The sequence below is a fragment of the Nonomuraea sp. NPDC052634 genome (assembly GCF_040678535.1).
Taxonomy (GTDB): domain Bacteria; phylum Actinomycetota; class Actinomycetes; order Streptosporangiales; family Streptosporangiaceae; genus Nonomuraea; species Nonomuraea fastidiosa.
On sequence record NZ_JBFATY010000001.1, the window covers coordinates 2484343 to 2540846 of the forward strand.

A 56504-nucleotide genomic window follows, 5' to 3' on the forward strand; every position below is an offset into this window, starting at 1 on the left:
GGAAGATCTCCAGCTCCTCGCGCAGCGCCCGGTCGACGTCGTCGACCATGCCGGACAGGATGCCGGCGACCTCGACGGGACCGCCGGCGAACGTCTCCGCCGCGTCGAGAAGCTGCTCGCGGAGCGAGCCGAAGGGGCTCGACTGATCGATCATGACAGCGTCGCGATGGCCTGCCGGCCGCCCTCGAGGAACTCCGGCCACTCGCCGCCCTCCTTCTTGCTGCGCGGCTCGACCACGCCGTGCCAGTACTTGTTGAGGATCGCGAGGTCCTCGGGGCTGCGCCGGGCCAGCGAGCCGACCAGCGAGCTCGCCAGCGTCTGCGCGCGCAGCACCCGGTCGCCGAAGAAGTGGCTGTGCAGGATCGCGTCCTCCAGCACGCCGATCTGCTCGGCCGTGGACAGCGCCGACTCCAGCTTGTCGTCGTCGCTGGTGGCCGAGGCCGCCGCCGAGCGCAGGTCGGCGAAGCTCTGCAGCAGGATGTCGAGCAGCGTGGGCGGCAGGTCCAGCTCGATCTGGTGGCGGCGCAGCAGCTCCTCGGTGCGGAAGCGGACGATCTCCGCCTCGCTCTTCTTGTTGGTCACCACCGGGATGCGCACGAAGTTGAAGCGCCGCTTGAGCGCCGACGACAGGTCGTTGACGCCGCGGTCGCGGCTGTTGGCGGTGGCGATGATGGAGAAGCCCGGCTTGGCGAAGACGATGTTGTCGTCGTCGAGCTCGGGGATCGAGACGTACTTCTCCGACAGGATCGAGATGAGCGCGTCCTGGACGTCGCTCGTCGAGCGGGTCAGCTCCTCGAACCGGCCGATCACGCCCCGCTCCATCGCCGTCATGATCGGCGAGGGGATCAGCGACTCGCGGGACTGGCCCTTGGCGATGACCATGGAGACGTTCCACGAGTACTTGATGTGGTCCTCGGTGGTGCCGGCCGTGCCCTGCACCACCAGCGTGGAGTTACGGCAGATCGCCGCCGCGAGCAGCTCGGCCAGCCAGCTCTTGCCGGTGCCCGGGTCGCCGATCAGCAGCAGGCCGCGGTCGGACGCCAGCGTCACGATGCTGCGCTCGACGAAGCTGCGGTCGCCGAACCACTTCTGCGGGATCTCCCTGTCGAGCCCGTCGGCCCGCTCGGAGCCGAGGATGAAGATCCGGATCATGCGGGGGCTGAGCCGCCACGAGAACGGCTTGGGCGCGGTGTCGATGGACTCGAGGTAGTCGAGCTCTTCGGCGTACTTCACCTCTGCGGGCGCGCGCAGCATGTCGGTCATGGTTATCGGGGTCTCCTAAGCGAGGAAGTTCTTGAGCTCGGACACGAGCTTGCGGATGTGGCCGGAGAGCACGGGGGTGCCCATGGCCTTGAGCTTCTGGCGGTACCACGGGTCGACGCTCGCGTGGCCGGAGCTGTTGACCGAGCCGACGGGGATGAACTTGACCCCCGAACGGTGGATCGCCTCGAAGTCGTTGATCAGTGAGCGGTTGTCGTAGAAGTCGGAGATCCACACCATCACGGTGTTGCGCGGATCGCTGATCTTCGGTCTGGCCTGCGCCATCGCGACCGTGCCGTCGGTGCCGCCGCCGAGCGTGGTGCGCAGCAGCACCTCGAACGGGTCGTGCACCCACGGGGTCAGGTCGAGCGCCCTGGTGTCGTACGCGATGAGGTGCACGTCGACCTTCGGCAGCCCGGCGAAGATGGACGCGAGGATGGTGCAGTTGACCATCGCGTCGACCATCGAGCCCGACTGGTCGACCACCACGATCATGCGGGCCGGGGTGGTGCGCCGGGCGGTCTGCTTGTAGTAGAGGCGGTCGACGTAGAGGCGCTGGTCTTCCTCGTTCCAGTTGGTGAGGTTCTTCCAGATCGTGCGCTCGACGTCGAGGTTGCGGAACACCCGCTTCGGCGGCACCGAACGGTCGATGTCGCCGACACTGGCCTTCTCGACCTGGGTGCGTAGCACCTGCGCCACCTCGTCCACGAACCTGCGGATCAGCGCCTTGGCGTTGGCCAGCGCGACGCCCGACAGGTTCGACTTGTCGTGCAGGAGCTGCTCGATGAGCGACATGCTGGGCGTGAGCTGCTTGGCCAGCGCCGGGTCGGCCAGCACCTCGCGCAGGTGCATGCGCTTGACCAGGTCGCCCTCGATGTTCGCGAGCACCTTGGCCAGCTCTTCGTCGCCGACGCGATGGCGCAGCCCGCCCGGCTCGCAGCCCATGCCGCGCTCGAACCAGGCCGCATCCGACTTCCAGCTCTCCAGCCGGGTCGCGGTGACGTTGCCCGAGCCGGTGGCGAACACGTTCAGCAGCAGCTTCGACACCAGCGCCGCGCGGCGCACCTCGTCGCCGGGGCCGTGGTCCTTGTCGGCCATGAGGTCGTGGAACTCGGCGGCCAGCTCGGGGAAGCGCTGCACGAGGTTGTCGATCGAGACGCCGGGGTCGAGCAGCGCGGGCGGCAGGCCGAGGTCGCCGACGATGCCGACGCTGGCGGTTTCGAGCGCGGGCTCCTCCTCGGGGCTGAACAGCCGCGACAGCAGCCGCCAGTAGAGCACCTGCCGCCGCGTCTGATCGGCACTCTGCCCGCCGCCCTCGGCCACCGCAGGCGAGGCCGCACCCGCGCTCTGCCCGCCTCCGCCGGCCACCGCAGGCGAGCCGCCCGGCAAGGCCGCACCCGCACTTTGCCCGCCTCCGCCGGCCACCGCAGGCGAGCCGCCCGGCGAGGCCGCGTCCTCGGCCGACGAGGTCGTGTCGCCGGCCGGCGTCGCGTTCTCGGTGAGGTCGGTGAGATCGGTGTGTCCATTCATGTGCTCGCTCATTTGCGCAGCAACCGTCCCGCTCGTTCGCGCAGCACCGCGACCACGTCACCGGACCTGGCCTCGGCCTTGACGACCTTGGGGTCGGTGGGGCCCTGCGCCCAGTCGCCGGTGTGCGCCGCAACCGGCTGCTTCTTCACCGTGGCCTGTACGCCCAGCGGCTGGAGCGTCCATCGCCCGGCGTCCCAGCGCAGCAGCCCGATGCAGGCCGTGGACGCCTTGAGCAGCGCGGGCGTGAGCGGGCCGCAGGAGGGCAGCCGGTCGAGGTCGAACGCGATCGTGTGCTCGCCCAGCTTGAGCGAGCTGCCGTCGCTCTTGTACCCCTCGACGAAGACGGGCTCCGCGATGCGTACGGGATGACGGTCGAGCGGCGTCACCGCGGCCGCCGTCGCCACCGGGAGCTGGAGCCTGGCCACCGCGAGCGGGTCGGCCTCGTCGCCCGTACGGGCCCTGTCGTCGTGCCAGATGAGGTCGCCGCCCGGCAGCAGCGGCATGCCGGTGATCTCCAGACTGCGGTGCTCGGCCAGCGCCGCGAGCAGCGTCGGGTGCCCGCCGAACAGCCGCCACACGGTCGGGCCGACGATGGTGTCGACCTTCGCGGCGGCCACGCTCGTGCGTACCAGCCGGGCCTGCCCGCCTCCCGAGGGCTCCAGGACGGCGTGCACCTGGACGCGTACGGCGGTGGCGTGCTCGTGCACGTCGACGCCCAGAATCAGCAGCCGACCCGACACCTCCTCGGCCTCGTCCCGCCACGGGCCGCGCTGCGCCAGCAGCGTCGCGCGCGTCCACAGGTCGGCCCAGCGGCGCGCGGGCACGCGGTCCATCGTGGCGACCGGCGACGAGGCGCGCAGCTCCGCGGCCAGGCCGTCGAGCAGCACCGCAAGGCCGCGCAGCGCCGGCTCGGCGAGCAGCGCCTCGATCGTCTGGTCGGCGGAGGAGACCAGGTCGTGATCGACCCCGCGCCAGCCCGTGATGGCCAGCTCGCGCAGCCACGCCCGGCATCCGGCCAGCAGATTGTCCGCGACCTCGGCGTCCGGGCCCGGCCCGGCCTGCTCGACGGCGGCGCGGGTACGCCCGAGCGCCGCGTCGAGCCGGGCGAGCAGCGTGTCGTGCACCGCGCCGAACAGCGCCGCCCGGCCGCCGGCCAGCGCCGCCAGGTGCTCGTCCGACACCGAGCCCGCGGCCACCTTCGCCACCGCCTCGGCCAGCCGCTCGCCGACGGGAGTGCCCGCCAGCGCGCCCGCCAGGGCGTTCAGCGCCTGCGCGCGCTCATCGCCGAGCCGCGCTAACCCGTACGTGAGCGCCTCGTCAAATCCCGTCACCAGGGCGAGCGCCTCGTCCACCCCCGCGGGGGCCGCGCCCATCAGCTCTCCGAGCTGTACGTCGAGCATCACCGCACCGCCCTGTCCGTCATGTCTTCCGTCGAGATGAGTGGCATCAGCGCACCGCCCCCGTCGCGGGGAACCAGTGCAGCTCCGCCAGCGGATCGGCGCTGTCGGGCACCTCGAGGTAGGCCAAGTGGCGCAGGAACCTGCTGAACACCACGGCCGCCGGAGTACGCTCGACCGGCCCGTTGACCTGGTCCATCAGCGAGCCGCCCGGCGGCACCTCGATGCGCAGGTAGCGGGCCACCCGGTCGAGCCCGTACTGGACGACCGCCTCGGCCGCCAACGCGTTGATGTGCTTGCACGCGTGGCCGTACAGGCCGCCGCAGGGGCGGTTGTTGTTGGTGCTGCAGCTCAGCGCGAGGGTGCCGGCGGCGATCGACGAGACGTAGACCCGCTCGATGTCGGACCCGCTCGACACGACGCCCTGCAACCGGCCGTCGGCCAGCTCGACGAAGGGCACCTTCGCCAGCTTGCGCGGCTGTACCGGCGGCACCACCCGCACGGCGCTACGCTGCTCCCACGCGGTTTCGTCCGCGTCCACGATGTCAGAACCCCCTAACCCCGGCCGGCTCACGAGCGCAGGCGGAAATGCCCGGATCCGTACGGCCGGCTGATCAATTGATCGTGGAACTTACCGAAGCCGACTGACAGAACTCAGCGAAACGATCAAGCCCGCAGGTGGGCCGCTTCTGCGCGCAGGCCGGAGGCTTCTGGGGGCAGGTGAGGCGCTCCCGCGCACACGCGGGCGCTTGAGTGCGACCGCGTTGTCGCCGTGGGCGTGACCGGCGCTCCCAGGCACACGCGGGCCGCTTCTCGCGGCAGGTGAGGCGCTCCTGTGCGCAGGTCCGCCACTTCTGCTGACAGGCGAGGCGTTTCCGCCCGCAGGTGGGCCGCTTCCGGCGGCGGACGAGGCGTTTCCGCGCGCACGTGGGACGCTCGGGCGCGCAGGTAGGGCGCTGCCGCGCTCAGGCAGGCCGACCTCCGGCGACACGTGGAACGCTCGGGCGCGCAGGTAGAGCGCTGCCGCGCACAAGCAGGCCGACCTCCGGCGACACGTGGAACGCTCGGGCGCGCAGGTAGAGCGCTGCCGCGCACAAGCAGGCCGACCTCCGGCGACACGTGGGAGGCTGCGCGCGCCCATAGGCCGCATTCAGCGCGGACAGGTGAGGCACCGCCGCTCGCTCTGGCCACGGACGCTTATGACGGCAGATGAGCCGCTTGTGGCGGCGTGGGCCGCGGTCGTTGTCGGGTGTGTCTCGCGGTTCGCGTTGTCGCGGGGCGCGGAGACGCGGGGCGCGGGGCGCGGAGACGCGAGGCGCAGGGACGCGGAGACGCGAGGCGCAGGGACGCGGAGACGCGAGGCGCAGGGACGCGGAGACGCGAGGCGCGGAGACGCGGGGAAGCAGAGTCCTGGGCGTTCGGAGATTGTTCATAATATTGTCGAACAAGACACCGACCCGATCAGCGCCGGGAGGATCGCGTGACCGCAGGGTCCCCGCGCGGGGAGACGCTGACCGACCGGCTCAGGGCCGCCATCCTCGGCGGCGACTTCGTGCCCAACCAGCGGCTGGTCGAAGCCGACATCTGCGAGCAGTTCAGCGCACCGCGCGCCGCCGTACGCGAGACCTTCAAAGAACTCGCCGGCGAAGGGCTCGTCGAGATCCTGCGCAACAAGGGTGCCAGGGTGCGCGCCGTGTCGAAAGCCGAGGCCATCGAGATCACCGAGGTCCGGATGGTGCTCGAAGGGCTGTCGGCGGCCAAGGCGGCTGAGCGGGTGACGCCCGAGCAGGCCGGCGAGTTGCGGCGGCTGGTGGCCGAGATGCGCACCGCCGTCGACGGCAACGACCTCGACCGCTACTCCGAGCTCAACGCCGCCCTGCACGCCAAGGTGCGCGAGATCGCCGGCCACCGCACGTCGGCGGCCATCATCGAACGGCTGGGCGCGCAGGTGGTCCGCCACAAGTTCCGCCTCGCCCGCCAGCCGGGGCGGGCCGCCGTATCGTTGCCGCAGCACGAGCTGATCGTCGCCGCCATCGTCGCCCGCGACCCGGAAGCGGCCCAGACCGCCATGCAACAGCACCTCCGCAGCGTCGCCAAAGCCCTCGAAGCCACCCTCGAGTGACCCGCTTTCCGGCAGGCTCGCCGTCGGTCCCGCTCCCCGGGGCACGAGCCCGGGTGCGGGGAACTCGCCCGTGCTAGGGCGGCAGCGGGTGTCTCGCTTCCCGGCTGAAGCCGCCGGACTTCCGTGACTCGCCCGTGCTCAGGGGCGGGCGCTACGCACTCGGCCACCGCCAGACGCGGCGGCACCACCTCCCCCTGAGCCCGGGGCAGGGCAGTAGAGCCCGGGGCAGGGCAGTGGGTCGTCGGCCGGCCCCTCCAGCTGGGACACGAGTCCCGCTGCAGAAGACACGCTCCGCCTCCCAGCGCGCAAGACACGCTCCGCCCCCCGACGCAAAAGACACGCTCCGCCTCCCGACGCGAAAGACGCGCTCCGCCATCAGCGCACCCACCCCGTCGGCCAGAGTGGGTCCCCTACGGCCCCCAGAACTGACGGGGCGACGGTGCCACGACGGCCCTTCCAGCGAGCCGCCTCGCTCGCCCACGACCACCTGGCCCGAATGGGCGGACCGCCTTTCGGCGCGGCGAGCCCGCGGGGATCCACGTGGCGCCGGGCGCGGCGGCGCGCCGGTGCGGGGGCGGGGGCGGGGACGGGTCTCACGTAGTGCGAGGGCTGGGTGGGAGGCCGCTGCGGGTCGCCGTGTCGAGGGTGGCGGCGGTGGCGCGGGTCATGGCGTTGGGGGACGGTGAGGGGGTCGAGCATGGCGGTGGCGGCCTCCATCTCGTGGACGCGGCGCACGCCGTGCTGGGCCGCGCCGCGCAGCAGCCGTACGACGAACTCCTCGTCCGCGTCCGTGACCGTCTCCACGAGATGCTTCCAGAACCAGTCGCCCAGGCCCGCAGCGTCGGCCGCCCGCTGCGACTCGGTGATCAACGCGCTGAGCCCCTTCACCAGGACGCTGCGCAGCGGCTTGCGCGGCGCCGCCTCCGGCCCTCCGTACGGCCCTAGCCGGTACGGATCCAGGCCGCCGACTCAGCATCTCGTTAACAATATTGTCTACATTAACGCTAGAGCGAGCGAAGTAGCCCGGCAACACAAGGCTGATCGCAGGAAGTGTTGACAATCGATCATCAGGCTCTTAGCGTCGGCGCGTGACCACGGCTCCGACCGCACCCAGCACCCTTGCGGGTGATCGGCGCCCACGCGGGCGGCTTCGTCTGGCGGGCGGCCGGCGCCATCGCCCTCGTCACCGGGCTGGCGGCCAGCGCGCCAAGGTGGTCCGCCCCAGCTTCGGCGAGCGCGGCGAGTCCGCGAAGGCGTGGCGGGCCGGCCACACGCTGGAGGAGATCAAGGCGATCCGCCGCGAGGAGGCGGAGAACGCCGCCGCGGCCCTGGGCGCCGAGATCGAGTTCTTCGACGCGGGCGACTATCCCCTGCTGGAGAGCCCCGAGCCGGTGGACCGGCGCGTCATGGGCAGCCCCGGCCCGCGCCACCGCACAGGCCACCTCCAGGTCGAGGTGGAGCTCGACCTGTCCACGAACCCGCCGACGGCGATACGCGCGGCGAACGTACGCACCGCGCCCAAGCTGGTCGACGGGACCGAATACCCCCGATCCCTAGCCGACGGAGCATGACCTGCCATGAACGCCCTGTTGCACGACGTCGCCCACCTCGGTCACGTCGAACTGCTCACCCCCGAGCCGGAGCGGAGCCTGTGGTTCTTCACCGACATCCTCGGCATGACGCGGGCAGGCGCGGACGGCGACTCGGTCTACCTGCGCACCTATGACGACTACGAGCACCACAGCCTCACGCTGACCGCCCACCGCACCTCCGGCATCCGGGCGACGGGCCTGCGCGCGAGCAGCCAGGAGGCGCTCGACCGCCGGGTACGTGCGATCAAGGACGCGGGGCTCGGCATCGGCTGGCGCGACGGCGAGCCGGGGCGCGGCCCGACGTACGCCTTCCGCGACCCCGACGGCCACGAGCTGCGCCTGTACTGGGAGACCGAGTGGTACGAGCCGCCCGAGGAGCTGCGGCCCGCGCTGAAGAACCAGCCGCAGGCCTACCTTTCGCACGGCATCGGCATCCGCCGCCTCGACCACGTCAACTTCCTGGCCGCCGAGGCGGCGGCGAACGGCGCGTTCATCCGCGACGCGCTCGGCGCCCGGGTGACCGAGCAGATCCGGCTGGACAGCGGCCGCATCTCGGCCCAGTGGCTGCACTTCGCGAACAAGTCGTACGACGTCGTCTACACCGACGACTGGACGGGCACGTCAGGGCGGCTGCACCACCTGGCGTTCGCCACGAACACCCGCGAGGACATCCTGCGCGCCGCCGACATCTGCCTGGAGAACGGCGTGTTCATCGAGACGGGCCCGCACAAACACGCCATCCAGCAGACCTTCTTCCTGTACGTCTACGAGCCCGGCGGCAACCGCATCGAGCTGTGCAACCCGCTCACCAGGCTCATCCTGGCCCCTGACTGGCGCACGATCACCTGGACGGAGGCCGAGCGCGCCAAGGGCCAGGCGTGGGGCCTGAAGACGATCGAGTCGTTCCACACGCACGGCACGCCGCCGGTCGAGACGCAGGACAAGACGCAGGACGAGACGCAGGACGAGGGCGTCAGCCCAGCTTGACGGCCCAGCTCGGGTGCTCGCCCGGCGGCAGCTCGACGAAGCCGGGCAGCTCCCGCAGCGCCTCCTCGGCGCCGCCCGGCGTGTACGTCGCGATGATCCGCAGGGGCCGCCACCCGGTGTTGAACGTCGAGTGCGGCGTCCCCATGGGGATGTAGACGGCGTCGCCCGCCTTCACCTCGAACTCGGGCTCGTCGCCGACCATCTGCCGCCCCTCCCCCTCGATGATGTAGAGCACCTCGTCGGAGGCCGGGTGCTGGTGGCGCTCGTGGCCCCGGTCGGGGTTGATCACGACCTCGCCGAACGTGGACGACGCGCCCGGCACGGTGGCCGGGGTGACGTGCCACTTGATCGAGCCCCAGTCGAAGATCATGGTCGGTACGTCTTCGGGCCTGCGGTGCACGGACGGTCTCCCTCGATCGTCAGAGGGCCTTGAAGGCCCGGAGCTGGTCGGCGATGGCGCGCTCGGCGGGCAGGCGCTCCATCGAGGAGGCGCCGAAGAAGCCCGCGATGCCCTTGGTGCGCTCCTGGATGAAGCGGACGTCGTCCGGTTCGGCGATGGGCCCGCCGTGGCACAGGACGATGATGTCGGGGTTGACGGCCACGGCGGCGTCGTGCATCTCCTGCACGCGTACGGCCGACTCCTCCAGGGTGAGCGCGGTCTTGGCGCCGATGCTGCCCTTGGTGGTCAGCCCCATGTGCGGTACGAGGATGTCGGCGCCGGCCTGCGCCATGGCGGTGGCCTGCTCGGGCGTGAAGACGTAGGGGGCGGTGAGCATGCCGCGCTCGGCGGCCAGCCGGATCATCTCGATCTCCAGGTCGAACCCCATGCCGGTCTCCTCCAGGTTCGTACGGAAGACACCGTCGATGAGGCCGACCGTGGGGAAGTTCTGGACGCCGGTGAAGCCCATGGCCGCGAGCTGGTCGAGGAACTGCGGCATGAGCCGGAACGGGTCGGTGCCGCACACCCCGGCGAGCACGGGGGTGTCCTTGACGACCGGCAGCACCTCGCCGGCCATCTCGACCACGATCGCGTTGGCGTCCCCGTACGGCAGCAGCCCGGCCAGCGAGCCGCGCCCGGCCATCCGGAACCGGCCCGAGTTGTAGATGATGATGAGATCGACGCCGCCGGCCTCGGCGGCCTTGGCCGACAGGCCGGTGCCCGCGCCGGCTCCGATGATCAGCCGGCCCGCGTTCCGCTCGGCGCGCAGCCTGCCGAGCGCCTCCTCACGGTTCATGCCGTCCTCCCTTCCTGCGCCCGGCGGGTACCCCCGGCGCGTCTCATGCCGTCCCCTTCTGGATGAGCTCGTGCAGCCGCTCGGCGGCGGCGACCGCGAATGCGGGCTTGTTGATGTCGTCGGCGCTCTCCACCACCTGCACGTCGCCGCCCGCCACGGCCGCGAGCACGGCGTCGAAGCAGGCGGCGTCGGCGGCCGGGTCGTGGAACGGCCCGCCGGGCACGTCCACGGCGGAGACGCCGCCGCGCGGCACGAACAGCGCGGTGGGCCCGCTGGCGGCGGCCAGCTTCGCGCCGATGCGCCGGCCCAGCTCGGCGTTCTCCTCGGGCGTCGTCCGCATCAACGTGACGGTCGGGTTGTGCACGAGGAGGTTGCGGTCGCGGAACCGGTCGGGGACGGTCTCCATCGGCCCGAAGTTGACCATGTCGAGCGCGCCCAGGCTCACGACCTGGGGAACCCCGGCGGCCCCCGCCGCGGTGAGCCGGTCCGGCCCCGCCGACAGCACGCCGCCCACGAGGTCGTCGGCCAGCTCGGTGGTGGTGAGGTCGAGCACCCCGGCGAAGTAGCCGCTCGCGATGAGCGCCTCCATGGCCCGGCCGCCCGAGCCGGTGGCGTGGAAGACGATCACCTCGTAGCCCAGCTCCTCAAGGCGCGTGCGGGCGGCGTCCACGGCGTGCGTGGTGACGCCGAACATCGTGGCCGCCACCAGCGGCCGATCGTCGCCGGTCGGTCCGGTACGGCTGCGGGCGTCGTACGCGGCGGCCATCCCCGCGATCGCCGCGGCGGCGTTGCCGAGGATCTGCCGGGAGATCGAGTTGACCCCGGCCACGTCGACGACGCTGTACATGAGCGTCACGTCGCTCTGCCCCACGTACGCCGACACGTCGCCGGACGCCATGGTCGAGACGAGCAGCTTGGGCAGGCCGACGGGCAGCGCCGCCATGGCGGCGGCCGCGATCGAGGAGCCGCCGCTGCCGCCCAGCGCCAGCACGCCGCTCAGCCGGCCCTGCTCGTGCAGGTCGCGGGCGATGCGCGCGGCACCGGCGGCCATGGCGCGCAGCGCCGCGCCCCGATCGCCCGCACTGCGCAGCCGTTCCAGGCTCTCCCCGCCCGCCTCGGCCACCTCCTCGGCCGCAACGTCGGGCACCAGCGCTCTGGCGCCGGCCATGACGCCCGTGTCGACGAGGACGACCTCCTGTCCCGCCGCCGTGATCAGGTCACGGACGTAGGCGTACTCGGCGCCCTTGGTGTCGAGCGTGCCCAGCAGTAGTACCGCCATGCCGGTCTCCTTCAGGGACGACGCGTTCGCTGCCATCCGACAGCCTGCCCAGCCGCACAGGGGATCACGCCTGCGACATCGCGCCCGTGAAGGAGCCGGTGGAGGAGCAGGTCAGCGGCCGTGCACGATCAGCCAGGTGGCGACGGCGGTGACGGTGTCCGAGCGGTTGCCGATGATGTGGGGGCGGCTGCACGGGAACGTGATCGAGTCGCCCTCGGCCAGCGTGACGGTCTCCGACTCGAACTCGATCGTCAGCTCCCCCGCCGTCACCGTGCCGACCTCGTAGCCCTCGTGGTGCAGGAAGCGGCCGTGCGCGGTGGAGACCGCGTGCGGCGGATAGGTGGACTCGAAGAACTCGACGTCTGGGGTCGGGCGGGGTGAGAGCCTGCGGAACGTCACTCCCCCGCCGAGCCTGATGGGCGCCGTCTCGCCCGCCCGCGCCACCAGAACCTCGCTCCCAGCGCTACTGCCGGGCGGTCCCGGCTCGTACCCGTCGAAGACCGCCGCGAGCGGCGCTCCGATGGCCGACACGTACGCGATGAGCCTGCTCACCGACGGCCGCATCGTGCCGCGCTCGATCTGGGACACCGCGCTGGGCGAGATGCCGAGCTCCCTGGCCACCGCCCGCAGCGACTTGCCGGACTCCGTGCGCAGCTCCCGCAGCCGCTTGCCGAGCCGCTCGCCGCTGATCGCCTCCAGGCCCTCCATGGCCTCCGTCACACGTCTTTAACACTTGCGCAATCGGGCCGAACGCCCTCAAGTGTTAAGTGATGGCTTAACACCGTCCGGCGACCCTACCCCCCAAGGATGCCGCACATGACACAGCCCACCGTCGCCCAAGCCCCGCCCCACGACCCACGGCTCACCAACGCGGACCTCGCTCCGCTGCGCGAACAGACCTGGTCGTCGTACAACATCTTCGCCTTCTGGATGTCCGACGTGCACAGCGTCGGCGGCTACGTCACCGCGGGCAGCCTGTTCGCGCTGGGCCTGGCGAGCTGGCAGGTGCTCTTCGCGCTGCTCGCCGGCATCGTCATCGTCAACGTCTTCTGCAACCTGGTGGCCAGGCCCAGCCAGGTCACCGGGGTGCCGTATCCGGTGATCAACCGGGTGGTGTTCGGCGTGCTCGGCGCGAACATCCCGGCCATCGTGCGCGGCTCGATCGCCATCGCCTGGTACGGCGTGCAGACCTACCTCGCCTCGCAGTCGCTCATCATCATCTTCCTGAAGTTCTGGCCGGCCACGGCCGCGCTCAACGAGCCGACGTTCCTCGGCCTGTCCGCGCTCGGCTACATCTGCTACGCGATCCTGTGGGTGGCGCAGGCGGCGGTGTTCTGGCGCGGCATGGACGCGATCCGCCGCTTCGTGGACTGGGCCGGGCCCGCCGTGTACGTGGTCATGCTGGTGCTGGCCGTCTACCTGGTGAGCCGGGCCGGATGGGAGAACATCAGCCTCGACCTGTCGCAGGGCGAGAGCCTGGGCTTCGCCGAGTCGATCCCGGTGATGCTGAGCGCGATCGCGCTGGTCGTGTCGTACTTCTCGGGGCCGATGCTGAACTTCGGCGACTTCTCCCGCTACGGCCGCTCGTTCGAGGCGGTCAAGCGCGGCAACCTCCTCGGCCTGCCGGTCAACTTCCTGTTCTTCTCCCTGCTGACGGTCATCACGGCCTCGGCCACGGTGCCGGTGTTCGGCGAGCTGATCACCGACCCGATCCACACCGTGCAGCGCATCGACACGCCGTTCGCGATCCTGCTGGGCGGCCTGACGTTCGTGATCGCGACCGTGGGCATCAACATCGTGGCGAACTTCATCTCGCCGGCGTTCGACTTCTCCAACGTCAGCCCGCAGCGCATCAGCTGGCGCACCGGCGGGATGATCGCGGCGGTCGGCTCGGTGCTGCTCACCCCGTGGAACTGGTACGGCAACCCCGATGCCATCCACTACACGCTGGGCCTGCTGGGCGCGCTGATCGGGCCGCTGTTCGGCATCCTGATCGCGGGCTACTACGTGTGCGCGCGGCAGCGGGTCTCGGTGGACGAGATGTTCACGCTGGACCCGGGCGGGCGCTACTGGTTCAGCAAGGGCTACAACCCCAACGCGGTGTGGGCCACGGCGGCGGCCGGGGTGCCGGCCATCGCCGCGGTGCTGGTGCCGAAGTGGGTCACGGCGGTCGAGCTGGCCTGGCTGGCCGACTTCAGCTGGTTCATCGGCTGCGGGCTCGGGTTCGCGGCGATGGTGCTGCTGGAGCGGCGCGTACCGAGGATCATTCCGGCATGACCCGTATCCGTGTGATCAACCCGAACACCGCCCTGGCCATGACCGAGTCCATCGGCCGGTGCGCCAGGGCGGTGGCGTCGCCGTCCACCGAGGTGACGGCGGTGAGCCCGGCCATGGGGCCGGAGTCGATCGAGAGCCACTACGACGAGGCGCTGGCGGTGCCGGGGGTGCTGGCGGAGATCGCGGCGGGCGAGCGCGAGGGCGTGGACGCGTACGTGATCGCCTGCTTCGGCGACCCCGGCCTGGACGCGGCGCGCGAGCTTGCGACGGGCCCGGTGCTGGGCATCGCCGAGGCCGCGATGCACGCCGCCACGATGGTCGGCAGGACGTTCAGCGTGGTGACCACGCTGGCCAGGACCACCGGCAGGGCGTGGGACCTCGCGCACCGGTACGGCTTCGCCGCCGCCTGCCGGGGCGTGCACGCCTGCGAGATCCCCGTGCTCGACCTGGAGAAGCCGCCGGCCCGCGCGGCGGTGACCGAGCTGTGCGCGGAGGTGGCCGAGCGGGACGGCAGCGACGCGATCGTGCTGGGCTGCGCGGGCATGGCGGACTTCTGCGCCGAGGTGTCGCGGGCGACGGGCGTGCCGGTGATCGACGGGGTGGCGGTGGCGACGCGGTTCGCCGAGTCGCTGGTGGCGCTGGGGCTGCGGACGAGCACGCGCGGCGAGTACGCCCCGCCACGCCCCAAGCGCTATTCGGGCCTGCTGCGCGACTTCACGATCTGACACGTTCCTGACACAGAGGTCTTGACTGCCTGCACAGGTCGGGGTTACTGTCGGCACACAACTAACAGGAAAGTTTCCTAATAGTTGATCCCAGACATCCCATCCCCCGTACACCCCTCGACCGGATGTCGGAGCATCATGAAGAACCCCACCTTGAGCAAGGCCCTCGCCGGGCTGGCCGCTCTGGCGCTGCCGCTCACCGCGGTCGTCGCCGGGTCCGGCCCGGCCCTCGCCTCCACCACCTCCCCCTCCTCCGCGCTGTCCGCCCCGCTCTCGGCCCCGCTCGCCGCCGCGCAGGCGGCCGAGTGGGCGGCCGGGACCTCGTACACGGCCGGCACGCGCGTCACGTACAACGGCGTCGAGTACGAATGCATCCAGAGCCACACCGCGCTGCCCGGCTGGGAGCCGCCGAACGTCCCCGCCCTGTGGAAGCAGGTCTCAGGCGACGACGGCGGAGACCCCGGTGACGGCGGCGACCCCGGTGACGGCGACGGAGACAACGGCGACCCTGGCGACGGCGGCGGCCCCGGTGACGGGGGCGACGGCGGAGACGACGGCGGCCCCGGTGACGGCGACGGCGGCGACGACGGGGACAAGAAGGTCCTCGGCTACTTCGTGAACTGGGGCGTCTACCAGCGCAACTACCACGTCAAGAACATCGACACGAGCGGCTCGGCGGCCAAGCTGACGCACATCAACTACGCGTTCGGCAACGTGACGAACGGCCAGTGCGCGATCGGCGACAGCTACGCCGACTACGACCGCTTCTACCAGGCGAACGAGAGCGTGGACGGCGTCGCCGACACCTGGGACCAGGGCGCGCTGCGCGGCAGCTTCAACCAGCTCCGCAAGCTGAAGCAGAAGTACCCGCACATCAAGGTGCTGTACTCCTTCGGCGGCTGGAGCTGGTCCGACGGCTTCGGCCAGGCCGCGCAGAACCCGGCCGCGTTCGCCGAGTCCTGCTACCGCCTGGTGGAGGACCCGCGCTGGGCCGACGTCTTCGACGGCATCGACATCGACTGGGAGTACCCGAACGCCTGCGGTGAGACCTGCGACTCCAGCGGCCCCGCCGCGTTCAGGAACCTCATGCAGGCGCTGCGCGCCCGCTTCGGCCCCGACCACCTGGTCACCGCGGCGATCACCGCCGACGGCACGGACGGCGGCAAGATCGACGCGGCCGACTACGCCGGCGCCGCGCAGTACGTCGACTGGTACAACGTCATGACCTACGACTACTTCGGTGCCTTCGCGCCGCAGGGCCCGACGGCCCCGCACTCGCCGCTCACCTCCTACCCCGGCATCCCGACACAGGGCTTCTACTCGGATGCGGCCATCCAGAAGCTGAAGAGCAAGGGCGTGCCGGCGAGCAAGCTGCTGCTCGGCATCGGCTTCTACGGCCGCGGCTGGGCCGGGGTCACGCAGGCGGCGCCCGGCGGCACCGCGACCGGTCCGGCGCCCGGCACGTACGAGCAGGGCATCGAGGACTACAAGGTGCTCAAAACGCGCTGCCCGGCCACCGGCACGGTCGGAGGCACGGCGTACGCGTACTGCGGGAACCAGTGGTGGAGCTACGACACGCCGGCCACGATCGGCGGCAAGATGAGCTACTCGAAGGACCAGGGCCTCGGCGGCGCGTTCTTCTGGGAGCTCAGCGGCGACACGACGAACGCCGAGCTGCTCACGGCCATGAAGAACGGCCTGAGCTGATCCCCATCACGGTGGGCCGGCCCTCCCCGCGCGGCGGAGGGCCGGCCTTTCCGCGTCTACATCACCGTCCCCGGCTCAGCTGAGCTCGGCGAACTGCTCGGCGGTGAGCGTCACGGTGGAGGCGCCCAGGTTCTCCTCCAGGTGGGCGATCGACGACGTGCCGGGGATCGGCGCGACCACCGGCGAGCGGGCCAGCAGCCAGGCCAGGCTGACCTGCGCGGGCGTCGCGCCGAGCAGCTTGGCGACGTTGTCGACGGGACCGCCGGGCGCGGCCAGCGTGCCCTTGGCGATGGGGCTGTAGGGGATGAACACGATGCCCTGCTCGGTGCAGTGGTCGAGCACGCCCTCGGAGAAGCGGTTGGTCAGGTTGTAGCGGTTCTGTACGGAGACGATGTCGGCGATCCGCCGCGCCTGCTCCAGCTCGTCGACGGTCACCTCCGACAGGCCGATGGCGGCGATCTTGCCCTCGTCCTGCAGCGCCTTCAGCTCGCCGATCTGGTCCTCAAGCGGCACCTTCGGGTCGATGCGGTGCAGCTGCAGCAGGTCGAGCCGCTCCTGGCCGAGCCTGCGCAGGCTCATCTCGACCTCCTGCCGCAGGTACTCGGGACGGCCCACGGCGTGCCACTGGCCGGGCCCGGTGCGCACGAAACCGGCCTTGGTGGCGATCAGCAGATCCTCGGGGTACGGGTGCAGCGCCTCACGGATGATCTCCTCGCTGACGTACGGGCCGTAGGAGTCGGCCGTGTCGATGAGGTTCACCCCCAGCTCCACAACGCGCCGCAAAAGCTTGACGGCCGCGTCCCGATCGGCGGGCGGCCCCCAGACGCCCGGGCCGGTCAGGCTCATGGCGCCGAAGCCGAGACGGTGCACGGTCTTGCCGCCGATGGTGACGGTGCCGGTGGACGGGAGGGAGATGGACATGACAGTTCCTCGTTTCCGAGAGTGACGTTCCAAGTCCGTGATGCAACGGATACGCGGACAAATCTTCCCTATCACCCGCCCGATGAATACGTTTCGGGGCACGTGCGAATAATGACCCGGTTCACCCTCCACGTTCGAGGAGCACCATGGCTTCCCGCTTACGTAACGGCATGCTCGGCGCCATCACCGCCGTGGCCGTGGCCCTGTCACCCCTCGCCTTCACCGGAACCGCCGCCGCGCACGGCGGCCAGCACGGCGGGCACGGTGGTCACGGCGGTCACGGCAAGCCCGGCGGACCGGGCGGGCACGGGCCGAAGGACCCCGTCACGAAGGAGGTCGCCAAGCTCGTCAAGGCCGTGTCCGGCAAGAACGTCAAGAAGCACCTCAGGGAGTTCCAGGCCATCGCCGACGCCAACGACGGCACCCGCGTCTCCGGCACCCGCGGGTTCGACGCCTCCCGCGACTACGTGGCCGGCAAGCTGCGCAGGGCCGGCTACAAGGTGACGATCCAGCCCTTCGAGTTCGTCTTCGACGGCTACATCACCCCGCCCGTGCTGCAGCGGACCAGCGGGACGCCGAAGACGTACACGTACGGGTTCTTCAGCGACTACGTGGCGATGGGCGACTCGCCCGCCGGGTCGGTCAGCGGCACCGTGCAGGCCGTGGACCTGACGCTGCCGCCGGGACCGGAGAACAGCTCGACCTCCGGCTGCGAGCCTGAGGACTTCGCCGGCTTCACCCCCGGGAACATCGCGCTCATGCAGCGCGGCACCTGCGACTTCCGCGTGAAGGCGGACAACGCGGCGGCCGCGGGCGCCATCGGGGCCATCGTCTTCAACGAGGGCCAGGAGGGACGCACCGAGGTGGACCTCAACCCGGTGCTCGGCGGGCCCGGCGTGACGATTCCGACGTTCTTCACCCGCTTCTCCGTCGGCGAGGAGCTGGCCGCGGCCGGCACCGCGGTCACCATGAACTGGGACCCGATCGTGGAGACCAGGACCACCTACAACGTGATCGCACAGAGCAAGAAGGGCGACCCGAACAAGGTCGTCATGCTCGGCGCCCACCTCGACGGCGTGCAGGAGGGGCCCGGCATCAACGACAACGGGTCCGGCAGCGCGGGCGTCCTCGAGGTGGCCCTGCAGGCGGCCAAGCTCAAGCCCAGGAACCAGCTCCGCTTCGCCTTCTGGGGCGCAGAGGAGTTCGGCCTGCTCGGCTCCGAGCACTACGTGGCCTCGCTGAGCGAGGAGGAGCGAGCCAAGATCAAGCTGTACCTGAACTTCGACATGATCGGCTCGCCCAACTACACGTTCGGCATCTACGACGGTGACGGCGACGCGTTCGGCACCGCCGGTCCTCCCGGCTCCGACAAGATCGAAGAGGACTTCGAGAAGTTCTTCACCGGGCGGCGGCTGCCCTTCACCGCCTCCGCGTTCACCGGACGCTCGGACTACGGGCCGTTCATCGAGGCCGGGATCCCGGCGGGCGGCCTGTTCACCGGGGCCGAGGAGCGCAAGACCGAGGAGGAGGCGGCGATCTTCGGCGGCACGGCGGGCCTCCCGCTCGACCCGTGCTACCACAGCGCCTGCGACACGATCACGAACATCAACGACTTCGCTCTTGACGTGAACTCCGACGCCATCGCGACGCTGACCGGCACGTACGCGTTCGACATCGGCGACATCGGCGCCACGCGGCCCGCCCCGGCGAGCGCGGCGCGCAGCGCCGGGAAGCACACGCACCAGCCCGCCGGCTCGGCGAGCTGATCCCCGCGTGCGCCTCTCCACCCTGCAAGAGGAGGGGGGTGGAGAGGCGCACGCATGCCGGGGCCGTGCCGGCTCGCCCGGGCGCAGGGGCCGCGCCTTCAGACACGCCCAGCGCCGGCTCAGGCCACGCCGGGCTCAGGGGCGGGGCTGGTGGCCGAAGCGGACCGGTTTCACGCCGTGCGTCCGGGCCGCCGGGTCGGGCATCGCCTGGTTGCGGCTCGGGACGGGCTCGGCGGGCTCGATGACCGGCTCGGCCTCGCCCGCCGCGACGATCCGGCGTACCAGCCGCTCCCGCAGCTCCGCCGCGACCTGCGCGTGCGAGGCGTGCCCGGCCAGGTTGACCAGCTCGTACGGGTCGTTGACCACGTCGTACAGCGCCTGCTCGCGATAGCGGGCGGCGGCCGGGTCGTCCCAGGGGTCGGCGTCCTCGGCGACGGCGTAGTACTTCCACCGGGACGTACGGATGCCGCGCCCCACCTCCGACTCGCTCACCTGGAAGAACACCTCTTCCGGCCAGTCGGCGCCGGGATCGCGCAGCAGCGGCAGGAACGAGCGCCCCTGCATCTCCTCGGGCACCGGCAGCCCGGCCGCGTCCAGGAGCGTCGGCGGCAGGTCGATGGTGCTGACCGGCCGGGAGATCGCACCACCGCCGTCGAAGCCGGGCCCGCGCAGCGCCAGCGGCACCCGCAGCGAGGCGTCGTGGCAGGAGCGCTTGTACTCGGCGTTGCGGGTCTTGAAGTGGTTTCCGTGGTCGGAGGTGTAGGCGACGATCGTGTCGTCGAGCAGGTCCATGCTGCGCAGCGCGTCGAGCAGCCGGCCGAGCCCTTCGTCGAGGCGTTTGACCTGGCCGAGGTAGCCGCCCATGTGCCGGTGCGCGGTGCCGCCGAGCGTGGCGAGGTCGGGCGGCATCCAGGTGCCCTGGTAGCGCTCCTCGTAGCCGTCGGGCGCGGGATAGTTGTCCAGCTCGTTCTGGTGGTGCGGCTCCAGGAACGACAGGAACAGGAAGAACGGCTCGTCCGCGTGGTCGGCAACGAACCGCACGGCGGCGTCCACCAGCGCGTCGGAGCGGTAGCCGGGCAGCATGACGGGCTCGTTCGCCTCGTCGAAGACGATCGTGCGGTAGGCGTCGGAGGTGTGCTCCAGCGCGTTGGCGGCCAGCCAGCTCTGGTAGCCGCCGCGCTGGTGCTCGGGCACCGGCTCTTGCCCGGCCAGGTGCCACTTGCCGATGTAGCCGGTGGCGTAGCCGGCCGCGCCGAAGTGGTGGGCGAGCGTGCGCTCTTCCGGCGGCAGGACGCGGCCGTTGCGGTGCACGCCGGTCGTGGTCGGGTAGCGGCCGGTCTGGAGCGCCGCGCGGGCCGGCGCGCACACGGGCTGCGGTGTGAGCGCGACCGTGGCCTGCGTGCCGTGCCTGGCCATGCGGTCGAGGTTGGGGGTGAGCGGGCCGACGGTGTCCCACCGCTGCTGGTCGGTGAAGACGACGATCACGTTGGGGCGCAAAAGGGAGACTCCTATCGAAGGCCGGTGAGGGCGATGCCCCGCACGAAGTATCTCTGGGTGAAGACGAACAACAGCGCCGTGGGCACGAACAGGATCACCGAGCCGGCCGCCGTGAGGTGCCACAGCGTGAAGTACTCCTGGTTGAACAGGGTGAGGCCGACCGGGATCGTCCGCATCTCGGGCGTGCTGGTGGCGACCAGCGGCCAGAGGAACTCGTTCCACTGGAAGACGAAGGTGAACAGCGCGAGCACGGCGAGCGCGGGCCGGGTCTGCGGCAGGATGACGCTGCGGTAGATGCGCAGCTCGGAGGCTCCGTCGATGCGGGCCGCGCTGATCAGGTCGTCGGGGATCGGCTGGATGAACTGCCGCATGAGGAAGATCCCGAACGCGTCCATGAGGAACGGCGTGATGAGCCCCTGGTAGGTGTTCAGCCATCCCAGGTTGGCCATCATCACGTACAGCGGGATCATCCGTACGAAGAACGGCACCATGAGCGTGGCGAGCAGCGCCACGAACAGCGTGTTGCGCAGCGGGAAGCGGAACTTCGCGAACACGTAGCCGACGAGCGGGTCGAAGATCAGGTGCGACAGCGTGATCGCGCCCGCCACGACGAGGCTGTTGACGATGAAGTCGCCGAACGGCGCGCGGGCGAACAGCTCGGCGTAGTTGCCCCACTGCGGGCTCTCCGGCCACAGCACGGCGCTCGCCGCCAGCGTCTCGGCCTCGGTCTGCAGCGACAGCGAGACCATGTAGAGCAGCGGCAGCACCGTCACCAGGCTCGCCAGCGTGAGCAGCGTGTAGAGCAGCACCTTGCGGCGCACCGTCATCCGTTCCATCAGTACGTCACCTCGCCCCGCCGCCCGGCCCGAAGCTGGATCACGGTGAACGCCACGATCACGAGGAGCAGCAGCACCGACTGCGCCGAGGAGTAGCCGAAGTCCCTGGTGCGGAAGGCCACGTTGAAGATGTGGAAGACGGTCAGGTCGGTGGCGTCGCCGGGCCCGCCGCCGGTGATGATGTACGCCTGCCCGAACGCCTGCAGCCCCGAGATGACCGCCATGACCGACACGAACAGCGTGGTCGGCCCGAGCAGCGGCAGCGTGATCCGCCAGAAGCGGCGCCAGGCGTCCGCCCCGTCGATCTTGGCGGCCTCGTGGTAGGTCTCGGGGATGCCCTGCAGACCGGCGAGGAACAGCACCATCGTGTAGCCGACGCTCTGCCAGAGCGTGACGGCGGCGATGGTGAGCAGCGGCGCGGTGTTGAGCCACTGCTGGGTGGGCAGGCCGAGCGCGAGCAGCACCCGGTTGAGCACGCCCAGCTCGGGGTCGAGGATGTTGCGCCACAGCAGCCCGACGATCGCCACCGAGGTGAGGTACGGCACCAGCAGCAGCACGCGGAAGGCCACCCGCCCCTTGAGCGGCTGGTCGATGGCCAGCGCCAGCGCCAGCCCGAGCACGATGGAGCCGATCACGACCAGCACCGCGAAGACCGCCGTGACGAGGAACGAGTGCCGCACCGACGGGTCGGACAGCGCCTGGGCGTAGTTGCTCAGGCCGGTCCACTGGTCGGCCATCGGCCCGGTGCGGAAGCCGGTGGCGATCACGTTGCCGATCGGCAGGTAGAACAGCGCCGCGAAGAACAGGATGGCCGGCAGCAGGAAGAGGTAGGCGGTCCGCGCGTACCGGCCGGAGAGCGTGCGCGGCCTCACTTGAGGTAGCCCTCCGCCGTCTTCGCGAACTCGGTCAGCACCTCGGCGGCCGGGCGGTTCTGGATGATCACCTGCTGGTACATCACCTTGAGCTGCTCTTCCCACTTGCCGAACCGCCCGGTCAGCCGCACCTCCTGCGAGGAGTCCTTCGCCTGCGGCAGCGCGTCGGCGAACACCTTGATGACCGGGTCGGTCTGCACCTCGGGCAGCTCGGCCCAGGACTTGCGGGGCATGAGCATGCCGGTCTCCTGGGTGGCGGCCTGCTCGACCTCGAGGGCGGTGACGCGCTTGATGAAGTCCCACGACAGCTCGGGCCTGCTCGCCTTGGCCGGCACGAACAGGCTGACCCCGGCCGCCTGGGTGGCCTGCACCTTGTGCTTGAGCGGCGGCGCGACGCCGAGGTCGATGTCGGGGCTGGTCTTCCTGATCGGGTCGAGGTCCCAGGGCCCGGTGAGGATCATCGCGGCGCGCCCCGCGGAGAACAGCTTCTGCGGGCCCGAGTAGTCGGTGCCCGTGACCGGCACGGGGGCGACCTTGTGCTTGTGGATGAGGTCGGCCTGGAACTGCAGGGCCTCGATCGCGTCCTCCAGCGGCGTCATGGCCTTGCCGGTCCCGGCGTCGTACGGGGTGACGCCCGCCTGCATCATCCACGGCCACATGTAGGAGTAGTCCTGGTTGAGCGCGACGCCGTACACGCCGTCCTTGGTCAGCTTCTTCGCCGCTTCGAGGAACTCCTCCCAGGTGGTGGGCACCTCGACGCCCGCGTCCCTGAGCATCGCCTTGTTGTAGAGCAGGGTGTTGCAGGTCAGGTGGAGCTGCACGCCGTACACCTTGCCCTGGTAGGAGTTGCGCTCGACGGTCACCGGCTGCCAGTCGGAGGGGAAGCCCATGGCCTGGCCGTCGCGGTCGACGAAGTCCTGCAGCGAGCGGGCGTTTCCGGAGACGGCGAACTCCTGTACCCACCCGCCGGGCTCCTCCACCAGGTCGGGCACGGTGCCGGAGGCGAAGTCGGCGAGCAGCCTGGTGCGCAGGTCGGGCCACTGGTACTTCTGCAGGTTGACGGTGACCTTGTGTGCCTGCTCGAACTCGGCGATCACCTTGCGGTAGGCCTGGTAGTCGTGGCCGGCGTTCCAGTAGACGGTGAAGGTGCCGGGGTCGGCGCTCTGGGTGGCCGGCGCTCCCGCGCACGACGACAGGGCCGGCACGCCGGCGGCGGCGGTGGCCGCGCCGAGGAGCCGGAGCAGATCACGGCGTGAGGGGTGAGCGGGCATCGTGGGGTTCCCTTCTTAGGACGAGCCCCGCCGCAGGAAGGTCCACGACCGGACGATCTCGCGGGCGGGCGGCGGCTCATCGGCCTGGAGGCGGTCGAAGAGCAGGCGTACGACGTCGGTGTAGTCGTGGCGCAGCGGGCCGACGGTGCTGAGCTGCGGATTGGTGATGAGACCTTCGTCGATGTTGCCGACGCCGACGATGGCGACGTCATCGGGCACGGCGAGCCCCAGGTCCCTGGCGGCCGAGATGGCGCTGATCGCGGCCCGGTCGGCGGCGGCGAAGATCGCGTCGGGCCGGTCGGGCGAGCGCAGCAGCTCGGTCGCCGTCTGGTACGCCGCCACGCGGTCGTCGGCTCCCCCGGTGACGACGCGGTCGGTGACGCCGTGTCGCTCCAGGGCGGTGAGGTAGCCGAGCAGCCGCCCGGCCGGCTTGTCGCGGTAGAGCTCGTGCCGCTGCCCCATGAACGCGATGCGCCGCCGCCCGGTGGCCAGCAGGTGCTCGACGGCCTCCGCGCTGGCCTCGGCCTCCGGGGTGCGGACGACGTCGCAGCCTTCGAGGCCGCTCTCGTTGCTCAGCACCACCATCGGCAGCCCGGTGGCGGCCACCCCTTCGAGCAGGTCGCGGGCGAGGTGGTCACCGACCACGTTGATCAGCGCGCCGTCGGCGATGCCGCCGCGCAGCATCTCGATCGCGGCGGCGGCCCTGGCCTCGGAGTAGACGGCGAGGGTGATCACGGAGTAGCCGCGCGCGTCGGCCATCTCGTGCAGGTCGGTGGCCAGGCGCTCGTCGGCGGGGACGCCGCCGAACGTGCTCAGCACCAGGCAGACGCGCTGGGTGCGGCGTCTGCGCAGGCTCCTCGCCGCCTGGTTGGGGGTGTAGCCGAGCTGCCTGGCGGCGTCGAGCACCCGCTGCCTGGTCTCGGCGGCCACGGGTCTGTCGCGGCCGCTGAGGACGTAGGAGACGGTCGCCACTGACACGTTCGCCAGCTCGGCCACTTGTCGCGCTGTAGGTCTCATGTTAGTCGAATAACCTAGCATTCCCTATTGGGTTTTGGGGTAATTGGTGGCGGCGGATCTGGGAGAGCAGGTCAATCCCTGATGTCCGGCCGCCACCCGGCCCGCAGTGTGCGTTAATCGATTAACACGCTAGTTCGCGGGCGAGGGCCCGGCAAGGGTCCGCACGACCCGGGACCCCCGGTTGTGATCGGCAGCGTGGCGCGCGGCTTCTGCGATCACTCTCCGTTACCTTGCGAGGTGAATGGGGGGATCTGCAGTGAATGGTTCGGCATGGGGTTCCGGCGGGGGCGTCTCCCGCCGGCTGCTGTTCACCGGCACGTTCGCCGCCGCCGCAAGCGCCGTCACGGGCTCGTTCTCCGAGGCCGCGGTGGCCGACCGGCCCGGCCGTGCCCGGCGGCCGGGGCGCGGCATGGCACTGCGGGCCAAGCCCGCGACCGTCTCGCTCGGCGGGCGCAAGGTGGCGACCTGGACGTACGACGGCATGGTGCCGGGGCCGATCATCCGCGCCACGGCGGGCGGCGTCGTGCGCGCCCGGCTCGTCAACGGCCTGCCTGCGGAGACCACCGTGCACTGGCACGGCATCAGGATCGACCCTAGGATGGACGGCGCGCCCGGCTACACCCAGGCGCCCACGAAGCCGGGCCGCGCCTTCGACTACGTGTTCAAGGTGCCCGACCCCGGCACGTACTTCTACCATTCGCACGTCGGCACCCAGCTCGACCGCGGTCTGTACGGCCCGCTCGTGGTGGCCGACCCGCACGAGCCGCTCGGCTACGACGAGGAGTTCGTGGTCCTGCTCGACGACTGGCTGGACGGCGTCGACGGCACGCCCGACGACGCGCTGCGCCGGCTCAACTCCACCACCGACCACGACGACACGCTGCGCAGCACGCTGCTCGGCGGGGTCTCCGCCGAGATCCGCCACCCGTTCCACCTGATCAACGGCCGGATGGCGGAGGCGCCCGAGGTGTTCAACAGCCGGCCGGGGCGGGTGGTGCGGTTCCGGGTGATCAACGCGGCGGCCGACACCGCGTACCGGGTGGCGCTCGGCGGTCACCGCATGACGGTCACGCACGCGGACGGGTTCCCGTGCGGGCCCGCCACCGTGGACGCGTTCCTCATCGGCATGGGCGAGCGGTACGACTTCGTCACCCGGCTGGGCGCGGGCGCGTTCCCGCTGGTCGCACTGGCCGAGGGCAAGGGGGCGCGGGCGTTCGCGATCGTCAGGACGACGCGCACCGCCCGGCGTCCGTCCCGCGACGTCAAGGTGCCGGAGCTGGAGCGGCGGCTGCTCGCCTACGCCGACCTCAGGCCGCGCCGCGCCGACGCGCTCCCCCGCCCGTCCAGGACCGTGACCGTGACGCTCGGCATGCGGCCGTCGGGCAACGAGTGGACGCTCAACGACCGGCTGGCCGCCGACCCGCTACGGGTGCGGGTGGAGAAGGGCGAGACGATCAGGATCGTTATGGACAACACCTCGCCCATGTGGCACCCGATGCACCTGCACGGCCACACCTTCCAGGTCCGCGTGGGCGATCGGCGCGGGCCGCGCAAGGACACGGTGAACATCAAGCCGCGTGAGCGGCTGAGCGTGGACGTCGAGTGCGACAATCCCGGCGAATGGATGTTCCACTGCCACAATCTCTACCACCAGGAGCAGGGCATGATGGGCGTTCTCGGGTACGGCCCGCCATCGCCCCGCAATCGCCACATGACCCATTAGGTCAGCTTCTGTCGGAGTTACGCTCAAGTAATGTATTACTCCCGACACATTTCACCAAAAGCGTGATTTTCAACATTTGGCGACGTACGGTCTTGCGACACGCGCCCACGCTGCGAAAGGATCTCCAGTCGGACCCCAGCCCGGCATGACGACTGGAGACGCCTGTCGTGCGCGCACAACAGAACATCGAGCAGTTCGGCTACCGCCAGGAGTTACACCGTGGGGTCGGCCTCGCCGACCTCATTTTCTACGGTTTGGCATACATGGTACCGATCGCACCTTTCGCGATATTCGGGAATGTCTATTCGGAATCAGGTGGCATGCCGGTCCTGGCGTACCTCGTCGGGATGATCGCGCTGCTGTTCACCGCCGCCTCGTACGCGCAGATGGTGAAGGCGTTTCCGCTGTCCGGCTCGGTCTACAACTACGCGGGGCGCGGCATCGCACCGCCCGTCGGCTTTCTGACCGGCTGGATGGTCCTGCTCGACTACATCCTGGTGCCGTGCCTGCTCTACCTGGTGGCCTCGATCGCCATGAACGCCAGCGTGCCCGCCGTGCCCGTCTGGGCCTGGCTGGTCGGCTTCGCGGCGGTCAACACCGCGATCAACCTGCGCGGCATCAAGATGACGGTCCGCCTCACCCGCATCCTCATCGCGGTCGAGCTGGCCGTGCTCGCCCTGTTCCTGCTCGTCGGTGTCTGGGCGCTGCTGCGCGGCGAGGGCCACGGCTTCAGCTTCTCGCCGCTGTTCAACGCCGACACCTTCACCTGGCCGGTGATGTTCGCCGCCGTGTCGGTCGCCGTCCTGTCCTTCCTCGGCTTCGACGGCATCAGCATGCTGGTGGAGGAGTCGACCGGCGGCTCCGCCCAGGTCGGCCGGGCCATGCGCGTCGCGCTGCTGCTGGCCGGCGTGCTGTTCATCACCCAGGTCTGGGTGGCCGCGCTGCTCGTGCCCGACCCCGCCGGGCTCATCGAGCACCCCAGCGACACCGCCTTCTACGACGCCGCCGCCGTCGCGGGCGGCGAATGGCTCAGGCACGTCACCACCGCCGCGACCGCGCTCTCCTGGGGGCTGGTCAACACCATGGTCGCCCAGGTGTCGGTCTCCCGACTGCTGTACGCGATGGCCCGCGATCGGCAGCTGCCGTCGTTCCTCGCCAAGGTATCGGTGCGGCACTCCGTGCCGTCGAACGCGATCCTGCTCATCTGCCTGTTATCGATCGGCGTTGGCCTGTGGTCGGCCGCCCGCGACGACGGCGTCGCGCTGCTGTCGAGCCTGATCAACATGGGGGCGATGGTCGCGTTCATCGTCCTGCACGCCTCGGTCATCGTGCACCATGCCCTGCGCTCCGGCTCCGACCGGCTCTGGGCGCACCTCGTCTCGCCCCTGATCGGCGCCGGCATCCTGGTCTTCGTCGTGATCAACGCGAACATCATGGCCCAGCTCCTCGGCCTCGTCTGGCTCGGGCTAGGCGTGCTCGCGCTCATCACCCTGTACGCGCTCGGCCGCCGCCCCACGCTGCGGAGCATGCCCGCCGGATCGGACCGCCGCTGAGGAGGCCCCATGGACCGGCTGCCGCTGCACCAGGACCTCTACCTGATCGCTCACGACAAGTCCGGCAAAGCGTTCGTCCACCCGACGTCGCTCTCGCTCGGGCTGGCCGGCGCCGCCCTGCTCGACCGGCTCCTCGCGGAGCCTTTCACGCCGATCGGCGGCCGTGACCCCGCGCCCGCGGCGCTCATCAAGGGGGCCGCGGCGGGCGGGATCTACGAGCGCACCCGGGAGGAGCTGCTCGGCTCGGGGGTGCTCGTCCGGGTGACCGGGCGGCGGCTCGGCATGCTGCCGTACACGCGGTACGAGGTGGCCGACATCGCCGCCGTCGTCCGCGCGTCCTCGGGGGTGCGGGCGGCGGTCGAGGGCTGGAAGGCACCGGACGCGCGCTGCGCCGGGCTGTGCGGGCTGGTCGCGGTACTGCGCCTGGAGGAGCAGCTCTACCTCGACCAGCCGGCCGCCAAGCTGGTCGCCAGGCTCCGCGAGATCGCCGCCGGCGCCACCCCTCCGGTGGGCGAACTGGTGGAGACCGTGGACACGCTCGTCGCCGAGGCCGCCATCGCCGTCTACCGCTGACCGGCCCGGCACCGGGCGCGGGTCACGGAAAGAGGGCGCGGATCTGAGAGATCACCTCGACGATGACCGACACCTCGGCGGCCCGCGCCGACAGCCGCTTGAGCGCGTCCACGATCCGGGACCTGTCGGGCTCGGCCTCCTCCAGCTCGCGCCGCACGTCGGCGGCATCGCGCCGGGCCTGGGCGGGTTCGCGGACCTCGCCCTCGTGCTCGGCGAGCAGCCGTTCGAGCCGCTCGACCAGCCGTACCAGCTCATCGGCCCCCGCCTGGGCGGGCGGGTGACGGTGGACGGTGGCGCGGGCGTGCGGCCCCATGGCGATGGGGCCGCTGACCTCGCCGCCGCTGATGTGCACGCGGTACTCGTCGCCGCTCATGACCCCTCCCTCAGCTCGTGGCTCCGGCGGTGCCGTGCAGGGTGGCAGAGGAGTGCGGGCCGAACGCCATGGGCCCGCTGACCGTCGCGCCCGGCCCCACGGTCACCGTGGCGTTCATCGTGACCCCTGCCGCCTGCAAGCGGTAGGCCCCGGTGTCCACCTGGCGCTCCTCCAGGTAGTCGAGCACCGCCTCGGTGAGCCGGTGCTCGATCATCTTCACGTACTTGGCGACGTCGAGGGTCTGGATGTAGGTCTGCATGTCCGTGTCGGCGCCCAGTTCTCTGACGCTGCGCAGCGCCCCGTACGGGTAGACGATGTGCGCGCGCGGGTCGCGGGCCGTCACCCCCTGCCGGACGGCCTGCACCGCCGTGCGGACGACGCGCGCGGGCGCGGCGAGCACGTCGCGCAGCAGCCGCAGCCGCAGCACCCTGACGGCCTCCCAGGCGATGCGCCCCGGGTTCATCGACGGCAGCCGGTCCACCACGTGGTACGGATCCAGCACCGGCGGCAGCACGGTCACCACGAACTGCGTGTAGAGCATGCGGCCCTCGACCGCGAGGTAGATGAACGCCGAGGTGAGCGCCTCCTGCTCGGCCGCGGGCGCGACCAGCTCGCCCTTGGCGTCGCGGATCTCCTGCCCGGCGTTGCCGATCGTCACGCGCTGGTAATAGCGCACGCCGCCCTGCGGGTGGCGGGTGATGGCGGCGATCTCCTCGGGCGTGGCCTGGTACCTCGGCAGGCCGTCCTTGCCGATGAACGGGTGCGCGCCGGGCAGCCGCCGCCCGGTCCAGTCGGCCACGGTGAACAGGCCGCGCATCACCACGTGGTCGCCGATGTCCAGCCGCTGGACGCCCTCGTTGGGCCGTAACACGTGGTCGCGCATCTCGGCCATCCGCCGCCGGACGAAGGCGTGCAGGTCGACGGGGTCGATGTCCACGGGCGTGTGCTGCCGCCTGCTGCCCGCGCCGTCGCGTACGCGGTCGAGCTCGACCGCGATGGACCAGGTCCGCTCGACTCTCCCGGCGCCCAGGAAGGCGTTCTCGTTGCCGTACATGGTGATGTTGCCCCACTGGGCGCGGCGGATGTAGTCGAGGCGGGCGCTGGTCTGGGGGTGGACGGCCCGGCCCGGCGGCTCCGGCGTGCCCGGCCTGAGCGAGCCGGCCAGCGTGAGGTAAATGACGACCCGGTAGATCACGGCGACGCCGAGCGTAGCGGCGGGGACGAACAGCGACTGCGTGAGCGTGCCGCCGGCTCCCAGGGCCGCGAGCGGTTCTGGGAGGCCGAAGTCGGAAGAGCCGTAGCCGAGAGAGTCGTAACGGCCGGCGTCGAACATCGCGATGTAGAGGCTGAAGATCACCGCCGCGAACATGGAGAAGATCCCATAGACGGCCCAGAACCAGATGAGCAGCCGCAGGATGATCGGCCAGCGCCGTACGCGGCGTCCGGTGAGCAGAGCGAACGGGATCAGCACGAAGATCCAGTTCAGCGCGGTGAGGGGCGATATCAGCAGCCCGGCCACGAACAGCGCGGAGATGAGGATGTCGCGGATGAGAAGCAGCTGCTGCGAGCGCCGACAGTGGTGGAGCACCGGGATGAGGTCGAACCCGCCGTAGGAGGGCGGGACCGCCCGGTAGGGGTCGGCAAGCAGCTCGTCGAGAACCCGGTAACGGAATTCACTGTCGAGGTAGGCGGCGGCGCACAGGTAGCGCGTCACGTTGCTCATAGGAACGCCGGCGTTCTGCACGACCATGAGCCCTCTCCCATCATTTCTCCTTGAGGGCAGAGCTTATGAGCGGCGAACGCTGCACGTGTGGGTTGTTAGCAAATAGTCTCTCGTCCGTAGCGCGAAACACCGAGCCTTCCACTAATTCCAACACACCCCTTTCTACCCATTTTCCTGTTACATTTCCGGGAGGGTGCTGTGGCGTACGAATCAGGGTCTGATCGCCGGTGCGGACGGTGTGGATCGCACGTCGGCTCCCTCGCCCAATGCCCCCGCTGCGGCGTCCCGCAGATACAGCAGGGCGGCCTCCCCGTCTCCACTCCGGGCACCGGCCCCACACCTGCGCCGGGCGGCGGCGATGAGCCCGACCGGCTGCGCCCGCCAGCCCCGGCGTGGCGGCGAGCTCCGGCGCTGGCCGGCGCGATCGCGGCGGTGCTGACGCTCGCCTTGGCCGGGTGGATCGTCGTCGGTCGCACGGGCGGCGATGCGGCTGCTGGCGGCGGCGCGGACCAGGCCGAGGCCGCGGAACGGCTTCCGGAGAGCGCCTCGGACGCGCAGGCGGGTGAGAACGCCGGCCCCGAGTCCGACGAGGCCGAGCCCGGCACGAAGACCGACTCCTCCGACACCGACGGCTCCGATACCGACGAGACTGGCGACACCGAGGAGCGGGCCAGGGGGCAGGCCAAGGAGGTGAACAGGCTGCTGTCGAGCAGCACGTCCGCCCGTTCCGGCCTGAGCGAGGCCCTCGACGCCGCCGCCCGGTGCGAGAGCGCCGGGCCGAGCAGGATCGAGGAGATCACAGAATCCCGCCGCACCCAGCTCTCCGCCGCACGGAGCCTGACGGTGTCGGCGCTGACGGACGGAGCGCAGCTTAAGGACGCCCTGGTGACCGCGCTGGACGCCTCCTATCAGGCCGATCGCGCGTTCCTGGCCTGGGCGCGGAAGCTCGCGGCGTCGGGATGCCCGGGTGCGGTGCGGGAGCACCGCGATTACCTGCGGGGACTCGACTGGTCGAGGGCGGCGCAGGAGGCGAAGGCGCGTTTCGCCCGATCGTGGCGGCCGATCGCCGAGACGTACGATCTGACCGCTTGGAAAGCCGACCAGATCTGATCAGCGGCCTTTTCGCCTTACCAGACGGCTTTTCTACCCGCCGTTTCACGAAATTTCGGCTCGGCCTGATTCCAGGGACCGACCGCCACGACGGCTCCAGATCGAGGCCCCGCTTTCCACCGCGCCTTCCACCGGGCTTTCCACCGGACTTTCGGCCGTGCTTTCTGCCGGTCTTTCCGCCGTCCTTTGTGAGCGATGCGCGGGATGAAACGCCGATGAAACGCGCTCAGCGTGTGGTTGACGAGCCCGCGCCCGAGCGCTTAGGTTCGCGGAGATCGACGAAACATATCGTCATTTTTCCGAAAACTTTCGGAGGCGCCATGTTACGCGGAATCCTCGCGATCGGCCTGCTCGGCCTCCCCGCCGTACACCCAGGGCACCCGGCACCGCCCCCGGCCATCACCGTCAACGAGCGCGTCAGGCACCAGGAGATCGACGGCTTCGGCATCTCCCAGGCGTTCCGCCGCAACGAGCTGCTCAAGGCGCTGCCCGCCGCCAAGCAGCGCGAGGTGCTCGACCTGTGGTTCCACCGCACCAAGGGGGCCGGGCTGAGCATCCTGCGGCTCGGCATCGGCTCCTCCCCCGCGGGCAGCCCGTACGACCACATGGTCTCGATCCAGCCCGAGGACCCCGGCGGCCCGGACGCCCCGCCCAAGTACATGTGGGACGGCGACGACAACAGCCAGGTCTGGGTGGCCAAGGAGGCCAAGCGGTACGGGGTCGAGCGGTTCTTCGCCGACGCCTGGAGCGCCCCCGGCTACATGAAGGACAACGGCGACGACAAGAACGGCGGCACGCTGCTGCCCGAGTGGCGGCGCGCGTACGCGAAGTACCTGGTGGCGTACACGCAGTTCTACGCCGAGGAAGGCATCAAGATCACCGACCTGGGCTTCACGAACGAGCCCGACTACACGGCCCCGTACGCGTCCATGCGCTTCACCCCGGAGCAGGCCGCCGAGTTCGTCAAGGTGCTCGGGCCGATCGCGCGCGACACGAACGTGGTCTGCTGCGACTCGTTCGGCTGGCGCGAGGCCAAGGCGTACACGGCGGCCATCGAGGCCGACCCGGAGGCGCGGCGCTGGGTGAAGACGCACACGGGCCACACGTACGCGAGCCCGGTGGACGGCCCGCTGCCGACGTCCAGGAAGACGTGGATGTCGGAGTGGAACCCCAGCGGGAACACCTGGAACGAGGCGTGGGACGACGGCAGCGGCTATGACGGCATGACGATCGCCAAGGCCGTGCACGACGCGCTCACGCTGGGCAACGTCAGCGCGTACGTCTACTGGCTGGGCGGCTCGCGCGGCGAGACCAGGGCGCTGCTGCAGCTCGACGACGAGGCGGGCGAGTACCACGTCTCGAAGCGGCTGTGGGCGCTGGCCGGCTACAGCCGGTTCATCAGGCCGGGCGCGGTCCGGCTTGAGGCGGGGGCGGCCGATCCGGCGCTGAAGGTCTCGGCGTTCCGCAACCGCGACGGCTCGAAGGTGATCGTGGCGCTCAACACCGGCACGGCCCCGGTCGAGTGGACGGGCGTGCGGGGCCGGGCTTCGGCGTACGTGACGGACGAGGCCCGCTCGATGGCCCCGGTGAGCGTCGGGAGGGGCGCGGTGACGCTGGCGCCGCGCGCGCTCACCACGGTCGTCATCCGCTGACCTGGACGGCTCCCCACCCGGCGGAACGGGTGGGGAGCGGGTCAGCCCCTGGTGAGGCCCGGTGTCAGCCCCAGACCTCCTGGGCGGTCTCCACGATGAGCCGGAGCTTGGCGAACTGCTGCTCCTCGGTCAGTTCGTTGCCCTCGACGGTGGAGGAGAAGCCGCATTGCGGAGACAGGCAGAGCTGGTCGAGGTCGACGTACTTGGCGGCCTCGTCGATGCGCCGCTTGAGCGTGTCCTTCGACTCCAGCTCCCCGTGCTTGGTGGTGACCAGGCCGAGCACGATCATCTTGCCCTTCGGCACGAACCGCAGCGGCTCGAAGCCGCCGGAGCGCTCGTCGTCGTACTCGAGGAAGAAGCCGTCCACGTTCAGCTCGTTGAACAGGGCCTCGGCGACGAAGTCGTAGGAGCCGGACGCGGCCCAGGAGGAGCGGAAGTTGCCCCGGCACATGTGGGTGGTGACGGTCATGCCGTCGGGCTTGGCGGCCAGCGCGGCGTTGATCTGCTTGATGTAGCGCAGGTGCATGTGGTCGGCGTCGTCGCCGCGCTCGGCCAGCTCGGCGCGCTGTGCGGGGTCGTTGAGATAGGCCAGGCTGGTGTCGTCGAACTGCAGGTACGTGCAGCCGAGCTCACCGATCCTCCGCACCTGTTCGGCGTAGGCGGCGCTGAGGTCGTGCCAGAACTCCTCGACGTCGGGATAGACCTTCGGGTCGATGGCGGCGGGCCCGCCGCGGTAGTGGACCATGCTGGGCGACGGGATGGTCAGCTTGGGCGTGACGCCCTCGCCGGCGGTGTCGCGCAGGAAGGTGAAGGCGTCGGCGAAGATCGGCTCGTTGAGCGTGATGCGGTCGTGCACGCGCAGCGCGGCGGGGGTGAACTCGATGTCGCCACGCTCGTTGTGGAAGCGCACGGTGATCTTCTCGTCGTCGGCCTGCCCGATGCCGCCGAGCCGGTAGATGAAGTCCATGTGCCAGGAGGACCGGCGGAACTCGCCGTCGGTGGCGCTTTGCAGCCCGACCTCGCGCTGCTTGCGTACCACGTCCCTGATGGCCGCGTCCTCGGCGGCGCGCAGCTCGTCGCCGGTGAGGGTCTGGCGGGCGCGCAGCAGCTCCTGGGGACGCAGCAGGCTGCCGACGTGGTCGGCGCGGAAGGGCGGTGAGGTACGCATGGGGATCATCCTCCTCCGTAGAGCTTTCTCAGCGGGGCCTTGAGGAGCTTGCCCGCCGCGTTCTTGGGCAGTTCCCCGACGAATTCCACATATTTCGGGATCTTGTAGCGGGCGAGGCGTCCGTCCAGGTGCTTGAGCAGGTCGTCCGCGCCGGCCCGGTGATCGGGGCGGAGCACGACCAGGGCCTTGCCGACCTCGCCCCACCGCTCGTCCGGCACCCCGATCACGGCGCACTCGGCGACGGCCGGGTGCTCGTACAGGGCGCTCTCGACCTCGGCGGGGTAGATGTTCTCGCCGCCGGAGATGATCAGGTCGTTGATGCGGTCGGAGATGCGCACGTAGCCGTCCTCGTCGGCCACGCCGATGTCGCCCGAGCGGAACCAGCCGTCGTCCGACAGCACCTTGGCGGTGTCCTCGGGCCGCCGCCAGTAGCCGGCCATGACGTTGGGGCCCTGCACGTACAGCTCGCCGGGCCGGCCCGGCGCGGCGGGCGAGCCGTCGGGGGCGACCAGCCGGACGTCGGAGAAGAAGCACGGCACCCCGGCCGTGCCCGCCTTGTCCACCGAGCGCTCGGCGCCCAGGAAGAGCGCGCCGGGCGAGGTCTCCGTCATGCCGTATCCCTGCAGGAACGTCAGCCCCCGCTCCTGGTACGTCCTGATCAGCGGCTCGGGCACCGGCGCTCCCCCGCACAGCAGGTGGCGCAGGCTCGACAGGTCGGCGGTCGGCCAGCGCGGCGACTGGGCGATGAAGCCGAACATCGACGGCACACCGAACATCACCGTCACCCGCTCGCGCTCGATGAGGTCGTAGGTGCGGTCCACGTCGAACGACGGCTCCAGCACGGCCCTGCCGCCCTTGAGCACGCACGGGATCAGCGTCTGCGCCAGCGCAGCGATGTGGAACATGGGCGCGCTGATCAGCACCACCTCGTCGTGCGCCAGCGGCACGTCCACGAGCAGGTTGACCGCGTTCCACGTGAGGTTGCCGTGGGTGAGCATGGCGCCCTTGGGGCGTCCCGTGGTGCCCGAGGTGTACATGATCAGGCAGATGTCGTCCTGGCTCACCGGCTCGTCGACCGGCTCGGGCGAGCCGGACGCGATCAGCTCCTCGTACTCCGCGGCGCCCACGTGCCTGCCGGGCAGCCCGCCGCCGTCGCGCTCCTCGCCGAGCACGAGCACGGCGGCCTCGGCGTCCTCCAGGATGTAGCGCAGCTCGGGCTCGGCCAGGCGGGTGTTGAGCGGCACGAACACGGCCCCCAGCAGCCCGGCGGCGAAGAACGTCTCCACCATCGCGGGCTGGTTGACCCCGAGGAAGGCGACCCGGTCGCCGCGCCGCACGCCGAGTGTTCCGCCAAGGGCGCAGGCCAGCCGATAGACACGTTCCAGCAGCTCACGGTAGGTGCGATCGCGCCCGCGGTAGGACAGCGCCACCCGCTCGGGCGTCATGCGCGCTCTGCGCGCCGGCCACGAGCCGATCCCTTGATTCCGCATCGGGCCCTCCTCGACGCTCAAGCCCTCAAGTTAGGCCACTTTTCGACTGCTGTCACGGTTCTGCCGAACTTTCGTCCGGGACGGTGTCGAGAAGATCGGCCACGATGCCGGCCGCCTGCGGCCTGAACCGCTCGTGCAGCGAGTGGCAGACCCGCTGCGCCTTCTCGGCCGGCCAGTCGTGCGGCAGGTAGCGCAGCGGCAGCCGCGGATCGGTCCTGATGATCTGCAGCCAGCCGGTCAGCAGCATGAGCGAGCGGGCCAGGTCGTCGGGGGCCTCGGGGGCCGGGTCGGCGGTGTCCCAGCGGCGCAGGAACTCCCGGTAGCGCTCGCCGAGCCCTTCGAGGTCGTAGGCGTCGCGGACGAGGGCCTGCATGTCGGTCGGAGTCCTGGGCTCGGCGGCGAACACCTTGACGTTCGCGCCCAGGTCCTCGATCACGCCGGTGGCGTCCACCTCGCCCGGGGCGATCCACAGGCCGTTCTGCAGCGGGCCGAAGCCCGCCCAGACCAGCCGCGAGCGCAGCTCGTGCCGCTGGCGCTGCCACGACTCCGGCAGCGAGAAGCCGATCAGCGTCCAGCGGTCGGCGTCGGAGTCGTTGACCACGCCGCTGTGCCAGATGCGCCGCTCGCCGTCCTTGAGCACCTCGGTGCTGATGGGGGTGAGGCCGAAGTACATGCGCCGGCCCGAGCGCTGGCGGCGCAGCAGGCCGCGCCGCACCATCCTGGTCAGCGTCGAGCGGGTCGCCTCCTCCGAGATGCCGACCTTGCCGAACGCCTCGATGAAGCTCCGCGAGGCGACGCAGATCCCGCGGCCGTACACGTAGTCGCCGAGGAAGGTCAGGATCGCGGATTGGGGCCTCATTGCGGGTCTCCCGATATTCGGCACTCTATTGACAGCCGTAATGTACCTGCCTACTGTCGGGGCCACCATCGCCCGGTCTCGGAGGTCCTGATGCGCAGGCTTCTACCGTCCCTGGCTTGTCTCCTACTTGCGATCACCGCGTGCGGGGGCGGTGGTGACGGCGGGGGCGGCGGCTCGGGTGGGCAGGACCCGATCAAGATCGGCCTGATCGTCTCCCTGACCGGCAACTACACGCCGCTCGGCAGCGAGGACAAGAAGGCCGTCGAGCTGGCCGTCGAGCAGGTCAACCAGCAGGGCGGGCTGCTCGGCCGCAAGGTGGAGCTGATCACCAGAGACGACAAGACCGCACCCGACCAGGGCATCGTCGCCTACAACCAGATCAAGGGCGAGATCGACGCACTGATCGGGCCGGTGTTCTCCAACTCTGCGCTCGCCATCGAGCCGCTGGCGCAGCGCGACAAGATGCCGTACCTGTCGCTCGCCCCGGCCCAGGAGCAGGTCGAGCCGATCAAGTCGTACATCTTCGTCACCCCCGCCCTGTCCAGCATGTACGCCGAGCGCTTCCTGCAGTACATCCAGGCCGAGGGCATCAAGACGATCGCCGTGGCCTGGGACTCCAAGAGCGCCTACTCGGTCTCGGGACACAAGGCGATGGTGGAGCTCGCGCCCAAGTACGGCGTGACGATCGCCGTCGACGAGCCGTACGAGACCACGACCTCCGACTTCAGCCCCGTGTTCACCCACGTGCGCGACTCCGACGCCGAGGCCCTGGTGTTCTGGGGCTCGGGCGCGCCCGGCGTGACGGCGGCCAAGCAGTACAAGGCGTCGGGGCTGAAGACCCCGCTGTTCCTCACCGGCTCGCAGGCCAGCAAGCTCTGGCTGGAGCCGATGGGCGACGCCGCGGAAGGCATGATCGTGCAGAGCGCGATCGGCGTGGTGGGCGAGCACCTGCCCGACGGCAAGCAGAAGCAGGTCATCGACCAGATGGCGGGGCCGTACGAGGAGAAGCACGGCTATCCGCCGCCGCAGTTCGCCCAGGACGGCTACAGCGCCTCGCTGCTGCTGTTCGAGGCGATCAAGAAGGCCGGCAGCACCGACAAGACCAAGATCCAGCAGGCGCTGGAGACCATGGACCTGATCACGCCCAACGGCCGCTTCCGTTACTCCCCCACCGACCACTCCGGGCTCACTCCCGAGTACATTTCGATCAACACGGTCAAGAACGGCGAGTTCGTCCCGACCGAGTGGGCCAAGGAGCAGCTCGCCAAGACCGTCTCGGCGCTGGGGTAGGCGTGCTCGAGGTCACCGGCGTCTCCCGCTCCTTCGGCGGCGTCTACGCCGTCCGCGACGTGTCGCTGAACGTCGCGGACGGCGAGACCTGTGCCGTCATCGGCCCGAACGGAGCCGGGAAGTCCACCCTGTTCAACCTCATCACCGGGCACCTGGCCGCCGACTCCGGCCGCATCTCCTTCCTCGGCCGCCGGGTGGACCGGCTGCCGCCGCACCGTAGGGCCAGGCTCGGCATGTCGATCGTCTTCCAGGCGGCCCGGGTCTTCCACGGCATGACGGTCAGGGAGAACGTCATGGTCGGCGCGCACGGGCGTACCCGGGCCGGGTTCGTCTCCGCGGCGCTGCGGCTGCCCCGGCACCGGGGCGACGAACGGGAGATCGGCGCCGCCGCGGATGACGCACTGGAGCGGGTCGGCCTGGCCGAGTGGGCCGACCGCCCCGCCGACCGGCTGCCCATCGGCCAGCAGCGGGCGCTGCAGCTCGCCCGCGCGCTGTGCGCCCGGCCCCGGCTGCTGCTGCTCGACGAGCCCGCGTCCGGCCTGCGCGGCGAGGAGCGCGAACGCCTCGCCACGCTGGTGGAGGAGCTGCGGGCCGACGGGCTGACGATCCTGCTCATCGAGCACGACGTGGCGTTCGTGACCCGGCTGGCCGACCGCATCGTGGTGCTCGACCTCGGTCAGGTCATCGCCGACGGCCCGCCCGCCGAGGTCAGGTCCGACCCCCTCGTGCTCGCCGCCTACCTCGGACAGGCCTCATGATCGACGTCCAGGACCTGGTGGTCTCGTACGGCACCGCGACCGCGCTCGACCACGTCACGCTGACCGTCGGCAAGGGCGAGATGGTGGCCCTGCTCGGACCCAACGGCGCCGGCAAGTCGACGCTCGCCAACACCCTCGCCGGGCTGCTGCGGCCGGCCTCCGGCAGCGTGCGGATCGACGGCAGGCTCGCGCTCATCCCCGAGGGCCGCCAGCTCTTCCCCGACCTGTCCGTGGCCGACAACCTCGCGCTCGGCGGCTGGCGCTCCGGCCGACGCGACCCGTCCGCCGTGTACGAGCTGCTGCCCCGCCTGGCCGAGCTGGCCGGGCGGCGGGCCGGGGTGCTGTCCGGCGGCGAGCAGCAGATGGTGGCCTTCGGCCGGGCCCTGATGTCCGAGCCTGACGCGCTCGTGGTGGACGAGCTGTCGCTCGGGCTCGCCCCCGGCGTCACCGCCGACCTGGCCGCCCACCTCGCCGAGCTGAACCGCTCCCGCGGGCTGACCGTGCTGCTCATCGAGCAGAACGCGCGGCTGGCGTTCGACCTGTGCTCGCGGGCGTACGTGCTGGAGTCGGGGCGGCTGGTCACCGAGGGCGAGTGCGCGCGGCTGGCCGACGACCCCCGGGTGGCCGGCGCGTACCTGGGAGGAGCGATCACGTGAACGGTCCCAGGGAGGTGGCGCGGTGAGCGCGTTCCTCACGTACCTGCTGAACGGCCTGGCCGTCGGCTGCGCCATCGCGCTCATCGCCAGCGGCCTGGTCACCATCCACCGCGTCACCGGCGTGGTGAACTTCGCCCAGGGCACCTTCGCCGTCGTCGCGGGCCTGTGCACGTCGTCGCTGCTCGGACTCGGCTTCCCGCACGGGCTGAGCGAGGTGGCCGCCGTGCTCGCCGCCGCGCTCGCCGGGCTGCTCACCGGCCTTGCCGCCATCGGCAGGCCGGGCACCACGCCGCTGTCGTCGCTGATCGTCACGCTCGGCGTGGGCGTGCTGGCGTACGCGGTCGAGATCGTGCTGTGGGGCGACCAGCCACGCTCCGCCCCCGGGCTGGCCGGCTCGGTGGTGATCGCGGGGGCACGCATCCAGACCCAGCACCTGCTGGTCATCGGGGTGACCGCGGCCACGTTCGCGCTGCTGGCCTTCTTCTTCGGGCGCACCTACCTGGGCAAGGCGCTGACCGCGTGCGCGTCCAACCCGTACGCCGCCCGCGTCGTCGGCATCGACGTGCGGCGGATGGGGCTGCTCGCGTTCGCGCTCGGCGGGCTGCTCGGCGGCATCGCCGGGGTGCTGGTGACGCCGCTGCGGCCGATCTCGTTCGACACCGACGTCACGCTCATCGTCAACGCCTTCGCCGCCGCCGTCTTCGGCGCGCTCACCCGGCCCGTGATCGCGCTGGTGGGCGCGCTGCTGCTGGGCGTCGCCGAGACCATGGCCGCCGGTTACGGCTACGGCTCGCACCAACTGGAGATCGCGCTCGGGCTGATGATCGTGGTCATGATCGTGCAGGCGAGCCGCCGTACCACGCTCTCCCAGGAGTCCGCATGATCAGGATCGTCGCCGGGCTTCTCGCCGCCGCCGTCACGCTCGCCCTGCCCGCGGTGCTCGACGACAGCGCGCTCGCCGTGTACATCCTGCTCGGCCTCGCCGCCATCGTCACCGTCGGTGTGTCGCTGCTCATGGGGTACGCCGGGCAGGTCTCGCTCGGCCAGGGCGCCTTCTACGCCATCGGTGCCTACACCGCCGCGCTGCTCGCGCTCGGCGGCGTGCCCCCGGTCGCAGGACTGGTCGCCGCGCCCGTCGTGGCCGCCGCGTCCGCGCTCGTCATCGGCGTCCCGCTGCTGCGCCTGCGCGGCCACCACCTCGCCTTCGCCACCCTCGCCATGCAGCTCATCCTGCTGTCGCTGGCCGGGCAGCTCGAATTCACCGGCGGCGACATCGGGCTGCAGGCCATCCCGCAGTTCTCCATCGGGTCGTTCGAGGCCGAGAGCGCCGTCGCCTACGCGTACCTCACCTGGGGCGGGCTCGCGCTCGTCCTCCTGATCACCCACAACGTGATCACCTCGCGTCCCGGCCGGGCCCTGCGCGCGCTGGCCACCAGCGAGACCGCGGCCGCCTCGTCCGGCATCCCCGTCGGGCGCTACAAGCTGGTCGTCTTCGCGCTGTCCGCCGCCTTCGCCGGGCTCGCCGGGGGCATCTACTGCTTCTACACCGGGTACGTCGCGCCCGGCTCCTTCCCCGTGCTGATCTCCATCCAGTACATCGTCATGGCCGTGGTCGGCGGGCTCGGCACGCTGTGGGGCGCGGTCGTGGGGGCCGCCGCCATCACGCTGCTCGTGCAGGGGCTCGACGGGCTCGCCACGCTGCCGGGGATGCCGTCGTACGCGCCCAGCGTGCTGTCGTACGCGGTGTACGCGCTCGTCCTCATCGTCGTCGTGCTGTTCCTGCCCCAGGGGCTGTTGCCCGCCGTGTCCGAGCGGTTCTCCAGGAGGCGGCGGGTGCGCGAGGAGCGTGCCCGGTGACGGCTGCCGTGCGGAAAGCACGTCCTGTGAGAGTTGCCGTGCGAGGGACGCGCCCGTGAGGGATGCCGTGCGAGGGACGCACCCGTGAGGGATGCCGTGCGAGGCGCGCGCCGGTGAGAGTTGCCGAGGCGCGCCGGTGAGAGTTGCCGTGTAGGAGGCGCGCCGGTGAGAGTTGCCGTGTGGAGGACGCCGCCGGCGGCTGCTGCCGTGGGGTTGGAGTGCCAGGTGAATTGCGTTTTGCGGCGAATGTGCCCTTTCACGGCCGACATCCGCGCGTAACACTGGACGCTGTGTCCCCTGTCACACGTGTTCCTGCGGTGCACGACCTTCGGGAGGAGCGCGGCGCCTCTTCGGAAGAGCGCGGCCTCGCGGGCTTAGGCGGCCCGCCTGGGGTGCGCGATCTACCTGGGCCGCGTGGCCTTCCGGAGGCGTACGGCCTGCCTGGGGTGCGCGGCCTGCCTGGGGTGCGCGGCCTGCCTGGGGTGCGCGGCATTCCGGCGGTGCGCGGTCGCGGCGCGGAGGAGCAGGCGCTGCGGCGGCTCCTCGACGGCGCCCGCGACGGCGACGGCGGGGCCCTGGTGCTGGTGGGCGAGCCCGGCATGGGCAGGACCACCCTGCTCGACCTCGTCGCCGGGCTGGCCGGGGAGGAGTTCCTGGTGCTGCGGGTGTCGGGGGTGGCCGCCGAGTCGCGGCTACCGTACGCCGGGTTGCACGGCTTGTTACGTCCGGTCGCCGGGGACGCCGCCGCCCTGCTGCCGGAACCGCAGCTCCGCGCCCTGGCCCCGGTGCTGCAACCAGAGCTGTCGTCCACGGCTGAAGGCGGCGAGACGGTGGCGGGCGCGGCCCAGGGCGGCGGGCCGACGTTGCCCGTGCCCGCACCTACTGCGGCTGAGGGTGGCGGGCCGATGCCACCCGCGGCAGCGCCAGGCGCGACCCGGGGCGGCGGGCTGGCGTTGCCCGCGGCCGTGCTCGCGCTCCTGGCGGCGGTCGCGGCCGAGCGGCCGGTGCTCGCCTGCGTGGACGACATGCACCTGCTGGATCCCGCCAGCCGCGAGGCGCTGGCGTTCACGGCCAGGCGGGTGGCGGGCGAGCGGGTGGCCCTGGTGTTCACCACCCGTACCGGCGAGCCACCGGAGCCCCGTACAGACGAGAACGGGACAGCCGAGACGGCGGGAACGGGCGGTAGCGCACGGGACCGCGCGGCCCGAACAGGCGGAACGGCGCCGGGCCGGGCGGCGGGAACGGGCGGGGCGGTGCCCGGCTGGGCGGCGGGGCTGCCGGTGCTGACGCTGGGCGGGTTGGACGGGACGGCCGTACGCGAGCTGGCCGACGACCTGGCACCGGGCGAGATCACCGACGAGCTGCTGGCCGCACTGAACCAGATCGCCCGCGGCAACCCGTTGGCGCTTACCGAGCTGATCGGCTCGCTCACCAGGGACCAGCTGAGCGGCGTCGCCGCCCCGCCCGAGACGCTGCCCAGGGACGGCCGCCTGTGGCGGGAACAGGCGTCCCGGCTGGCCGCGCTGCCCGAGGAGACCGTACGGCTGCTGCTGCTCGTCGCCGCCGACCCGGAGATCGACGTGCCCGCGCTGCTCGCCGCCGCCCGCCCGAGTTGCGCGCTCGCCGTCCTGGAGCCGGCGGAGCGCGCCGGCGTCCTGCACGCCATCGGCGACCGGTACGCCTTCCGCGACCCGGCTCTGCGCGGCGTCGCCTACCACGGGGCCTCGCTCCTCCAGCGCCGCACCGCCCACCGCCGCCTCGCCACGCTCATCGAGCCGGGGGACGACCGGCCGGGCGCGCGGCTCAGGCGGGCGTGGCACCGCGCCTGGGCCATGGACGCCGCCCCCGACGAGCTGGCCGACGACCTCGCAGCGGCGGCCAGGGACGACCGCACGCCGGGCGGGCACCCCGAGACGTACCAGGCGCTGGAAAGGGCGGCCGAGCTGACCGGCCGGCACCGCCCCGAGAAGGCGGAACGGCTCGCCGCGGCGGCCAGGCACGCCTGGGTGGCCGGCCGCCCGCAGGTGGCCCGCGCGCTGCTGGCCCGCCTGCACGGCCTGGCGGCGGCGCCCAACGAGGTGCGCGCCCGCGTACGCCTCCTGCGCGGCAGCCTGGAACTCCTCGGCGGCGAGACCGGCAGCGCCAGGGAAGAACTGCTGGCCGCGGCGACGTGGCTGCTGGAGAGCCACCGCGTCCTGGGGGTGCGGGCGCTGGTGCGGGCGGCGGACGCCAGCTACCGCGCGGGCGACAACCGCCAGTTCATCGCGATCGCCCGGCAGGCGGCGGCTTTGCGCCGTCCGGACGAGCCGGTGCCCGCGCAGCTCATGTTCGAGTACCTGGAAGGGATGGCCGCCACGTTCAGCGGCGCGCACCGGGAGGCGGCGGCGCCGCTGCGCCGGGTGGTGGAGCTGGCGGGCGCGGTGGACGACCCGTCGGTGCTGGTGTGGGGGTGCGTGGCGAGCATGCTGCTGGGCGAGGAGGCCTCCGCGCAGCGCCTGTCGGCCCGCGCGCTGGAGGCGGCCGGTGTGCGCGGTGCGGCCTCGGCGATGCCGCAGCTTCTGGAGTACTCGATCTATCCGGAGGTGTGGACGGGCCGCTACGCGTCGGTGGCCGAGACCGCGGCCCGCGGCCTGCGCCTGGCCAGGGAGGCGGGCCAGCTCAACACGGCGGCCCAGCACCTGGCCTGGCTGGCGATGACGGCGGCGGTGGAGGGCGACCAGGAGACGTGCCGGATGCGCGCGGACGCCGCCATCGACCTGGCCGGGGCGCACGACCTGGGCATCGCCGGTGCGATCGGCACGTGGGCGCTGGCCTGCCTCGACCTGGCGGCCGGTCGCCCTGCGGACGCGGCGGGCCGGTTGCGTGCCGAGCGGCGTACCAACCGCCATGTGGTGATCCGCGTGATGGCCACGCCGCACCTGATCGAGGCGTGCGCGCGTACCGGCGATCATGAGGGCGCCGAGGAGGCGCTGAAGGTGCTTGAAGGCTGGGTGGGCAGCACGCGCAGCCCCGATCTGCGGGCGCTGGTCGCCCGCTGCCGCGCCCTGCTCGCCGGTCCCGGCGAGGCGGACGAGCTGTTCAGGGAGGCGCTGGAGCTGCACGCGCAGGGCGGCCACGAGTTCGAGGCGGCGAGGACGCGGCTGCTGTACGGCAGCGCGCTGCGCCGCGACCGCCGCCCTGGCGCGGCGAGGGCGCATCTGCATGCGGCGCTGGAGACGTTCGAACGCTACGGCGCCCGCCTGTGGACCGAGCAGGCCAGGACCGAGCTGCGCGCTTCGGGCGAACCGGTCGGCCCGGCCCCGGCGGCGGCCACCGCCCGGCTGACCGCGCAGCAGCTGCGGATCGCCCGCATGGTGGCCGAGGGCGCCACCAACAAGGAGGTGGCCGAGCAGCTGTTCCTCAGCCCCCGTACGATCGAGCACCACCTGCGCAACATCTTCACCCGGCTCGGCGTCCGCTCCCGCGTCGAACTGGTAAGGCTCATGTCCTGATCGAGGACCGGTGATTTCACCGATGCACGGTTGACCGCCGCTCCGAACAATGGCGAAAGACAGCTGTCACCGACCGAGCCACCCCCCGATGAGCAGGGAGTATGACGACGTGCAGCTCTTCACCCCCCGATCATGCGCGCGAACGTTGACCAAGCTCGCCCTCGCCGTCTCGCTGATCGGCGGCACCCTCGCGGCCACCTCCCCCGCCCACGCGGCCGGCTACGAACGCGGCCCCGACCCCACCGACGCGCTGCTCGAAGCCTCCAGGGGCCCGTTCGCCACCGCGGAGACCAGGGTCTCGGCGCTGGTGCCCGGCTTCGGCGGCGGCACCATCTACTATCCGCTCGACACCAGCCAGGGTACGTTCGGCGCGATCGCCATCTCCCCCGGCTACACCGCCCGCTGGTCCAGCCTCGAGTGGCTGGGCCCGCGCATCGCCTCGCACGGCTTCGTGGTGATCGGCATCGAGACCAACACCATCTACGACCAGCCCGACAGCCGGGGCCGCCAGCTCCTCGCCGCCCTCGACTACCTGGTCGAGGACAGCCCGGCCACCGTGCGCAGCCGCATCGACCCGAACCGGCTGGCCGTGGCCGGCCACTCGATGGGCGGCGGCGGCACGCTCGAGGCGGCCAACAGCCGCCCGTCGCTGCAGGCGGCGGTGCCGATCGCGCCGTGGAACCTGCAGAAGTCGTGGTCCGGCGTACGCGTCCCGACCATGATCATCGGCGGTGAGGCCGACGCCATCGCCCCGGTCCTCACTCACTCCAAGCTGTTCTACGACAGCATCCCGGCGTCGTCGGAGAAGGCGTACCTGGAGCTGAACAACGCCAGCCACTTCTTCCCGCAGCTGCCCAACACCACGATGGCCAAGTCGATGGTGGCCTGGCTGAAGCGGTTCGTGGACGACGACACCCGCTACGAGCAGTTCCTCTGCCCGCCGCCCAGCGGCCTGGCGATCTCGGAGTACCGCGACACCTGCCCCAGCTCCTGATCCCTATTTCCTTGGTAACCGCTGATGGCGGCCGCAAGACGCGGCCGCCATCGGCGCATACACCGAACCGCAGGGCCTCGGGACACAGGTGGCCGGGGAACGGCGAGAAGTAGCACGGCCAAAGCGGCAAACCGCCCACCGACCGGCCCGATGGGTTTGTCACGACCGCCGAAGCGTGTCGCGAACCTCCATCAGGGCGAACCCGAGCAGATTGAGCCCCTGCCACATCTCCGGCTGCTCGGCCCGCTCGTCATCGGCCGCCAACCCGATCCCCCAGATCCGATCCACGGGACTGGCCTCCACCAGCACCCGCTCACCGGTCCCCAGCAGAAACTCCCTGAGCTCGGGATTCTGCCCGAACTTGGCGAGATTGCCCTGTACCACGATGTCGAACCGGGCCGCCGCCCACTTCTCCTCGTCGAAGCCCCGTACAAGCCGCCCGAGATCCTTGGCCTGCTTGGGATGCGCGGCCGCGACGATGGCGCTCGCCGTCTCCTCATCCCCGAACAGCCGCGCCTTCCCCGCCATCATGAAGTGCTCAGCGGTCGCGTACGTGACCCCGTCCACCACGAACTCCGCCGGCCACCACTGCGACAGGCACCCGGCTCCCACCCCACCGGACCGCGGCGGCCGATGCCCCCAGAACTTCAGGTACCTGACCCGCTCCCCCCGCCGGACGGCCTCGACCAACCCCTGCACATCCCGCACCACTTCCGCCATACCCCTAACCATCCCAAATCCCCACAGGTCACCGCCAACCGCTTTCCGCTCGTCCGGTACCGGGAGCGTGCACGAACGCTGCCCCGCCCGCCGGAAGGGCACCCCGGAAGAGGCCGCGTGCGCAGACGGACCGGCGGGCGGAGGAATCCGCCGCTGCGCGTCTTCGTGCTCGACAGCGAGGCGCTGTCCCTCTCCATACGGGGCGACCGGTAGATGATCACGTGGCCAGACCTCGCCCCGCGGCCACGCAGAGGTGGTGACGTCGCCGATGACGGTGGTCGAGGCGTACGACGGGAGGATCACCGAGCAGCGCTGGGACTGGGTGCTCTCCCGGGTCAACGTCGCCGAAGTGGGCAAGGACGAGGCCCGCGAGGCGCGCCGGCTCCTGTCCGACGCCAAGCTCCACGGCCACAAGCACGTGATCGCTGCCGTGCTCGCCGTCATCGCACGACGTCAGAAGGGACAGGTCACCGTCCTCACCTCGGACCCAGGCGACCTGGAAAGGCTCGTCCCCGGCACGATCCTCGTCAAGAAGATCTGACCCCTCCGGCTCCCGTCACCGATGGGTGACCCGGGTCAGGTACCGGGTTCGTACTCCCCTGCGCATCCCCCTGGCCGCGCCAGCGACCGTTTCCCCACCCACCGACGACACCTCCTCCATGGATTTCGGCCTGAGCGGCACGTACGCCAGCAGGGGATAAACCTCCGCTGATACTGACCTCCCGGCCACCTGCCGTTGTGGCGGAAACTTCTTCAGAGCGTCGTCGATGATCCCGTGCAACGCCCTGGCACAGGCTGATGAGCGGAAGTCGCCGCGGTTGTCGGCACGTTGCCCGGGACATTCGCTAGTTGCTGATCTATTGTTATTGCAAACAATACGCAACTACATACTTGGGGAGATAGCTCATGGGGCAGTACACCCTCCCGGACATGCCGTACGACTACGCGGCGCTGGAGCCCGCGATCACCGGCGAGATCCTGGAGCTGCACCACGCCAAGCACCACGCCGCCTACGTCAAGGGCGCCAACGACACCTTGGAGCGGCTGGCGGAGGCCCGCGAGAAGGGCGAGTTCGGCGGGCTGGTCGGACTGGAGAAGACGTTCGCGTTCAACCTGTCGGGCCACGTGCTGCACAGCATCTTCTGGCAGAACCTGTCGCCTGACGGCGGCGACCGCCCTGACGGCGATCTGGCGGCGGCGATCGACGAGCACTTCGGCTCGTTCGAGGCGTTCAAGAAGCAGCTCACCACCGCCACCACCACCGTGCAGGGCTCGGGCTGGGGCGTGCTGGCCTGGGAGCCGGTCGGCCGTCGTCTGGTGGTCGAGCAGGTCTACGACCACCACGGCAACGTCGGCATGAACACCACCCCGCTGCTCGTCTTCGACGCCTGGGAGCACGCCTACTACCTGCAGTACCGCAACGTCCGCCCGGACTACGTGGAGAAGCTGTGGGACCTCATCAACTGGAACGACGTCATCGCCCGTTACGACGCCGCCCGCGGCGCCTGACGCATCCCCCATGCCGGCGACGTCCGCCCGGTCACAGCTTGGTCCGCAAGGCCGGGCAGGCGTCGCTTCCGTGAGCATCCGCCTCGTCCCACCGGACGAGGCGGATGCCTTCCCGGCCGGCGTGGCCGAAGTGGCCGGCCGGGTCTTCACTCACCCACACGCGTGCCGACGCGGCGCTCGGCTTGTATCGCGAGGCGCGGCTGGCGGGCGGTGGCGATGCGCCCGGAAACCGCAGCCAGGCCGATCATGGCCCGCAGGCCTGGCGGCACCCTGTCCGGAACGGCGATGCCGGCGTGAGATTTGTCCAGCACAGAGGCGTACATCACCTTGATGCCACTTGCTGGCAATTGCACATAATGTGCAGAATGAGGCTCTCGATCACCTCTGTTGTCGAGCGCCACGGGAGACACACCGCATGAGCTGCCCGCCCCATACCCATGCCAGGCACCGCACCGGACGCGGTGGACGGATCACCAGCAGACTGCTCGTCCTGGTCACGGCTCTCACGCTGACGACGGCCTGCTCTCAGCCCTCCACGGAGGGCAGTGCGCAGGTGACCGAGCAGGCGGCTCCCGGCTTCCCGGTGACGGTGGAGAACTGCGGGCGCAAGCTGACGTTCGACCGGCCGCCGTCCAAGGTCGTCACCGGTTACCACCCGGCGCTGGAGACGCTGCTCGCGCTCGGGCTGGGCGATCGGATCGCCGGGCGTACGAACTTCTCCGAGAGCGCGTTCCTGCCCGGCCAGAAGGAGCAGTACGACAAGATCCAAGAGATCTCACCGACGATCATGTTGCCGCAGAAGGAGATCATGCTCGCCCAGGGCGCCGACTTCGTCCTGGACAATTCGATGGCCGGCTTCGACGCCGCCGGCGGCTACGCCACCGTGGAAGAGCTGGACGCCGCCGGCTCGCCCGTCTACATCCTGGGCGGATGGTGCAGTCCCGAGGAGGTGCTCACGTTCACCCTCGACGACACCTTCGACGACCTGCGCAACCTCGGCAAGATCTTCGGCGTCTCCGACCGTGCCGAAGCGCTCATCAGCGAGCTGCAGGGCGAGCTGGCCGATGTCAAGAAGCGCGTGGAGGGCCGCACTCCGGTCAAGGTGCTCGCCACCGACGGCGGCGAAGGCCCCGTCAACGCCTTCGGCGGTTCCGGGATCACCAACCAGATGATCGTCGCGGCAGGAGGGGAGAACGTCCTCAAGGACGTCAAGGGCGACTACACCGAGGTCAGCGCCGAACAGATCAGCGCCTCCGAGCCCGAGGCCATCCTGGTCAGCGACTACGCCACGCTGCGCGGTGAGGACATGCCCACTTCGCAGGCCAAGGCGGAGGAAGCCTTCGCCATCGTCAGGAACAGCCCGGCCGCCAAGAACAAGCGCTACCTGGCCCTTCCGGTCGCGGCCCAGCATCCCGGCTACCGCAACATCCTGGCGATCACCGACATCGCCCGGTTCCTGCACCCGGACGCCTTCGCCCAGTGACCAGCACGCTCCGGCAGAACCCGGCACCCGCCGGACTCGTTCCCGGGCGCCGCCGCCCCATGAGCCGGTTTCTCCTGCTCATCGTCGCCCTCGTCGCCGCGGTCGTCGCCTCGACCTGGCTGGCGGTGAGCATCGGCGCGGTGCACGTCGCCCTGCCCCAGGCGTGGGGCATCGTGGCCGATCACATCGTCCCCGGCGTGGTGCCGCGCACCTGGACCCCGGTGCAGGAGCAGATCGTGTGGGAGTTCCGGCTGCCACGCGCCCTGCTGGCGTTGCTCGTCGGAGCCGGTCTGGCGGTCGTGGGGGCGGTGCTGCAGGCATTGGTCCGCAACCCGCTGGCCGACCCCTTCCTGCTCGGCGTCTCCTCCGGCGCCTCATTCGGCGCGGTGGTCGTGCTGATCCTGGGTGCCTCCGCGCTGGGCGGGCTGTCGCTGTCGGCCGCGGCGTTCCTCGGCTCCCTGCTGGCCCTGGGCCTGGTGTACGCGCTGGCCCAGCGCTCCGGCCGGCTCACCGCGGCCAGGCTGGTGCTGTCCGGCGTGGCGCTGGCGTACCTGTTCCAGGCCGCCTACAGCTTCGTGCTGCAGCTCGCGCAGAGCGGGCGGGCCGCCCAGCAGGTGCTGTTCTGGCTGATGGGCAGCCTCGGCGGGGCCCGCTGGCCGATGCTGCCGCTGCCGGCCGTCGTGCTGGCCGTCGGGGTGGCGTACCTGCTGATGCAGCACCGCCGGCTGAACGCGCTGGCCGCCGGCGAGGAGACGGCCGTCTCGCTCGGGGTGAACGTCAACCGGTTGCGCCTGAGCCTGTTCGTGCTGACCTCGCTGCTGGTCGGCGTCATGGTGGCGACCAGCGGCGCCATCGCGTTCGTCGGCCTGATCGTGCCGCACGCCGCCCGGCTGCTGGTGGGCGCCGACCACCGGCGCGTGCTGCCCGTCACCGCCCTGCTCGGCGCGGTCTTCCTGCAGCTCGTCGACATCGCCGCGCGCACCGTCAACGCGCCGCAGGAGCTCGCGCTCAGCATCGTCACCGCGCTGTTCGGCGTGCCGTTCTTCCTGTGGCTGCTGCGCCGCCGCTCGGCGGACCGGGCGGTGAACGTCTCATGAAACTCGATCTGCGCGGCCTGTCCGTCGCCCTCGACGGCACTCCGATCGTGCGCGAGGCAGACCTGATGGTGGACGACGGTGAGTTCGTCGCCCTGGTCGGGCCGAACGGCTGCGGCAAGTCCACCCTGCTGCGCTCGATCTACCGGGCCCTGCGCCCCACGGCCGGACTCATCACGGTGGACGGCGACGACGTACACCGGCTGCCCGCCCGCCAGGCCGCCCGGCGCACCGCCGTGGTCGCCCAGGAGACCCCGCCCGACCTGGACTTCACCGTGGCGGAGATCGTCGCCATGGGCCGCACCCCCTACCCGGCCGATCCTCGTGCCGACGAGGAGCTGTGCGCTCGGGCGCTGGACCGCGTCGGCATGGCCGGCGCCGCGGGCCGGATCTTCGCCACGCTGTCCGGCGGGGAGAAGCAGCGCGTGCTGCTCGCCCGCGCCCTCGCCCAGCAGACCCGCCTGCTGCTGCTGGATGAGCCGACCTCGCACCTGGACATCCGCCACCAGCTCGAACTGCTGCACCTGGTGCGCGAGCTCGGCGTCGGCACCCTGGCCGTCCTGCACGACCTCAACCAGGCCGCGGCCTTCTGCGACCGCCTGTACGTGATGAGCGCCGGCCGCATCGTCGCCGGCGGCCCGCCCGATCAGGTCCTCACCCCCGAGCTGATCTCCGAGGTGTACGGCGTGCGCGCCGTGCGCCGTACCCAGCTCGTCTTCGAGCGGCTCAAGGAGGAGCAGTGATCCCCCGGCTGCTGGCCCCGTCACCGTCCGTCCGGTGGCGCCTGGCGGGACTCGTGCTGTTGCTGCTGTCCGTCACCGCCACCTACGTCGGCCAGGGCGTCCTCGTCGCCCAGGCCCTGGCCCGGATCTTCGCCGGCCGGGACGCGGGCTCGATCGTCTGGTTCGTGGCCGGCGTCGTCGTGTTGCAGCTCGTCCGCAGCGCCGTGCTCGCGGTGCGCGAATCCGTCGCGCTGCGCGCCTCGGCCGCGGTCACGACCGAGCTGCGCCGCCGCCTGACCGCGAAGCTGCTGCGGCTCGGCCCCGCGCACGCCCAGCGCGGGCGCACCGGGGCGGCGCAGACCACGCTGGTCGACGGCATCGAGACCCTCGACGCCTACATCGGCCGGTTCCTGCCCCAGGTGATCGCTTCTATTGTGGGCGCCGTCGCCGTGACCGCCGCAGCGCGGCCGGCGACCATCGCTACTTCGCCAGATCCCGGCTGATCACCAGGCGCTGGATCTGGTTGGTGCCTTCGAAGATCTGCATGATCTTCGCCTCGCGCATGTACCGCTCCACCCGGAACTCCCGCGTGTACCCGTACCCGCCGAACACCTGCACCGCGTCCGTCGTCACCTTCATCGCGGCGTCCGTCGCGACCAGCTTCGCGACGGAGGCGTGGCGGCCGTAGGGAAGGCCGGCGTCGCGGCGGCGGGCGGCGTCGAGGTAGGTGGCGCGGGCGCTGTCCACGGCCGCCGCCATGTCGGCCAGCAGGAACCCTAGCCCCTGGTGGTCGATGATGCGCTTGCCGAACGTCCGGCGTTCCTTGGCGTAGGCGACGGCCTCGTCGAGGGCGGCCTGGGCGAGGCCGGTGGCGCAGGCGGCGATGCCGAGGCGGCCGGAGTCGAGGGCGCTGAAGGCGATCTGCAGGCCCTGGCCTTCCTCTCCGATGAGGCGGTCGGCCTCCAGCAGGACGCCGTCCCAGTGGGCGCTCGTGGTGGGCACCGCGTGCAGGCCCATCTTCTCCTCGGGCTTGCCGAAGGTGAGGCCGTCGGCGGCGCCGGGGGCGAGGAAGCAGGAGACGCCGCGCGAGCCGGAGCCGGTGCGGGCGAAGAGCGCGTAGAAGTCGGCGATGCCGCCGTGGGTGATCCACGCCTTGTTGCCGGTGATGCGGTAGCCGTCGGCGACGCGTTCGGCGCGGCAGGACAGCGCGCCCGCGTCGGAGCCCGCTTGCGGCTCCGAGAGGCTGTAGCCGCCGATGAGCTCGCCGGCGAGCATGCGGGGCAGCCACCGTTCGCGCTGCTCGGGGGTGCCGTAGGTGAAGACGGTGTAGCAGGCCAGGGTGTGCACGCTGACGGCGACGGCGACGGCCGCCCAGCGGGCCGCCAGCTCCTCCACGACCTGAAGGTACACCTCGTACGGCTGCGCGCCCCCGCCGTACTCCTCGGGGTAGGGCAGGCCGAGGAGCCCGGCGGCGCCCAGGGTGGCGAAGAGCCCTTCAGGGTAGGTCTCGGAGCGTTCGTGCTCGTCGACCCTGCGGGCCAGCTCCTTGTCTGCGATGTCGCGGGTCAGCTCGATGAGGTCTTCGGCGTCCTGGTCCGGCAGCAGGCGTTCGACGGTCACGGTGACTCCCTAAGGACGGCTTTGAAGGTTGTCCAGCGCTTTCTGGGCGCGCTCGCGGAACTCTGCGACCCTGGCGAGCTTGATGTCCTCGTACCCCCGGATGAGGTCGGGCAGCCCGGCGATCTCCTCGACGACGGAGGCGGTCTCGGGGGTGAGGCGGTCGAGCGCGGTACGTACGAGCCCGCGGTATTCGCCGATGAGCGCCCGCTCGACCCGGCGCACCTCGGCCTTGCCGAACACGTCGAACGCGGTCCCCCGCAGCACCCTGGCGGCGCGCAGGCCGCGGAAGAGCACTCCGGCCGAGCGGCCCACCTTGATCTTGCGCTTCATGCCCATCGCGCGCAGCACGGGCGGGTGGAGCAGCACGGTGACCTTGGCGTCCTTGCCGAACTCGCGCTCGCGCCGCGCCACCTCGGCGGGGTCGAGGTGGAGGCGGGCGACCTCGTACTCGTCCTTGTAGGCCATCAGCTTGTGCAGGCCGCGCGCGTAGGCGAGGGCGATGGCGGTGCCGGCCTCCTCGCCAGCGCGTTCGACGGCGAGCGCGGCGACGCTGCGGACGTCGCCTTCGTACGTACGGGCGTAGGTGGCGTTCTGGTAGCCGGTGAGGTCGGCGACGCGGTCGGCCACGACCTCATCGAACGTCTTCGGCCCGGCGGGCTCGGGCAGCACGGCCCTGCGCACGGCCTCGGGGTCGTGCACGGCGGCCCGCCCCCACCGGAACGCGGCGAGGTTCTGCTCGACGGAGGCCCGGTTGAGCTTGATGGCCTGCTCGATCGAGGCGGCGCTGACGGGCAGGCAGCCCTGCTGGTACGCGGCGCCGAGCAGCAGCAGGTTGGCCGGCATGTGGTCGTCGAACAGCTCTTCCGACAGCGCGTGGGCGTCCACGCAGATCTGCTCGCGGGTGGCGGAGGCGACGCGGGCGACGGCGTCGGCGTGGCCGGGCACGGGGATGCGTCCGGTGACCATGGCGGCGGTGGGCACCACGGAGGTGTTGAGCACGGCGACGGTACGGTCGGGCGCGGCCACGGCGAGGGTGGCGTCGGCCGCCGCCCCGAGCACGTCGAAGCCGATGAGCACGTCGGCGCTGCCCTGCGAGGCGCGCACGTGCCCGGACGGCGGCCGCTTGCCGATCCGCACGTCGCTGACCACGGGCCCGCCCTTCTGCGCCAGCCCGGTCTGCTCGAGGCCGGTGGCGTGCAGCCCGTCGAGGTGTGCGGCCATCTGGAGGATCTGCGAGACGGTGACCACGCCGGTGCCGCCGATGCCGGGCATCCTGATGAGCGTCTCGTCGCCGTGCGCGGCGACCGGCTCGGGCGCGGTGACGGGCGGTTCCGGCGCCTTCCTGGGCTCCTTGGTGCCCGGCTCGACCAGCAGGAACGACGGGCAGTCGCCCTTGAGGCAGCTCAGGTCGGTGTTGCAGGACGCCTGGTGGATGCGGGTCTTGCGGCCGTACTCGGTCTCGACGGGCTGCACCGACAGGCAGGTCGAGACGTCGCCGCAGTCGCCGCAGCCCTCGCAGACCCGCTCGTTGATGTGCACCTTCTGGGTGGGCGCGGGCAGCTTGCCGCGCTTGCGCAGCCGCCGTTCCTCGGCGGCGCAGCGGTCGTCGTGGATGAGCACGGTCACCCCGCCGGCCGCGGCCAGCTCCTTCTCGACCTCGGGCAGGTCGTCGCGGTGTCGTACGGAGGCGATCGGCGCGAGCTCGACGCCCCGGTACCGCTCGGGCTCCGGCGTGGTGATCACCACTTTGCGCACGCCCTCCAGGGCCAGCTCGCGCGTCAGCGACGGCACGTCGAGCTTGCCCTCCGGGTGCTGGCCGCCGGTCATGGCGACCGCGTCGTTGTAGAGCAGCTTGTACGTGATCGGCACCCCGGCCGCGACGGCCGCCCTGATGGCCAGCGAGCCCGAGTGGTGGTAGGTGCCGTCGCCGAGGTTCTGCACGAAGTGCCGGTCGTCGGTGAACGGCGCGAGCCCGATCCACTGGGCGCCCTCGCCGCCCATCTGCGTGATGCCGACCTGGGTGCCGCGCCCGTGGCCGTCGAGCGCGATCATCGCGTGGCAGCCGATGCCCACGCCGACCAGCGTGCCGTCGGCGGTGCGGGTGGAGGTGTTGTGCGGGCAGCCGGAGCAGAAGTACGGGGTGCGGGCGGCGACAACCGGCAGCAGGCCGCGGCGGCGCTCGCGGCGGGGCGGCTCGATGCCGAGGCAGGTGGCGATCGCCTTGGCGACGTCGTCGGCGCCCAGCGTGCCCCTGGCGGGGAGCAGGTCGCGGCCCCTGATCTCGGGGGCGTGCGCGGCGCCGTACAGGGCCTGCTTGAGCTGGCCTTCGAGGAACGGCACCTTGTCCTCGACCACCAGCACCCTGGTGAGGCCGGAGGTCAGCTCGGCCAGCTCGGCGGGGTCGAGCGGGAACGGCATCGCGATCTTGATGAGCCGCAGGCCGTGCTCGTCCATGGCGGCCTCGTCGACGCCGAGGTCGTTCAGGGCGCGCTCGACCGCCGCGTACGTGGCTCCTGAGGCGAGGATGCCGAGCGCGGTGTTGCCGGCGCCGGCCGTCACACGGTTGAGTCCGTGCTCGCGTGCGTACGCGCGGGCGAGGGCGAGGCGGCGGGTGAGCATGTCGTGCTCGGCGTCCAGCGCGGCGGGGCCGAGCAGGATGGGGGCGGGCCCCTTGGCGACGCGCTCGGGCACGGGCACGCCGGCGCGCAGCGGCCCGAGGTCGACGGTGGCGGAGGCGTCGGCGATGTCGGCCACGATCTTCAGGCCGACCCACAGGCCGCTGGCCCGCGACATGGCCACCGCGTGCAGGCCGTACTCGATGATCTCGGCGACCGTGGCGGGCGCGAGCAGCGGCATGGACAGGCTCTGGCACATCGGCTCGCACGAGCTGGGCAGCGTGGACGACTTACAGCCGGGGTCGTCGCCGATCCAGGCCACCGCGCCGCCCAGCGGGGCGGTGCCGGCGACGTTGGCGTGCCTGATGGCGTCGGCGGCGCGGTCGAGCCCGGGGTTCTTGCCGTACCAGAAGCCGGTCACGCCCTCGTGGCGGCGGCCCGGCACCTGGTCGAGCAGCTGCGTGCCGGCCACCGCGGTGGCGGCGAGCTCCTCGTTCAGTCCGGGCTGGAAGACCACGCCGGCGGGCTCCAGGTGCCTCGCCGCCCTGCCCATCTCCAGGTCCACACCCGCCAGCGGCGAGCCAGGGTAGCCGCTGACGAACGCGCGGGTGTCCAGCCCGCGTTCGTCGTCCAGGCGGCGCTGTTCCAGCGTCAGGCGGACCAGGGCCTGGATGCCCGAGATGAGCACGCGGCCGTCGAGTGCCGTGTACTTGTCGTCGAGCGACACGGGGGTGGGAGTCTCGCTCGCGCTCATGCGAACCTCCTGGCTTTCATACGTGCTCGCCTCGTGGCACGCTGCTTCCCAGCACAGCAACCCGGGCATGATATGCGCAAGTATTAGACGAGAAACCGGGCCGAAGACGCAAACAATATGAGTTCATGGACCTGCCAGCCGACGTTCTTTGCGCGTGAAGGGGGCGTACTCCGTGCCTGAGATCGACGAGATCGATCACCAAGTGCTGCGGCTCCTGCGCGAGGACGGGCGCAGGACGTTCTCCGAGATGGCCGAGCGTATCGGCCTGTCGGTGGCGGCGGTCAAGCGGCGGGTCGACCGGCTCAAGGAGATCGGCGTGATCACCGGCTTCTCGGTGCAGATCGACTACGCCAAGCTCGGCTGGGGCATCGAGGCCTTCACCGAGCTGCGCTACCCCGGCACCACTCCGGTCAGCGAGATCATCCG

At 71.1% G+C, this 56504-nt stretch carries 51 protein-coding genes (2 of these 51 only partly in view); 26 read left to right on the forward strand and 25 right to left on the reverse strand.

The features are described 5' to 3' along the window. The 5 genes in view from AB0K67_RS11080 to AB0K67_RS11100 are tightly spaced (at most 46 nt apart) and all read right to left on the reverse strand, a layout consistent with a single transcriptional unit that may run on beyond the window. On the reverse strand, positions 1 to 154 hold the 5' portion of the coding sequence (locus AB0K67_RS11080; RefSeq protein WP_364056480.1) for a DUF5682 family protein. The gene continues 2630 nt to the left of window position 1, outside the view; the window shows 154 of its 2784 coding nt (coding positions 1–154); its start codon is at positions 152 to 154; its stop codon lies off the left edge, out of view. Then, entirely contained in the window at positions 151 to 1263 is a 1113-nt protein-coding gene (locus AB0K67_RS11085; protein WP_364056483.1) for an AAA family ATPase, read from the reverse strand. Before AB0K67_RS11085 ends, AB0K67_RS11080 begins: the two co-directional genes overlap by 4 nt. 15 nt (positions 1264 to 1278) lie before the next feature. Beyond that, on the reverse strand, positions 1279 to 2790 hold the full coding sequence (locus AB0K67_RS11090; protein WP_364056486.1) for a VWA domain-containing protein: 1512 nt from the start codon (positions 2788 to 2790) through the stop codon (positions 1279 to 1281). A gap of 8 nt (positions 2791 to 2798) precedes the next feature. Beyond that, on the reverse strand, positions 2799 to 4190 hold the full coding sequence (locus AB0K67_RS11095) for a hypothetical protein (protein ID WP_364056489.1): 1392 nt from the start codon (positions 4188 to 4190) through the stop codon (positions 2799 to 2801). Positions 4191 to 4236: 46 nt separating this feature from the next. After that, positions 4237 to 4728, reverse strand: a complete 492-nt coding sequence (locus tag AB0K67_RS11100; protein ID WP_364056492.1) for a hypothetical protein — start codon at positions 4726 to 4728, stop codon at positions 4237 to 4239. Between the two features lie 939 nt (positions 4729 to 5667). On the opposite strand from AB0K67_RS11100, the gene AB0K67_RS11105 reads away from it, so the two are divergent. Next, on the forward strand, positions 5668 to 6309 hold the full coding sequence (locus AB0K67_RS11105) for a GntR family transcriptional regulator (RefSeq protein ID WP_364056494.1): 642 nt from the start codon (positions 5668 to 5670) through the stop codon (positions 6307 to 6309). A gap of 375 nt (positions 6310 to 6684) precedes the next feature. Here the strand turns inward: AB0K67_RS11105 and AB0K67_RS11110 are convergent, their stop codons facing one another. Beyond that, entirely contained in the window at positions 6685 to 7197 is a 513-nt protein-coding gene (locus tag AB0K67_RS11110; protein WP_364056497.1) for a DUF1932 domain-containing protein, read from the reverse strand. Positions 7198 to 7520: 323 nt separating this feature from the next. On the opposite strand from AB0K67_RS11110, the gene AB0K67_RS11115 reads away from it, so the two are divergent. Both AB0K67_RS11115 and AB0K67_RS11120 read left to right on the forward strand, forming a co-directional pair. Continuing rightward, positions 7521 to 7880 (forward strand): PIG-L family deacetylase, encoded by a 360-nt coding sequence (locus AB0K67_RS11115; protein WP_364056500.1) that lies wholly within the window; start codon positions 7521 to 7523, stop codon positions 7878 to 7880. A 6-nt stretch (positions 7881 to 7886) separates the two neighbouring features. Next, a complete protein-coding gene (locus AB0K67_RS11120; RefSeq protein ID WP_364056503.1) occupies positions 7887 to 8888 on the forward strand; it encodes a catechol 2,3-dioxygenase in 1002 nt (333 codons plus the stop codon). Here the strand turns inward: AB0K67_RS11120 and AB0K67_RS11125 are convergent. From AB0K67_RS11125 to AB0K67_RS11140, 4 genes are all read right to left on the reverse strand, one after another. Beyond that, positions 8875 to 9288 (reverse strand): cupin domain-containing protein, encoded by a 414-nt coding sequence (locus AB0K67_RS11125; RefSeq protein WP_364056506.1) that lies wholly within the window; start codon positions 9286 to 9288, stop codon positions 8875 to 8877. The genes AB0K67_RS11120 and AB0K67_RS11125 overlap by 14 nt on opposite strands. A 19-nt stretch (positions 9289 to 9307) precedes the next feature. Beyond that, positions 9308 to 10123, reverse strand: a complete 816-nt coding sequence (locus AB0K67_RS11130) for a phosphoenolpyruvate hydrolase family protein (RefSeq protein ID WP_364056509.1) — start codon at positions 10121 to 10123, stop codon at positions 9308 to 9310. 43 nt (positions 10124 to 10166) lie between these two features. Further along, on the reverse strand, positions 10167 to 11402 hold the full coding sequence (locus tag AB0K67_RS11135) for a Tm-1-like ATP-binding domain-containing protein (protein ID WP_364056512.1): 1236 nt from the start codon (positions 11400 to 11402) through the stop codon (positions 10167 to 10169). 111 nt (positions 11403 to 11513) lie between these two features. After that, complete coding sequence (locus tag AB0K67_RS11140; RefSeq protein WP_364056515.1) at positions 11514 to 12122, reverse strand: helix-turn-helix domain-containing protein; 609 nt, start codon at positions 12120 to 12122, stop codon at positions 11514 to 11516. A gap of 96 nt (positions 12123 to 12218) precedes the next feature. Between AB0K67_RS11140 and AB0K67_RS11145 the strand changes: the two genes are divergently transcribed. From AB0K67_RS11145 to AB0K67_RS11155, 3 genes are all read left to right on the forward strand, one after another. Further along, a complete protein-coding gene (locus AB0K67_RS11145) occupies positions 12219 to 13679 on the forward strand; it encodes an NCS1 family nucleobase:cation symporter-1 (RefSeq protein WP_364056518.1) in 1461 nt (486 codons plus the stop codon). Further along, a complete protein-coding gene (locus AB0K67_RS11150) occupies positions 13676 to 14404 on the forward strand; it encodes an aspartate/glutamate racemase family protein (RefSeq protein WP_364056521.1) in 729 nt (242 codons plus the stop codon). The genes AB0K67_RS11145 and AB0K67_RS11150 overlap by 4 nt, the downstream gene beginning before the upstream one ends. 138 nt (positions 14405 to 14542) lie before the next feature. Continuing rightward, on the forward strand, positions 14543 to 16111 hold the full coding sequence (locus tag AB0K67_RS11155) for a glycosyl hydrolase family 18 protein (RefSeq protein WP_364056524.1): 1569 nt from the start codon (positions 14543 to 14545) through the stop codon (positions 16109 to 16111). A gap of 75 nt (positions 16112 to 16186) precedes the next feature. Here AB0K67_RS11155 and AB0K67_RS11160 read toward each other — a convergent pair whose 3' ends face one another. Then, a complete protein-coding gene (locus AB0K67_RS11160; protein ID WP_364056527.1) occupies positions 16187 to 17032 on the reverse strand; it encodes an aldo/keto reductase in 846 nt (281 codons plus the stop codon). A gap of 146 nt (positions 17033 to 17178) precedes the next feature. Here AB0K67_RS11160 and AB0K67_RS11165 point away from each other — a divergent pair, with 146 nt between their 5' ends. After that, positions 17179 to 18798: a M28 family metallopeptidase gene (locus AB0K67_RS11165; RefSeq protein ID WP_364056529.1), complete on the forward strand. Its 1620-nt coding sequence runs from the start codon at positions 17179 to 17181 to the stop codon at positions 18796 to 18798. Positions 18799 to 18933: 135 nt separating this feature from the next. Here AB0K67_RS11165 and AB0K67_RS11170 read toward each other — a convergent pair whose 3' ends face one another. The 5 genes from AB0K67_RS11170 to AB0K67_RS11190 are packed head-to-tail and all read right to left on the reverse strand — an operon-like array spanning position 18934 to position 24270. Further along, the gene (locus tag AB0K67_RS11170; RefSeq protein WP_364056532.1) at positions 18934 to 20295 is read right to left on the reverse strand and encodes a sulfatase-like hydrolase/transferase; all 1362 of its coding nucleotides are present in this window, start codon (positions 20293 to 20295) and stop codon (positions 18934 to 18936) included. 11 nt (positions 20296 to 20306) lie between these two features. Further along, positions 20307 to 21131, reverse strand: coding sequence for a carbohydrate ABC transporter permease (locus AB0K67_RS11175; protein WP_364056535.1), 825 nt, complete (start codon positions 21129 to 21131; stop codon positions 20307 to 20309). After that, positions 21131 to 22003, reverse strand: coding sequence for a sugar ABC transporter permease (locus tag AB0K67_RS11180; RefSeq protein WP_364056538.1), 873 nt, complete (start codon positions 22001 to 22003; stop codon positions 21131 to 21133). Before AB0K67_RS11180 ends, AB0K67_RS11175 begins: the two co-directional genes overlap by 1 nt. Beyond that, positions 22000 to 23274, reverse strand: coding sequence for a sugar ABC transporter substrate-binding protein (locus tag AB0K67_RS11185; protein ID WP_364056541.1), 1275 nt, complete (start codon positions 23272 to 23274; stop codon positions 22000 to 22002). The genes AB0K67_RS11180 and AB0K67_RS11185 overlap by 4 nt, the downstream gene beginning before the upstream one ends. A 15-nt stretch (positions 23275 to 23289) precedes the next feature. Further along, positions 23290 to 24270, reverse strand: a complete 981-nt coding sequence (locus tag AB0K67_RS11190) for a LacI family DNA-binding transcriptional regulator (protein WP_364056544.1) — start codon at positions 24268 to 24270, stop codon at positions 23290 to 23292. 277 nt (positions 24271 to 24547) lie between these two features. Here AB0K67_RS11190 and AB0K67_RS11195 point away from each other — a divergent pair, with 277 nt between their 5' ends. The 3 genes from AB0K67_RS11195 (at position 24548) to AB0K67_RS11205 (ending at position 28140) form a co-directional block, all read left to right on the forward strand. After that, entirely contained in the window at positions 24548 to 26014 is a 1467-nt protein-coding gene (locus AB0K67_RS11195) for a multicopper oxidase family protein (protein WP_364056547.1), read from the forward strand. 167 nt (positions 26015 to 26181) lie between these two features. Continuing rightward, positions 26182 to 27567 carry an APC family permease gene (locus AB0K67_RS11200; RefSeq protein ID WP_364056549.1) on the forward strand — a complete coding sequence of 462 codons (1386 nt, stop codon included), beginning with the start codon at positions 26182 to 26184 and terminating at the stop codon, positions 27565 to 27567. A 9-nt stretch (positions 27568 to 27576) separates the two neighbouring features. Further along, positions 27577 to 28140, forward strand: a complete 564-nt coding sequence (locus tag AB0K67_RS11205) for a GPP34 family phosphoprotein (RefSeq protein ID WP_364056552.1) — start codon at positions 27577 to 27579, stop codon at positions 28138 to 28140. Positions 28141 to 28162: 22 nt separating this feature from the next. Here the strand turns inward: AB0K67_RS11205 and AB0K67_RS11210 are convergent, their stop codons facing one another. Together AB0K67_RS11210 and AB0K67_RS11215 are read right to left on the reverse strand one after the other, a co-directional pair. After that, on the reverse strand, positions 28163 to 28513 hold the full coding sequence (locus AB0K67_RS11210) for a hypothetical protein (protein ID WP_364056555.1): 351 nt from the start codon (positions 28511 to 28513) through the stop codon (positions 28163 to 28165). Between the two features lie 10 nt (positions 28514 to 28523). Beyond that, entirely contained in the window at positions 28524 to 30263 is a 1740-nt protein-coding gene (locus tag AB0K67_RS11215) for a hypothetical protein (protein WP_364056557.1), read from the reverse strand. A 405-nt stretch (positions 30264 to 30668) separates the two neighbouring features. Here AB0K67_RS11215 and AB0K67_RS11220 point away from each other — a divergent pair, with 405 nt between their 5' ends. Continuing rightward, a complete protein-coding gene (locus tag AB0K67_RS11220; protein ID WP_364056560.1) occupies positions 30669 to 31346 on the forward strand; it encodes a hypothetical protein in 678 nt (225 codons plus the stop codon). Positions 31347 to 31666: 320 nt separating this feature from the next. After that, the gene (locus AB0K67_RS11225; protein ID WP_364056563.1) at positions 31667 to 32998 is read left to right on the forward strand and encodes a glycoside hydrolase; all 1332 of its coding nucleotides are present in this window, start codon (positions 31667 to 31669) and stop codon (positions 32996 to 32998) included. Between the two features lie 64 nt (positions 32999 to 33062). Here the strand turns inward: AB0K67_RS11225 and AB0K67_RS11230 are convergent, their stop codons facing one another. Genes AB0K67_RS11230 through AB0K67_RS11240 form a run of 3 tightly spaced genes read right to left on the reverse strand, consistent with a single transcriptional unit; the run spans position 33063 to position 36515 of the window. Beyond that, complete coding sequence (locus AB0K67_RS11230; RefSeq protein WP_364056566.1) at positions 33063 to 34166, reverse strand: 5-methyltetrahydropteroyltriglutamate--homocysteine S-methyltransferase; 1104 nt, start codon at positions 34164 to 34166, stop codon at positions 33063 to 33065. 5 nt (positions 34167 to 34171) lie between these two features. Further along, positions 34172 to 35656: a long-chain fatty acid--CoA ligase gene (locus AB0K67_RS11235; protein WP_364056568.1), complete on the reverse strand. Its 1485-nt coding sequence runs from the start codon at positions 35654 to 35656 to the stop codon at positions 34172 to 34174. 52 nt (positions 35657 to 35708) lie between these two features. Beyond that, entirely contained in the window at positions 35709 to 36515 is an 807-nt protein-coding gene (locus AB0K67_RS11240) for a PaaX family transcriptional regulator C-terminal domain-containing protein (protein ID WP_364056570.1), read from the reverse strand. Positions 36516 to 36605: 90 nt separating this feature from the next. Here AB0K67_RS11240 and AB0K67_RS11245 point away from each other — a divergent pair, with 90 nt between their 5' ends. The 7 genes from AB0K67_RS11245 (at position 36606) to AB0K67_RS11275 (ending at position 45561) form a co-directional block, all read left to right on the forward strand. Further along, positions 36606 to 37805, forward strand: a complete 1200-nt coding sequence (locus AB0K67_RS11245; RefSeq protein WP_364056573.1) for an ABC transporter substrate-binding protein — start codon at positions 36606 to 36608, stop codon at positions 37803 to 37805. 2 nt (positions 37806 to 37807) lie between these two features. Then, a complete protein-coding gene (locus AB0K67_RS11250) occupies positions 37808 to 38563 on the forward strand; it encodes an ABC transporter ATP-binding protein (protein WP_364056576.1) in 756 nt (251 codons plus the stop codon). After that, complete coding sequence (locus AB0K67_RS11255; RefSeq protein ID WP_364056579.1) at positions 38560 to 39219, forward strand: ABC transporter ATP-binding protein; 660 nt, start codon at positions 38560 to 38562, stop codon at positions 39217 to 39219. The genes AB0K67_RS11250 and AB0K67_RS11255 overlap by 4 nt, the downstream gene beginning before the upstream one ends. A gap of 22 nt (positions 39220 to 39241) precedes the next feature. Further along, positions 39242 to 40102, forward strand: a complete 861-nt coding sequence (locus AB0K67_RS11260; RefSeq protein WP_364056582.1) for a branched-chain amino acid ABC transporter permease — start codon at positions 39242 to 39244, stop codon at positions 40100 to 40102. Beyond that, the gene (locus tag AB0K67_RS11265; protein ID WP_364056585.1) at positions 40099 to 41076 is read left to right on the forward strand and encodes a branched-chain amino acid ABC transporter permease; all 978 of its coding nucleotides are present in this window, start codon (positions 40099 to 40101) and stop codon (positions 41074 to 41076) included. The genes AB0K67_RS11260 and AB0K67_RS11265 overlap by 4 nt, the downstream gene beginning before the upstream one ends. Before the next feature lie 446 nt (positions 41077 to 41522). Continuing rightward, positions 41523 to 44567: an AAA family ATPase gene (locus AB0K67_RS11270; protein WP_364056588.1), complete on the forward strand. Its 3045-nt coding sequence runs from the start codon at positions 41523 to 41525 to the stop codon at positions 44565 to 44567. Positions 44568 to 44655: 88 nt separating this feature from the next. Further along, entirely contained in the window at positions 44656 to 45561 is a 906-nt protein-coding gene (locus AB0K67_RS11275; RefSeq protein ID WP_364056591.1) for an alpha/beta hydrolase, read from the forward strand. A gap of 159 nt (positions 45562 to 45720) precedes the next feature. Here the strand turns inward: AB0K67_RS11275 and AB0K67_RS11280 are convergent, their stop codons facing one another. Further along, positions 45721 to 46281: an NADAR family protein gene (locus AB0K67_RS11280; RefSeq protein ID WP_364056594.1), complete on the reverse strand. Its 561-nt coding sequence runs from the start codon at positions 46279 to 46281 to the stop codon at positions 45721 to 45723. A 268-nt stretch (positions 46282 to 46549) separates the two neighbouring features. Here AB0K67_RS11280 and AB0K67_RS11285 point away from each other — a divergent pair, with 268 nt between their 5' ends. Beyond that, the gene (locus tag AB0K67_RS11285; RefSeq protein ID WP_364056597.1) at positions 46550 to 46822 is read left to right on the forward strand and encodes a hypothetical protein; all 273 of its coding nucleotides are present in this window, start codon (positions 46550 to 46552) and stop codon (positions 46820 to 46822) included. A gap of 365 nt (positions 46823 to 47187) precedes the next feature. Next, positions 47188 to 47790 carry a superoxide dismutase gene (locus AB0K67_RS11290; protein ID WP_364056600.1) on the forward strand — a complete coding sequence of 201 codons (603 nt, stop codon included), beginning with the start codon at positions 47188 to 47190 and terminating at the stop codon, positions 47788 to 47790. 146 nt (positions 47791 to 47936) lie between these two features. Here the strand turns inward: AB0K67_RS11290 and AB0K67_RS11295 are convergent, their stop codons facing one another. Next, complete coding sequence (locus tag AB0K67_RS11295) at positions 47937 to 48191, reverse strand: hypothetical protein (RefSeq protein ID WP_364056602.1); 255 nt, start codon at positions 48189 to 48191, stop codon at positions 47937 to 47939. A gap of 152 nt (positions 48192 to 48343) precedes the next feature. Between AB0K67_RS11295 and AB0K67_RS11300 the strand changes: the two genes are divergently transcribed. Genes AB0K67_RS11300 through AB0K67_RS11315 form a run of 4 tightly spaced genes read left to right on the forward strand, consistent with a single transcriptional unit; the run spans position 48344 to position 51592 of the window. After that, positions 48344 to 49273 (forward strand): ABC transporter substrate-binding protein, encoded by a 930-nt coding sequence (locus AB0K67_RS11300; protein ID WP_364056605.1) that lies wholly within the window; start codon positions 48344 to 48346, stop codon positions 49271 to 49273. A gap of 59 nt (positions 49274 to 49332) precedes the next feature. Beyond that, positions 49333 to 50370 (forward strand): iron ABC transporter permease, encoded by a 1038-nt coding sequence (locus tag AB0K67_RS11305; RefSeq protein ID WP_364056607.1) that lies wholly within the window; start codon positions 49333 to 49335, stop codon positions 50368 to 50370. Next, on the forward strand, positions 50367 to 51110 hold the full coding sequence (locus AB0K67_RS11310; RefSeq protein WP_364056610.1) for an ABC transporter ATP-binding protein: 744 nt from the start codon (positions 50367 to 50369) through the stop codon (positions 51108 to 51110). Before AB0K67_RS11305 ends, AB0K67_RS11310 begins: the two co-directional genes overlap by 4 nt. Beyond that, positions 51107 to 51592 carry an ABC transporter transmembrane domain-containing protein gene (locus AB0K67_RS11315; RefSeq protein ID WP_364056613.1) on the forward strand — a complete coding sequence of 162 codons (486 nt, stop codon included), beginning with the start codon at positions 51107 to 51109 and terminating at the stop codon, positions 51590 to 51592. Before AB0K67_RS11310 ends, AB0K67_RS11315 begins: the two co-directional genes overlap by 4 nt. Here the strand turns inward: AB0K67_RS11315 and AB0K67_RS11320 are convergent. Next, positions 51570 to 52709 carry an acyl-CoA dehydrogenase family protein gene (locus AB0K67_RS11320; protein ID WP_364056616.1) on the reverse strand — a complete coding sequence of 380 codons (1140 nt, stop codon included), beginning with the start codon at positions 52707 to 52709 and terminating at the stop codon, positions 51570 to 51572. The genes AB0K67_RS11315 and AB0K67_RS11320 overlap by 23 nt on opposite strands. 9 nt (positions 52710 to 52718) lie before the next feature. Beyond that, entirely contained in the window at positions 52719 to 56078 is a 3360-nt protein-coding gene (locus AB0K67_RS11325; protein ID WP_364056619.1) for an indolepyruvate ferredoxin oxidoreductase family protein, read from the reverse strand. Positions 56079 to 56250: 172 nt separating this feature from the next. On the opposite strand from AB0K67_RS11325, the gene AB0K67_RS11330 reads away from it, so the two are divergent. Further along, positions 56251 to 56504 carry the 5' portion of an Lrp/AsnC family transcriptional regulator gene (locus tag AB0K67_RS11330; RefSeq protein ID WP_364056622.1) on the forward strand. Its footprint extends 193 nt past the window's final position, so the window shows 254 of its 447 coding nt (coding positions 1–254); it begins with the start codon at positions 56251 to 56253; its stop codon lies off the right edge, out of view.

Excerpts from the sequence above, each read along its gene's own strand:
- AB0K67_RS11085 (WP_364056483.1), bottom strand. The coding sequence starts at position 1,263 with ATGACCGACATGCTGCGCGCGCCCGCAGAGGTGAAGTACGCCGAAGAG.
- AB0K67_RS11090 (WP_364056486.1), bottom strand. The coding sequence starts at position 2,790 with ATGAATGGACACACCGATCTCACCGACCTCACCGAGAACGCGACGCCG.
- AB0K67_RS11095 (WP_364056489.1), bottom strand. The coding sequence starts at position 4,190 with ATGCTCGACGTACAGCTCGGAGAGCTGATGGGCGCGGCCCCCGCGGGG.
- AB0K67_RS11120 (WP_364056503.1), top strand. The coding sequence starts at position 7,887 with ATGAACGCCCTGTTGCACGACGTCGCCCACCTCGGTCACGTCGAACTG.
- AB0K67_RS11130 (WP_364056509.1), bottom strand. The coding sequence starts at position 10,123 with ATGAACCGTGAGGAGGCGCTCGGCAGGCTGCGCGCCGAGCGGAACGCG.
- AB0K67_RS11135 (WP_364056512.1), bottom strand. The coding sequence starts at position 11,402 with ATGGCGGTACTACTGCTGGGCACGCTCGACACCAAGGGCGCCGAGTAC.
- AB0K67_RS11145 (WP_364056518.1), top strand. The coding sequence starts at position 12,219 with ATGACACAGCCCACCGTCGCCCAAGCCCCGCCCCACGACCCACGGCTC.
- AB0K67_RS11150 (WP_364056521.1), top strand. The coding sequence starts at position 13,676 with ATGACCCGTATCCGTGTGATCAACCCGAACACCGCCCTGGCCATGACC.
- AB0K67_RS11155 (WP_364056524.1), top strand. The coding sequence starts at position 14,543 with ATGAAGAACCCCACCTTGAGCAAGGCCCTCGCCGGGCTGGCCGCTCTG.
- AB0K67_RS11160 (WP_364056527.1), bottom strand. The coding sequence starts at position 17,032 with ATGTCCATCTCCCTCCCGTCCACCGGCACCGTCACCATCGGCGGCAAG.
- AB0K67_RS11165 (WP_364056529.1), top strand. The coding sequence starts at position 17,179 with ATGGCTTCCCGCTTACGTAACGGCATGCTCGGCGCCATCACCGCCGTG.
- AB0K67_RS11175 (WP_364056535.1), bottom strand. The coding sequence starts at position 21,131 with ATGGAACGGATGACGGTGCGCCGCAAGGTGCTGCTCTACACGCTGCTC.
- AB0K67_RS11185 (WP_364056541.1), bottom strand. The coding sequence starts at position 23,274 with ATGCCCGCTCACCCCTCACGCCGTGATCTGCTCCGGCTCCTCGGCGCG.
- AB0K67_RS11205 (WP_364056552.1), top strand. The coding sequence starts at position 27,577 with ATGGACCGGCTGCCGCTGCACCAGGACCTCTACCTGATCGCTCACGAC.
- AB0K67_RS11210 (WP_364056555.1), bottom strand. The coding sequence starts at position 28,513 with ATGAGCGGCGACGAGTACCGCGTGCACATCAGCGGCGGCGAGGTCAGC.
- AB0K67_RS11215 (WP_364056557.1), bottom strand. The coding sequence starts at position 30,263 with ATGGTCGTGCAGAACGCCGGCGTTCCTATGAGCAACGTGACGCGCTAC.
- AB0K67_RS11225 (WP_364056563.1), top strand. The coding sequence starts at position 31,667 with ATGTTACGCGGAATCCTCGCGATCGGCCTGCTCGGCCTCCCCGCCGTA.
- AB0K67_RS11230 (WP_364056566.1), bottom strand. The coding sequence starts at position 34,166 with ATGCGTACCTCACCGCCCTTCCGCGCCGACCACGTCGGCAGCCTGCTG.
- AB0K67_RS11235 (WP_364056568.1), bottom strand. The coding sequence starts at position 35,656 with ATGCGGAATCAAGGGATCGGCTCGTGGCCGGCGCGCAGAGCGCGCATG.
- AB0K67_RS11240 (WP_364056570.1), bottom strand. The coding sequence starts at position 36,515 with ATGAGGCCCCAATCCGCGATCCTGACCTTCCTCGGCGACTACGTGTAC.
- AB0K67_RS11245 (WP_364056573.1), top strand. The coding sequence starts at position 36,606 with ATGCGCAGGCTTCTACCGTCCCTGGCTTGTCTCCTACTTGCGATCACC.
- AB0K67_RS11255 (WP_364056579.1), top strand. The coding sequence starts at position 38,560 with ATGATCGACGTCCAGGACCTGGTGGTCTCGTACGGCACCGCGACCGCG.
- AB0K67_RS11265 (WP_364056585.1), top strand. The coding sequence starts at position 40,099 with ATGATCAGGATCGTCGCCGGGCTTCTCGCCGCCGCCGTCACGCTCGCC.
- AB0K67_RS11275 (WP_364056591.1), top strand. The coding sequence starts at position 44,656 with ATGAGCAGGGAGTATGACGACGTGCAGCTCTTCACCCCCCGATCATGC.
- AB0K67_RS11280 (WP_364056594.1), bottom strand. The coding sequence starts at position 46,281 with ATGGCGGAAGTGGTGCGGGATGTGCAGGGGTTGGTCGAGGCCGTCCGG.
- AB0K67_RS11285 (WP_364056597.1), top strand. The coding sequence starts at position 46,550 with ATGACGGTGGTCGAGGCGTACGACGGGAGGATCACCGAGCAGCGCTGG.
- AB0K67_RS11290 (WP_364056600.1), top strand. The coding sequence starts at position 47,188 with ATGGGGCAGTACACCCTCCCGGACATGCCGTACGACTACGCGGCGCTG.
- AB0K67_RS11305 (WP_364056607.1), top strand. The coding sequence starts at position 49,333 with ATGAGCCGGTTTCTCCTGCTCATCGTCGCCCTCGTCGCCGCGGTCGTC.
- AB0K67_RS11310 (WP_364056610.1), top strand. The coding sequence starts at position 50,367 with ATGAAACTCGATCTGCGCGGCCTGTCCGTCGCCCTCGACGGCACTCCG.
- AB0K67_RS11325 (WP_364056619.1), bottom strand. The coding sequence starts at position 56,078 with ATGAGCGCGAGCGAGACTCCCACCCCCGTGTCGCTCGACGACAAGTAC.